This is a genomic window from Streptomyces sp. NPDC054956, from assembly GCF_053609185.1.
Map to the genome: position 1 here is coordinate 1 of NZ_JBSGXB010000030.1, position 41,560 is coordinate 41,560.

Annotated in this window: 36 protein-coding genes and 1 pseudogene; 22 read left to right on the forward strand and 15 right to left on the reverse strand. The window is 72.3% G+C overall.

The genetic code is table 11. From position 1 onward, the window contains the following. Positions 1–57: 57 nt before the first annotated feature. The 3 genes and pseudogenes from ACWGDE_RS08475 to ACWGDE_RS08485 all read right to left on the reverse strand — a co-directional run bounded on the left by ACWGDE_RS08475 (position 58) and on the right by ACWGDE_RS08485 (position 2,762). On the reverse strand, positions 58–801 hold the full coding sequence (locus ACWGDE_RS08475) for a class I SAM-dependent methyltransferase (RefSeq protein ID WP_453388224.1): 744 nt from the start codon (positions 799–801) through the stop codon (positions 58–60). Between the two features lie 219 nt (positions 802–1,020). Then, a pseudogene (locus ACWGDE_RS08480) lies at positions 1,021–2,004 on the reverse strand (glycoside hydrolase family 26 protein); the annotation flags it as partial. A gap of 185 nt (positions 2,005–2,189) precedes the next feature. After that, complete coding sequence (locus ACWGDE_RS08485) at positions 2,190–2,762, reverse strand: GlcG/HbpS family heme-binding protein (protein ID WP_453388259.1); 573 nt, start codon at positions 2,760–2,762, stop codon at positions 2,190–2,192. Between the two features lie 233 nt (positions 2,763–2,995). Between ACWGDE_RS08485 and ACWGDE_RS08490 the strand changes: the two genes are divergently transcribed. From ACWGDE_RS08490 to ACWGDE_RS08510, 5 genes are all read left to right on the forward strand, one after another. Then, positions 2,996–4,324, forward strand: coding sequence for a histidine kinase (locus ACWGDE_RS08490; protein WP_453388225.1), 1,329 nt, complete (start codon positions 2,996–2,998; stop codon positions 4,322–4,324). 126 nt (positions 4,325–4,450) lie between these two features. Then, positions 4,451–5,164, forward strand: a complete 714-nt coding sequence (locus ACWGDE_RS08495; protein WP_453388226.1) for an eCIS core domain-containing protein — start codon at positions 4,451–4,453, stop codon at positions 5,162–5,164. A gap of 2 nt (positions 5,165–5,166) precedes the next feature. After that, a complete protein-coding gene (locus ACWGDE_RS08500) occupies positions 5,167–8,538 on the forward strand; it encodes a phage tail protein (RefSeq protein WP_453388227.1) in 3,372 nt (1,123 codons plus the stop codon). A gap of 100 nt (positions 8,539–8,638) precedes the next feature. Then, on the forward strand, positions 8,639–9,301 hold the full coding sequence (locus ACWGDE_RS08505) for a pyridoxamine 5'-phosphate oxidase family protein (RefSeq protein ID WP_453388228.1): 663 nt from the start codon (positions 8,639–8,641) through the stop codon (positions 9,299–9,301). Positions 9,302–9,319: 18 nt separating this feature from the next. After that, positions 9,320–9,898, forward strand: a complete 579-nt coding sequence (locus ACWGDE_RS08510) for a dihydrofolate reductase family protein (protein ID WP_453388229.1) — start codon at positions 9,320–9,322, stop codon at positions 9,896–9,898. A gap of 8 nt (positions 9,899–9,906) precedes the next feature. On the opposite strand, the gene ACWGDE_RS08515 is transcribed toward ACWGDE_RS08510, so the two are convergent. Together ACWGDE_RS08515 and ACWGDE_RS08520 are read right to left on the reverse strand one after the other, a co-directional pair. Continuing rightward, the gene (locus ACWGDE_RS08515; RefSeq protein ID WP_453388230.1) at positions 9,907–10,794 is read right to left on the reverse strand and encodes an ABC transporter permease; all 888 of its coding nucleotides are present in this window, start codon (positions 10,792–10,794) and stop codon (positions 9,907–9,909) included. Further along, positions 10,791–11,702 carry an ABC transporter ATP-binding protein gene (locus ACWGDE_RS08520; protein WP_453388231.1) on the reverse strand — a complete coding sequence of 304 codons (912 nt, stop codon included), beginning with the start codon at positions 11,700–11,702 and terminating at the stop codon, positions 10,791–10,793. Before ACWGDE_RS08520 ends, ACWGDE_RS08515 begins: the two co-directional genes overlap by 4 nt. A 133-nt stretch (positions 11,703–11,835) precedes the next feature. On the opposite strand from ACWGDE_RS08520, the gene ACWGDE_RS08525 reads away from it, so the two are divergent. Further along, positions 11,836–13,005, forward strand: coding sequence for a sensor histidine kinase (locus ACWGDE_RS08525; RefSeq protein WP_453388232.1), 1,170 nt, complete (start codon positions 11,836–11,838; stop codon positions 13,003–13,005). Beyond that, complete coding sequence (locus ACWGDE_RS08530; RefSeq protein ID WP_453388233.1) at positions 13,002–13,667, forward strand: response regulator; 666 nt, start codon at positions 13,002–13,004, stop codon at positions 13,665–13,667. Before ACWGDE_RS08525 ends, ACWGDE_RS08530 begins: the two co-directional genes overlap by 4 nt. 68 nt (positions 13,668–13,735) lie before the next feature. Here ACWGDE_RS08530 and ACWGDE_RS08535 read toward each other — a convergent pair whose 3' ends face one another. Together ACWGDE_RS08535 and ACWGDE_RS08540 are read right to left on the reverse strand one after the other, a co-directional pair. Further along, the gene (locus ACWGDE_RS08535; protein WP_453388234.1) at positions 13,736–15,007 is read right to left on the reverse strand and encodes an MFS transporter; all 1,272 of its coding nucleotides are present in this window, start codon (positions 15,005–15,007) and stop codon (positions 13,736–13,738) included. Continuing rightward, positions 14,988–15,611, reverse strand: a complete 624-nt coding sequence (locus ACWGDE_RS08540; RefSeq protein WP_453388235.1) for a mycothiol-dependent nitroreductase Rv2466c family protein — start codon at positions 15,609–15,611, stop codon at positions 14,988–14,990. The genes ACWGDE_RS08535 and ACWGDE_RS08540 overlap by 20 nt, the downstream gene beginning before the upstream one ends. Before the next feature lie 39 nt (positions 15,612–15,650). Between ACWGDE_RS08540 and ACWGDE_RS08545 the strand changes: the two genes are divergently transcribed. Both ACWGDE_RS08545 and ACWGDE_RS08550 read left to right on the forward strand, forming a co-directional pair. Next, on the forward strand, positions 15,651–16,151 hold the full coding sequence (locus ACWGDE_RS08545) for a MarR family winged helix-turn-helix transcriptional regulator (RefSeq protein WP_453388236.1): 501 nt from the start codon (positions 15,651–15,653) through the stop codon (positions 16,149–16,151). Positions 16,152–16,222: 71 nt separating this feature from the next. Further along, positions 16,223–16,906: a hypothetical protein gene (locus ACWGDE_RS08550; protein WP_453388237.1), complete on the forward strand. Its 684-nt coding sequence runs from the start codon at positions 16,223–16,225 to the stop codon at positions 16,904–16,906. On the opposite strand, the gene ACWGDE_RS08555 is transcribed toward ACWGDE_RS08550, so the two are convergent. Next, complete coding sequence (locus ACWGDE_RS08555) at positions 16,884–17,999, reverse strand: GNAT family N-acetyltransferase (RefSeq protein WP_453388238.1); 1,116 nt, start codon at positions 17,997–17,999, stop codon at positions 16,884–16,886. The genes ACWGDE_RS08550 and ACWGDE_RS08555 overlap by 23 nt on opposite strands. Before the next feature lie 43 nt (positions 18,000–18,042). Next, complete coding sequence (locus ACWGDE_RS08560) at positions 18,043–19,326, reverse strand: extracellular solute-binding protein (protein WP_453388239.1); 1,284 nt, start codon at positions 19,324–19,326, stop codon at positions 18,043–18,045. A gap of 221 nt (positions 19,327–19,547) precedes the next feature. Between ACWGDE_RS08560 and ACWGDE_RS08565 the strand changes: the two genes are divergently transcribed. The 4 genes from ACWGDE_RS08565 (at position 19,548) to ACWGDE_RS08580 (ending at position 23,377) form a co-directional block, all read left to right on the forward strand. Next, positions 19,548–20,186 carry a peptidylprolyl isomerase gene (locus ACWGDE_RS08565; protein WP_453388240.1) on the forward strand — a complete coding sequence of 213 codons (639 nt, stop codon included), beginning with the start codon at positions 19,548–19,550 and terminating at the stop codon, positions 20,184–20,186. Between the two features lie 98 nt (positions 20,187–20,284). After that, entirely contained in the window at positions 20,285–21,961 is a 1,677-nt protein-coding gene (locus ACWGDE_RS08570; protein WP_453388241.1) for a peptide-N4-asparagine amidase, read from the forward strand. 270 nt (positions 21,962–22,231) lie between these two features. Then, complete coding sequence (locus ACWGDE_RS08575; protein ID WP_453388242.1) at positions 22,232–22,885, forward strand: DUF4232 domain-containing protein; 654 nt, start codon at positions 22,232–22,234, stop codon at positions 22,883–22,885. Between the two features lie 81 nt (positions 22,886–22,966). Further along, positions 22,967–23,377, forward strand: a complete 411-nt coding sequence (locus ACWGDE_RS08580; protein ID WP_453388243.1) for a RidA family protein — start codon at positions 22,967–22,969, stop codon at positions 23,375–23,377. 81 nt (positions 23,378–23,458) lie between these two features. On the opposite strand, the gene ACWGDE_RS08585 is transcribed toward ACWGDE_RS08580, so the two are convergent. Both ACWGDE_RS08585 and yczE read right to left on the reverse strand, forming a co-directional pair. Further along, entirely contained in the window at positions 23,459–23,875 is a 417-nt protein-coding gene (locus ACWGDE_RS08585) for an Ig domain-containing protein (protein ID WP_453388244.1), read from the reverse strand. 238 nt (positions 23,876–24,113) lie between these two features. After that, a complete protein-coding gene (yczE, locus tag ACWGDE_RS08590; RefSeq protein WP_453388245.1) occupies positions 24,114–24,845 on the reverse strand; it encodes a membrane protein YczE in 732 nt (243 codons plus the stop codon). Positions 24,846–25,035: 190 nt separating this feature from the next. On the opposite strand from yczE, the gene ACWGDE_RS08595 reads away from it, so the two are divergent. From ACWGDE_RS08595 to ACWGDE_RS08630, 8 genes are all read left to right on the forward strand, one after another. Beyond that, positions 25,036–28,650, forward strand: coding sequence for a WGR and DUF4132 domain-containing protein (locus ACWGDE_RS08595; RefSeq protein ID WP_453388246.1), 3,615 nt, complete (start codon positions 25,036–25,038; stop codon positions 28,648–28,650). Next, entirely contained in the window at positions 28,647–29,771 is a 1,125-nt protein-coding gene (locus ACWGDE_RS08600; RefSeq protein ID WP_453388247.1) for an ATP-binding protein, read from the forward strand. The genes ACWGDE_RS08595 and ACWGDE_RS08600 overlap by 4 nt, the downstream gene beginning before the upstream one ends. Before the next feature lie 7 nt (positions 29,772–29,778). Continuing rightward, positions 29,779–32,178, forward strand: a complete 2,400-nt coding sequence (locus tag ACWGDE_RS08605) for a DUF5682 family protein (protein WP_453388248.1) — start codon at positions 29,779–29,781, stop codon at positions 32,176–32,178. Continuing rightward, positions 32,175–33,335 carry a VWA domain-containing protein gene (locus ACWGDE_RS08610; RefSeq protein WP_453388249.1) on the forward strand — a complete coding sequence of 387 codons (1,161 nt, stop codon included), beginning with the start codon at positions 32,175–32,177 and terminating at the stop codon, positions 33,333–33,335. The genes ACWGDE_RS08605 and ACWGDE_RS08610 overlap by 4 nt, the downstream gene beginning before the upstream one ends. Beyond that, entirely contained in the window at positions 33,332–35,551 is a 2,220-nt protein-coding gene (locus ACWGDE_RS08615; RefSeq protein WP_453388250.1) for a hypothetical protein, read from the forward strand. Before ACWGDE_RS08610 ends, ACWGDE_RS08615 begins: the two co-directional genes overlap by 4 nt. Before the next feature lie 187 nt (positions 35,552–35,738). Then, positions 35,739–36,395 carry a class I SAM-dependent methyltransferase gene (locus ACWGDE_RS08620; protein ID WP_453388251.1) on the forward strand — a complete coding sequence of 219 codons (657 nt, stop codon included), beginning with the start codon at positions 35,739–35,741 and terminating at the stop codon, positions 36,393–36,395. A 97-nt stretch (positions 36,396–36,492) separates the two neighbouring features. Next, positions 36,493–36,846 (forward strand): PadR family transcriptional regulator, encoded by a 354-nt coding sequence (locus ACWGDE_RS08625; protein WP_453388252.1) that lies wholly within the window; start codon positions 36,493–36,495, stop codon positions 36,844–36,846. Then, positions 36,843–37,709 carry a hypothetical protein gene (locus ACWGDE_RS08630; protein ID WP_453388253.1) on the forward strand — a complete coding sequence of 289 codons (867 nt, stop codon included), beginning with the start codon at positions 36,843–36,845 and terminating at the stop codon, positions 37,707–37,709. The genes ACWGDE_RS08625 and ACWGDE_RS08630 overlap by 4 nt, the downstream gene beginning before the upstream one ends. Positions 37,710–37,784: 75 nt before the next feature. Here ACWGDE_RS08630 and ACWGDE_RS08635 read toward each other — a convergent pair whose 3' ends face one another. Next, the gene (locus ACWGDE_RS08635; RefSeq protein ID WP_453388254.1) at positions 37,785–38,870 is read right to left on the reverse strand and encodes an ABC transporter substrate-binding protein; all 1,086 of its coding nucleotides are present in this window, start codon (positions 38,868–38,870) and stop codon (positions 37,785–37,787) included. A gap of 149 nt (positions 38,871–39,019) precedes the next feature. Between ACWGDE_RS08635 and ACWGDE_RS08640 the strand changes: the two genes are divergently transcribed. Beyond that, entirely contained in the window at positions 39,020–39,829 is an 810-nt protein-coding gene (locus tag ACWGDE_RS08640) for a hypothetical protein (protein WP_453388255.1), read from the forward strand. Between the two features lie 12 nt (positions 39,830–39,841). Here the strand turns inward: ACWGDE_RS08640 and ACWGDE_RS08645 are convergent, their stop codons facing one another. The 3 genes from ACWGDE_RS08645 to ACWGDE_RS08655 all read right to left on the reverse strand — a co-directional run. Next, the gene (locus ACWGDE_RS08645) at positions 39,842–40,591 is read right to left on the reverse strand and encodes a class I SAM-dependent methyltransferase (RefSeq protein ID WP_453388256.1); all 750 of its coding nucleotides are present in this window, start codon (positions 40,589–40,591) and stop codon (positions 39,842–39,844) included. A gap of 16 nt (positions 40,592–40,607) precedes the next feature. Beyond that, on the reverse strand, positions 40,608–41,099 hold the full coding sequence (locus ACWGDE_RS08650; protein ID WP_453388257.1) for an LIC_13387 family protein: 492 nt from the start codon (positions 41,097–41,099) through the stop codon (positions 40,608–40,610). Beyond that, positions 41,096–41,560, reverse strand: a 465-nt coding sequence (locus ACWGDE_RS08655; protein ID WP_453388258.1) for an FAD-dependent monooxygenase, incomplete at its 5' end; no start/stop codon positions are given. The genes ACWGDE_RS08650 and ACWGDE_RS08655, both read right to left, overlap by 4 nt.

The following is a 41,560-nucleotide window of genomic DNA, read 5'->3' on the forward strand; positions in this document are numbered from 1 at the left end:
GCCCGGCCCCCGTTCCTGCCGATCGGGGGCCGGGCCGCCGGGACGTCCGGTGGGATGTCAGGCGCGGCAGCGCAGCATCTCCAGCGGGGGGTTGGCGTGGAAGTCCGCCCAGAAGCCGGCGCCGAACTCGCGCAGGCCGGCCTCCGAAACCTCCACCGGGACCCAGGTCAGGTCGCTGAACCCGGCCGCCTCCAGGCACTTCTCGTACACCTCGCGGCGCGGGAGGTTGGCGACGAACGATACCGGCGGGTCGAGCAGCGCCGTGATCCGGACCTGCGGGCCGGTCTCGACCTCCTCACCGGTGAGCTCGCTGCGGAAGCCGTACCGCTCCGGGGTGGGTCCGTCGAAGCGGAAGTCCGGCGACTGGTTGAGCACGAAGAACTCGGCGCCGGGTTTCAGGCTCCGGTGCGCGTTGCGGCACATGAGCTCCGTGGCGGCGACGTCCTGCGCGTAGCTGAGCAGCTGGACCGCGAGTCCGATGTCGAACCGCTGCTCGAAGGGCCGCAGTTCGGCGACGTCGCCGACCTCGTAGCGGATGCCCAGCGGGTTGAGTTCCTCCAACTGGCCGGCGACGGCGACCATTTCGCCGGACACGTCGATTCCGAGGACGTCCGTGGCGCCCCGCCGCTTGAACTCCCGGCTGTAGAAGCCGGTTCCGGAGGCCAGGTCGAGGACCGACTTTCCGCTCACGTCCCCGACCAGCGCCAGGAAGCTGGGTACCACCGCGTACTGTTCCAACGGCAGGGCCTTGAAACCCTCGTAGGCCTCGCCGATTTCGTCGTACTGCTGCTGCGCACTCATCGTGATCTCTCCCCGTTGCGGCACGTCATGGGCCACGGGCCCCCCGTTTGCGGGGCGCGCCGCGGCTTCTGACTGGCAGTCTCTACGGGTCCTGATAGACCGTCGTACTGGCGAAACCCACAAAGATCCGGACATCTTCCCGGCATCGCGTACGTGCGGGCACCGACCTCGCCGCCCCTCACGGCTCCAGGCGGAATGCTACGGACGGTCCCTTTCGGCCGACAGGAACTCACGGAACACGCGGGCCGAGCGGGGGTTCTCGCCGCACTGCCAGACGCCGTGCGGGCAGTAGTCCGTAATGCTGTGGTAGACCGGCTCGTTGTCGGCGATCCATCGCAGCATGTCCCGCATGTACTCGGCGTTGTCGCCGTTGCGGAACAGTCCCCACTCGGGGTACGAGATCCGCTTGCCGTGCTTCTTCGCGAAGTCGACCTGCTGCTGGAGTCCGTACGGCTGGGTGACCTGGTCGGAGAAGCTGTGGCCGGGCGGCTGGTCGTAGGAGTCCATGCCGACGATGTCGACCACGTCGTCGCCGGGGTAGCACCTGGTCCAGGCGATCGCGTCCCCGCCCCGATTGGGGGCGAAGTCGAAACGGAACCGCTGGCCGTCCACGGAGCGCATGGCGGCCACGATGTGCCGCCAGTACTTCTTCCAGTTCTCGGGGTCGGGCTTGCACCGGTGGGCGTAGTTGAAGCCGTTCATCTCCCAGCCGAGCACGATGACCGCGTCCGGCACCCCGAGGCCGACCAGACGCTTGGCCAGCCGCCGGAAGTGCTGGTCGTTCTGCCCCCGCGCGCCGGCGCGGATCAGCCCGGCGACCTGTCCGTCGGGGACGCCGGCCTCGTTGCGCGCCTGCATGGGGACGTTCAGGACGAACAGCCGGTCCGCTCTCGCCCTGCGCCACCGGGCCCAGGCGCGCAGGGAATCGGGGGCTCCCTCGATGTTCGCCCAGGTGTCGCCCGGCAGGTAGGTGTGCCCGGCGCGCAGCTCGGCACCTCCGAGCCAGCGCGAGAGTTCCTGCATCCTGTCGACGCCGGGCGAGCCGTAGTGCAGGTACGCGCCGACCGCGACTCCCGACCCGGCTCCGGAGTTCCCGCCGGAAGCCTCGCGCGGCGGCGGGGCGAAGGCTCCCCCGGTGGCGAGCAGGCCGACGGCGACCGTACTCGCGCAGGCGCCCGCCAGCCGGCGGCCTCGATGGGACATGACGTCTCCACAAGCTTCGCGAACCGATGTGTCTGGCATCGACGTTAGGCATCTCGTCGGACCGGCGCCCGTCCGGTGTCCCGATGCTGGGCCATTCGCGGCGGTCGGCCGCTTCCGGTTGGCCCGACCGGGTGAGGCCCCCGCCGGTGGGCGGTTCACCGTCCGCGGGTGCGCCTCGGGCGCTGCTACTTGTTCAGCGCCGCGACACCGGCCTGGGCGAACTTCTCGTCCAGGTCACCGGAGGGGGCGCCCGCGACGCCGATGCCCGCGACGGGGGCGTTCTTCGCGGTGACCGGGGCACCGCCGCCGAGGAAGAGGGTGCCGGGGATGTCCTTGAGGGTCGGGGCCTGCTCGAGGCGCTTGGCCAGCTCGGACGTCGGGGCGTTCCAGGACACCGCCGTGTAAGCCTTGCGCTGCGCGGCCTCGTAGGACTGCGGGCCGGCGCCGTCGCCACGCAGCGTGACGATGGTGTTGCCGTTGCGGTCCACCACGGCGACGGTGACGCGCTGGTTCTCCTTCTTCGCGGCGTCGAGCGCGGTCTGTGCGGCGCGCGTGGCGGCGTCGATGGTCAGGTGGGTCGACTCGGTCAGGTTCTTGTTCTTGGCGTCCGCCTTCGCCGCGGCCGGGGCGGCCTGGGCGGCCGGAGCCGGGGCGGCGCTGGCGGCGTAGGCGCCGAATCCGCCGAGGGCGAGGGCTGCCACCAGGGCGCCGCCGGCGACGTTGCGGGTGTGGACGGAGACCTTCTTGACCTGCTTCATATCTGTCAACTCCATGATGTGGATGGATAGTTGGGGCGCCGCCATTTCCGGCTGCCCCGCTCTGACATCCATCCTGCGCCCGCCGGCGGCCCGGGCTCGTCGGTGGGCCGGCTGCATGCGGCGGGCGGTAGGGGTGACACGCGGGTCATCCGATCGGTTTACCCCGACATCGTCCCCCTCGGCGACAATATGACTGTTTGTCCAGCTCAGGGACCCGATGCCAGGAGGCGCACATGCGGCCCGACCCCAGCGGCCCCGCCCGCGAACCGGGCTCCGGCGGCCTCCCCGGGGGTGCGCCGGAGGACCCCCGTGCCTCCGGCGCGGCCGCGGGGGCCCTTTCCGCCAGCGCGGCGGACGACCGGCGGCTGACGCTCGTCATGCGGGTCACGTTCTTCGTGCTGGTCAGCACGTCGATGGTCCGGTTCGTCCAGCGGCACACCCAGGAGGCCCGGGCCCCCTGGGTGATCGTCCTCGCCATCGTCCTCGCCGCCCTCTACCTCCTGGGCCCCACCCCGGCCGCCAGGACACAGCCCGCCCGCGGCCGCGCGCCGTGGCCGCCGGCCCCGCAGCTGGCCTGGCTGGGCGCGGTCGTCACCACGTGGGCCGTCCTGGTCCTCCTCGCGCCCAGCTTCGCGTGGGTCGCGGTGCCGCTCTTCTATGCCGCGCTGCGCACCCTGCCGCCCGTGGCGGCGTACGTCCTCGTCGGGTTCCTCACGCTCTTCGTGATCTTCGCGCAGCTGGCGCTGGCCCCCCGCTTCAACCTCGACCTGGTGATCGGCCCGGCGGCCGTCTCGGCGCTCACCACCGCCGTCTTCCTCCACATGCAGCGGCAGGCGGCCCGCCAGCGCTCCCTCATCGACGACCTCATCCGGACCCGCCGTGAGCTCGCCGCCACCGAGCGTCGCGAAGGCACCCTCGCCGAGCGCCAGCGGCTGTCCATGGAGATCCACGACACGCTCGCCCAGGGCCTGTCCAGCCAGCAGATGCTGCTCCAGGCCGCCGAACGGACCTGGGACACCGACCCCGCCACCGCCCGCGGCCACGTCCGCACCGCCGCGTCCATCGCCGAGCTCAACCTCGCCGAGGCCCGCCGTTTCGTGCACGACCTCGCACCGGCCGACCTCGCCCACGGCGGCGGCCTCGACGCCGCGCTGCAGGCCCTCGCCGAACGCGAGTCGGGGGCGGGTCTCACGGTCCGTGTCCACATCGACGCGGGCGGGCATTTCGACGCGGACGGGCAGTTCGCGCCGCTGCCCGAACGCGTGCAGTCCGCGCTCCTGCGCATCGCCCAGGGCGCGCTGGCCAACGTACGGGAGCACTCCGGCGCCACCACCGCCGCGATCACCCTCACCCGGCTCGACGACCAGGTCGTCCTCGACGTCGCCGACAACGGGCACGGTTTCGACCCCGCCGCCCTCCCCGAGGCCCCGTCCGGCCTGCGCGGACACGGAGTCCCGGCGATGCGGGCCCGGATACGGCAGCTCGGCGGGACCCTGACCATCGAGTCGACACCCGGTGAGGGTGCCGTGCTGACGGCGGCCGTCCCCGTTCCCTCTCCCTGAGGCCATCGGCCGGGGCGGCTGCCCTTTCGGGCAACCACCGGTGCCCTCGCCCGGCTCGCTTCGCCCCTGACCGGACCCCGTCCCCGTCGGCATCGTGGCCGGGAGAGTGATCCGCCAGGGGGAAAGATGCAGGGATACGAGCACGGACACGGGCTTGAACACGAGCACGACGCGGAGAGCGGGACCGGTCCGCGCCCCAAGGCGGAACTGGAGGCGGGTGCCCCCGACGCGCTGCTGCTCAAGGCGGCCGCCGCCGGGCGGGCCGACGCCCTCGGGCCGGGCGGGGTGCTGCGGCTCCAGCGGGCGCTCGGCAACAGCGGAGTGGGGGCCGCGCTGCAGCGGTCCGCCGTGCACGATGTGGTCGGCTCCGGCGGCGAGGCGCTGGACCCGGAAGTCCGCAGCGACATGGAGGGCCGGCTCGGTCACGACTTCGGGGACGTACGGGTCCACACGGACAGCGCCGCGCACGAGTCGGCCAAGGGCGTCAACGCCCACGCCTACACGGTCGGTTCGCACGTCGTGTTCCAGCGCGACGCCTACGACCCCGGCTCCCATCAGGGCCGCACCACCCTCGCCCACGAGCTCACCCACGTCGTGCAGCAGCGCTCGGGGCCGGTCGAGGGCACGGAGGTCTCCGGCGGCATCAAGGTCAGCGATCCGTCCGACCGCCACGAGCGGGAGGCGGTCGCGAACGCCGACCGGGTGATGGCCGCGCCCGCGCCGGCCCCCGTACAGCGGGATGCCGTGGAGGATGGCGAGGAAATGGCCTCCGTACAGGGGGTGTTCGTGCAGCGCGAGGCCACCGGGGAGGCCGAGGAGGACGAAGCCCCGGCGGAGTAGGGGTGAAGGACACCGGGGACCGGCCCGCCGGCGAGAAGCCCGTACGCCGGACGCGTCCGCCACGCGTCGACGCCGAGGGCGCGCCCGGAGCGGCCGTACGGCCCAGGGCGCTGGATCCGCGCGCCCTGCAACGGCTCCAGGGGCGTGCGGGGAACGCGGCCGTCACCCGCCTGGTCGCGCCCAGGTCCGCTGCCCCCTCCGCCGCGCAGGTCCAACGGCTGGACTCCGGATCCGGTTCCCTCCCGGCGCCCCCCACCGGGCTGACGCCCGGCACGGACCCCCGGTTCAAGAAGGCGGCCGGGGACATCCGGGCCAAGAAGGACGCGCTCGCCAAGCACCCCACCGCGGCCTCCCAGGCGAAGGCCGCGCAGGACGCCGCCAAGGCCCCGGGCGACGACAAGGAGGCGCAGGCGAAGGCGGCCCAGGCCGGGGAGATGGGCGCGGCCAAACCGGGGAGCTTCGACAAGGCGGCCTTCATCGCGGCGGTCGAGGCCGCGATCGCCGCCAAGGCCCCCAAGACCCTGGACGAGGCGGACAAGTTCGCGTCCTCGGGGAAGGTCGACGAGGTCAAGGGCCAGGTGTCCGGGCAGGTCAAGGCGGGCAAGGAGAGCTCGGCCAAGGACATCGCCGAGAAGACCGCGGCGGCCCCGGACCCGTCGAGGGCCGTCGAGAAGCCCGTCACTCCTCTGCCGGGGCAGCCCGCACCGGTCACGCCCGCGGCCCCGGACCCCCGGGCCCTGTCCGTCGCCCCGGCGCCGGCCGCGCAGACGGACCTGCGCACCGGGCCCCGGGAGACCGACGCCATGATGGCGGAGGCCAAGCTGACCCCGGAGCAGCTGGCCCACTCCAACGAGCCCAAGTTCACCGAGGCGTTGGACGCCAAGAAGGAGTCCGACGCCCACGCGGCCACCGCGCCGGGGCAGTTCAGGGCCGCTGAGGCGGCGCGGATCGCCACGGAGCAGGGCGGCGCGGCCGCGGCGGGCCCGGCCGCGATGCAGGCGATGACGGCGGCGCGCACCGGCGCGGGGCAGCAGGTCGCGGCGGGCCAGGCGACCGCCCAGGGGAAGGACGAGGCCAAGCGGGCTGCGGTGACGGCCGAGCTCAAGTCGGTGTTCGAGGCGACGAAGGGGGATGTCGAGCGGACGCTCGGCGCGCTGGACGGAGAGGTGGAGACGGCCTTCGAGACGGGGCAGAAGGCGGCGCACGACGCCTTCACCTCCGACCACCAGGCACGGATGAAGAGGTACAAGGACCAGCGGTACGCGGGGGTCTCGGGTGCGGCCCAGTGGCTCGTGGACCTCGTACTGGACCTGCCGCCCGAGGCGAACCAGATCTTCCAGGAGTCGAAGAAGACCTACGAAGCGCAGATGCGCAAGGTCGTCTCCGACATCGCGGACCTGATCGGCAGGCGGCTGGGCGAGGCGACGGCGCGGATCGCGACGGGCAAGGCGAGGATCGCCGAGATCGTGGCGAGTCAGCCCAGGGAGCTCCAGCAGTTCGCGCAGCAGGCGGGCCAGGACATCGGCGCGGAGTTCTCTTCCCTGGAGTCCTCCGTCTCGGAGAAGTCGCAGGGCCTCGTACAGGATCTGGCGGACAAGTACGTCGCCGCGCGGGACGAGCTGGACAAGGAGATCGAGGGCCTCCAGGCGGAGAACAAGGGCCTGTTGAGCAAGGCGAAGGACGCGATCAAGGAGACCGCGGAAACCGTCATGAAGCTCAAGGACATGCTGCTGGGTGTCCTGGCGCGGGCGGCGGGCGCGATCGACAAGATCATCACGAAGCCGATCGAGTTCCTGGGCAATCTGGTGAACGCGGTCAAGGCGGGCGTCATGGGCTTCGCCGCGCGCATCGGCGACCACCTCAAGAACGGCCTCAAGCAGTGGCTGTTCGGCCAGCTGTCGGCGGGCGGGATCGAGATCCCCGAGACCTTCGACGCCAAGGGGATCATGAAGATGATCCTCTCCATCCTGGGCCTGACCTGGTCGAACATTCGCACTCGGGTCGTGGCGCGGATCGGCGAACCGGCCATGAAGGGGCTGGAGACCGGCTTCGAGATGGTCCAGGTCCTGGTGACGGAGGGCATCGGCGGCCTGTGGAAGTGGATCTCCGGAAAGCTGTCCGACCTCAAGGACACGGTCATCGGGGCGGTCAAGGACTTCGTGATCGAGAAGATCGTCACGGCGGGCATCACCTGGATCGTGTCGATGCTCAACCCCGCGTCGGCGTTCGTCCGCGCCTGCAAGGCGATCTACGACGTGGTGATGTTCTTCGTGAACCGCGCGTCCCAGATCAAGAGCTTCGTGGACTCGGTCCTCGACTCGGTCGAATCGATCGCGAACGGCGGCTCCGGCGCGGTGGCCGGCCTGATCGAGAACAGCCTGGCCAAGGCGGTCCCGGTGGTCCTGGACTTCCTGGCCGGCCTGCTGGGTCTGGGCGGCATCTCGGAGAAGATCAAGTCGATTCTGGCCAAGATCCAGGCGCCGGTGATGAAGGCGGTCGACTGGGTCATCGACAAGATCGTCAACGCGGGCAAGAAGATCCTGTCGTCCCTCAAGGGCGGGGAGAGCGGCGAGAGCGCGAAGGTCAAGGCACTGGCCAGGACGAAGCTCGCGGAGGCCTGGCCCTCCATCAGGAGCGAGGAGGGGCTCAAGCGGGCAGTGGCGACCATCGAGGGAGATCTGAGGCCGCAGGGGCTCAAGAAGTTCGACGTGGTCAAGGAGGGGGACGACGGGTACGGGATCTTCGCCGAGGCCAGCCCGCGGACACGGGCGGCCGGGGTGAAGCTGAGCCTGTCCGATACCGCCACGGTGACCGTGGACGCCAGGGTGGTGTTCGCGGCGCCACCGAAGATCGAGGAGAAGTTCGGATCGCAGGCGTTGAGGAAGGACGGCCGCGTGGTCATGGAGGACGGGCGGCCCGTGATGGTCCCCCACTCGCTTCCGGCGGCCATCGAGGGACACGGAGGGAAGACCGCGCGGGGTACTCAGATCGGCGGCCAGATCCAGCCGATGCAGCCGGGGGAAACCGTGGCCCGGGTCGAGACCTGGAACACCCGGGACCCCGTCAAGGGCTCCCACGCCAGCCACGCCGAGTACCAGTTCGCCCAGTGGTTGGCGAAGACGGTGGACCGGGGCTCGAAGGTCACCGAGGTCAGCCTCAAGGTGATCGGCAGAGGGCCGTGCCCCGGTTGCACGGGAACGTTGAACCAACTGCTCGCCAGGCTGGGCGGGGGCCGGACGGTCGCCGCGGCGATCGACTACGACGCCAAGGAGCACAAGGACTGGCAAGGGACGGGCACGACGGCTCAGGAGAAGCTCACCGGCGCCGGCTGGACTGTGAACGGCGAGCGCGTCCCCGCGGAACTGAAGGCCTGAGGACGGTCACCCGTTGCTGGTCGGGCCGCCGGGGAAGTGTTCGTCCGCCCCGGCGTTTCGAGCCGTCCCGAGCATCGCTCGCCGTCGTAAATTGGCGGCCATGGCACCCACCCCGCGCACGACCGCCCTGCGCTACCCCGAGCGCGTCACCTACGACCGGGAAGCCGCCTACGCCATCCTGGACGAGGCCCTCACGGTGCACGTCGGCTTCGGTACCGACGACGGTCCGGTGGTCATCCCGACCCTCCACATGCGTGAGGGAGACCGCCTCCTCCTGCACGGTTCGGCGCACGGCCGCTTCATGACCACCGCCGCCGCGGGCACCCCGGTCTGTGTCACGGCGACCCTCGTCGACGGCCTGATCCTCGGACGGGCCGCGTCCCACCATTCGGCGGCCTACCGGTCCGTCATGGTCTTCGGGCAGGCGACCGAGATCGAGGACGTGGACGAGCGCGCCGATGCCCTGGCGCGCATCGTGGACAGCGTCGTCCCGGGCCGGATGTCCGGCCCGTACGCGGCGCGCCGGCCCAGCACCGAGGAATCCCGCTACACGGCCGTCCTGAGCATGCCCATCGAGGAGTTCTCGATCAAGACCCGCAGCGGCTTCGCCCGGGACGAGCCCAAGGACGACGCGGTCGAGGCCTGGGCCGGTTTCATCCCCTTCACCTCCGCGACGGGCACCCCGGTACCCGACACCATCACGGGAACGCGCTTCCCCGCTCCCGATCCCGCCCTCCTGGACCGCACCCGTCGCCGTCGCTGAGGCCGAGGAGGACTTCTGATGCGCAGCGTGACCTACTCGATGAACATCTCCCTGGACGGCTACATCGTCGGGCCGGACGGCGGTTTCGACTGGTCGGCGCCCGACGAGGAGGTCTTCCGCTTCTGGATCGACGAGATTCGAGAGGTCGGCGTCCACCTGCTGGGCCGAAGGCTCTACGAGACGATGCTGTACTGGGAGACCGCCGACCAGGATCCCTCGCTCGGCGACGCCGAACGGGAGTGGGCCTCACTCTGGAATCCGCTCCCGAAGGTGGTGTTCTCCACCACGCTGTCGACGGTGCAGGGCAATGCCCGCCTGGCCGCCGGCGGTCTCGCGGAGGAGATCGAGCGAGTGCGGGCGGAGCCCGGGGAGGGCGACATCGCGATCGGCGGCGCGAACCTCGCCGCGCAGGCGGCCGCGTCGGATCTGATCGACGAGTACCGGGCCGTGGTCTACCCGGTCCTGATCGGCGGTGGCATTCCGTTCTTCCCCCGAGACGAGCGCCGGGTGGATCTCGACCTCGTCGAGACCCGCACCTTCAGGTCGAAGGTCACCTACCTCCGCTACCGCGTGGAGCGCCCGGCCGCCTCGCTCTAGAAGTGTTCTCAGACGTCCCGGCGCCGCACCACGCTCACGGTGACGGCAGCCGAGACGAGCGCCCAGGCGGCGAGCGCGATCCAGGAGCCCGTGATCGTGCCCGGGTACGTGCCCAGGGTGGTGTAGGAGTCGGGGTTCAGCGCCAGCCGTGACTGGGCCGTGAGCGGAAGGTGGTTGCCGATCTCCTTCAGGAACCGGTACCGCTCGCCGCCGAAGAACATGGGCAGGATGAAGAGCACTCCCACGACCGCGACGATCGAAGCCGTGGCGTGGCGGAGGACGGCGCCGAACGCCATCCCGATGAGCGCGCAGACCGGCACGACCAGCGCGTACGCCGTGACGGCCCGCAGGCAGCCGGGGTCGTGGATCGAGAGCCCGACGTGACGGGAGGCCAGCATCGCGTTGGTGGTGAAGAACGAGGTCACGGAGACGATCGCGCCGAGGACGAGGGTGATCGACGCGACCAGGGCCAGCTTGGCCGTGATCACCGCACGGCGGTCGGGGACGGCCGCGAACGTGGTGCGGATCATTCCGGTGGAGTACTCCCCGAAGACCGTGATGGCGCCGAAGGCTGCCGCGGCCAATGCCATGACGTCGGCGGCGATGCTGCCCAGTCCGTGGAAGAGCGGGTCGTACTTGAACGGGGGAAGGCCCTCCGGTGAGGGGTGCGGCTGGTCGATGTAGGGCAGGTCGGAGTGGACGGCGTTCACGTTGATCGCGATGGCGACCACGGCGCTGAGGGCGAGCACCCAGTACGTGGACCGGAGCGACCGCATCTTGATCCACTCGGCGGCGAGCAGGTCCGTGAACCCGGCCGCCGGTCCGGAGGTGCGCTCGGACAGACCGGGGCCGGACATGGACGTGGACGTGGACGTGGACGTGGCCAGTTGGGTCATCGGGTTTCTCCTGCGAGGTATTCGACGCTGTCGGCGGTGAGGGACATGAACGCCGACTCCAAGGACGAGGTGTGCGTGGCGAGTTCGTGCAGCACGATCCGGTGCCGGTGGGCGAGCTCCCCGATCCGGGCCGCCGTCATGCCGCCGACCTCGCCGACCCGGTCGCCCTCCCGGCGCACCGACGCCCCCTCGGCGGACAACACCGCTTCCAGCGCGGCCAGTTCGGGCGTGTGCACCGTCACGCCCCGGGAGGTGTTGCGGGCCGAGAAGTCCGCAAGGCTTTCGTCGGCGATGATCCTGCCCTTGCCGATGACGACGATCCGGTCGGCGGTGTGCTCCATCTCCGCCATCATGTGACTGGAGACGAACACGGTCCGGCCCTCGGACGCCAGCCTGCGGAACAGGCCGCGCACCCACAACACCCCCTCGGGGTCGAGCCCGTTCAGGGGCTCGTCGAACAGCAGCACCGGCGGATCGCCCAGCAGGGCGCCCGCGATGCCCAGACGCTGCTTCATCCCGAGGGAGAACCCCCCGATCCGGCGCCGCGCGGCCTTCGCCAGCCCGACCTCCCGGAGGACCTCGTCCACGCGGGTCGGCGGGATGCGGTTGCCGCGGGCCAGGGCCGACAGGTGTGCCCGCGCGCTCCGTCCGCCGTGGACGTCCTGGGCGTCCAGGAGAGCGCCCACGTGGCGCAGTCCGCGCGGCCGGTTCACGAAGGGAACCCCGTCCACGGTGACGGTTCCGCCGGTGGGCGCGTTCAGGCCCAGGATCATCCGCAGCGTCGTGGACTTGCCGGCTCCGTTGGGGCCGAGGAACCCGGTCACCTTGCCCGGCTCGACGGTGAAGGTCAGATCGTCGACGGCGACGGTGTCGCCGTACCGCTTGGTGAGTCCGTTGGATTCGATCACGGGGTCCAAGGTGCCGGGGAGGGTACGGAGCCTGCATCGGCCCGAGGTTCACACCTGCGGGCCGCGGGGGTGGCCCCGGGGATTAAGCCCGTGGGCCAATGCCCCGGCGCGGGTGCGCCGATAAGATCGGCCGATGACCGCCACTCCTCGTCCACCCCTGCTCAGACGCTTGCCTCCGGGTGTGTGGGTGGCGGCCTTCTGGGCGGCCCTCATCCTGATGCGAACCCTCCAACGGCCCGACGAGTTCCGCCACCTGATGCAGTACGACGGCAACATCGAGGACGCACCGCTCCTGGTCACCGCCGTCGTCACCACCCTGGGCGCGCTGCTGCTGTTCCGGGCGCCGCTGGCAGCCGTGGCCGTCGCGCTCGCCGGCGCCATGTTCTCGATCGGGATGGCGGTGCGGGAGACGACGTTCGTCCTCTTCTTCCTGGCCGACGCGGCCGTGGGCTACACCGCCGCGACCCGCTCGCGGCGGGTCTCGGTCCTCGCCGCCGTGATGCCGGTTGCCACGCTGGCCGGCTATTCGATCTGGCTGCTCAGCCGCGGCTACTTCTTCGCCCCCGCGCCGCCGGCCGCCCTCGCGTCGACCGTCGTCATCGCCTGGCTGATCGGCAACACGGTCCATCAGAACCGGGCGCACGCGGACACGGTGCGCGCCCAGGCCACGCGGCAGGCGGTCACGGCCGAGCGGCTGCGGATCGCCCGGGAGCTGCACGACATGGTCGCGCACAACATCGGCATCATCGCCATCCAGGCCGGCGTGGGCAGCCGGGTCATGGACACCCAGCCCGCCGAGACGCGCAACGCGCTGAACGCCATCGAGGCCACCAGCAGGGAGACCCTCGCCGGCCTGCGCCGGATGCTCGGCGCGCTGCGGCAGGGCGAGCAGGAGTCCGCGCCGCTCGACCCTTCCCCCGGCCTGGCCGCCCTGGACCAACTGGTGGCGAGGACCGCCGCGGCCGGGGTCCGCGTCGACGTCAGCCGGCGGGGCGACCGCCGGGACCTGCCCGCCGACGTCGATCTGGCGGCCTTCCGCATCGTGCAGGAGGCGGTCACCAACGTGGTGCGGCACTCCGGCACCCGGGCCTGCGGCGTGACGGTCGACTACCGGGCCGACCATCTGGCCGTCGAGATCGTCGACCTCGGTCGCGGCGGCACCCCGGAGGGCTCGGGATACGGGATCGCCGGCATGCGGGAACGAGTCGGTCTGCTGCACGGCGAGTTCAGTGCCGGCCCCCGTCCGGAAGGCGGGTTCCGGGTGGCGGCACGGCTGCCGGTACCGGTGGAGGTGGGACGGTGATCCGTGTCGTCCTGGTCGACGACCAGCCGCTGATCCGTACGGGCCTGCGCGTCCTCATCGCCGACACCCCCGGCCTGGAGGTCGCCGGGGAGGCCGGGGACGGTGCCGAGGCCGTGGAAATGGTCCGGCGGCTGCGGCCCGACGTCGCCATCATGGACATCCGGATGCCCGGTACGGACGGCATCGAGGCCACGCGCCGGATCAACGCGGATCCGGAGTCGAGGACCCGCGTACTCGTCCTGACCACCTTCGACGACGACGAGTACGTCTACGGGGCGCTGCGCGCCGGCGCGAGCGGCTTCCTCGTCAAGGACATGCCGCTGGAGACCATCCTCGACGGGATCAGGATCGTCGCGGGCGGAGACGCCCTCATCGCTCCGAGCGTCACCCGCCGTCTCATCGAGGAGTTCGCCGCCCGGCCCGAACCCGCCCCCGCCCGCCGGGTGGTGGCCGACGGCATCACCGACCGGGAACGCGAGGTCCTGACCCTCGTCGGCCGCGGCCTGTCCAATGCGGAGATCGCCGGGGAACTGACCATCAGCGTGGCCACCGCCAAGGCCCACCTCGCACGGCTCTTCACCAAGCTCGACGCGCGCGACCGGGTCCAACTGGTCATCCTCGCCTACGAGATCGGCCTGGTCGCTCCCCCGTCCCGCGGATAGCTCCCGCGGCCTCGGCCGTCCGGCGTCCGCGTGCGTCAGGTCGCGGGTTCCTGGAACTTGGGGATCGTCTAAGGGGCGTTGTTCACCACGTCGGCCGGCAACACGCGTTCGGCGTACAGGAGGATCGCCGCGCCGGTGAGGACCAGCAGGGCCAGGACCGTCCACAGGTGCCACGGACCGGCGTCGAGCAGGAATCCCAGCAGGACGGGGGCGATGGTGCGGCAGACCGACCAGGACAGCTGGTAGGTCGCCAGGTACCGTCCCCGCAGGTGGTCGGGGGCGGCCTGCACCGACAGGCCTTGCGACGGTGCGGAGTGGACGAGCTCACCTGCGGTGTAGAGCACGGCGACCGCCACGACGGCGACGACGGCTTCGGCGCCGCTGAACAGGTGGGGAAGGGCGGCGAAGGCGGCGAAGGACAGCGCGAAGACGAACGCGCCGAGCGCGGCGGTACGGGTGCGCCTGCCGCGCAGGGTCAGGCGGGCGACGGGTACACCGAGCGCGGCGACCAGGACGGTGTTGAGGGCGAACACGGCCCCGGCCAGGGCGTCGGGGATGCCGACGTCCCGGGTGAGGAAGATCGGCAGGGCGATGGCCTGGGTGGTGTAGCCGAAGGCGATCAGGAAGTTGGCGGTCGTGATGAGCAGGTAGGGCCGGTCGGCGAGGACCTGCCGGTAGCCGCCCCCGGGGCCCTGCGGCCGCCCGGCGCCGCTCCGGACGGCCGGGATCCGGGACACCAGCACCGCGGCGGTGGCGAATACGACGGCCAGCGTCACGGCGGCGCCGATGAAACCGGAGCTGCCGTTCCAGGCGAGCATTCCGGCCGCCGCCAGGCTGCCGAATCCCATGCCGGCGTTGCGCAGGCTGCGGTCCCAGGCGAGGAGCCGGTCGCGCTCGGCGCCGCGGGCGATCTCGCCGATGAGGGCGTGCTGGCTGGGCGAGGAGGCCCACATGCCGACCGCGACCACCAGGGCGATGGCGAGGAAGGCGGGGTAGGAGTCGGCGAACGGGTAGGCGGCGAACCCGACCGCCCGCAGCGCGAGCACGCCGATGAGCACCCGCCGGCCGCTGAACCGGTCGATGAGGACGCCGGCGACCGGCATGAACGCCAGGGCGCAGAGCCCCGCGACGGTCAGGCCCATGCCGATCGCCGTCAGCGACAGGCCGGTGAGCGAGTGGACGAACAGCATGGTCAGCGGGACGTAGATGCCGTCACCGATCGAGCTGACCAGGCTCGCGGCGATGAGCCGGCGCCGGGTGCGGACGTCGGGTGCAGCGCCGAGGGCGGCACCGGGTTCAACACCGGCCTCAACGCCGGATTCAGCGGAAGTCGAGTGCACCGCGACCTCGCTTCAGCTCGGCGAACGCCCCGGTGCCGGCCAGGGTCCGCGTGGCCCGGAACAACCCGACCGCTTCCTCGCCCCTGGGCACGGAGCTGAGTACGGGACCGAAGAAGCCGACACCGTCGACGGTGACGACGGGTGTCCCGGCCTCCTCGCCGACCGCTTCCTGTCCGGCGCGGTGGCTGGCGCGCAGGGCCGCGTCGAACTCGTCGGTGTGCGCGGCCTTGGCCAGGGAGGCGGGCAGCCCGAGTTCGTCGAGGGCCGCGGTGACGACCGCGTCGTAGTCCTTGTTGCGGCCCACGTGGATGCGGCTGCCGAGCGCGGTGTAGAGGTCGCGCAGGACGGTGCTGCCGTGCAGGGCCTCGGCGGCCGCGCACACGCGGGCCGGACCCCAGCCCGCGTCGTTGAACTCGCGGTACCAGGGCTCGAGTTCGCGGTGCTCGTTGAGTACGGACAGGCTCATGATCCGAAAGCGCAGGTCGATCGGCTCCAGCCGCTCGACTTCCAGCAGCCATCGGGAGGTGACCCAGGCGAAGGGGCAGACGGGGTCGAAGTAGCAGACGACCGGGACGACGGAGCGCGGCACATCGATATCTTCCATGGAAGACAATTTATCATCCGCGGAAGATATAGTGAAGACATGCAGACCGACGCCATCGCCGCCATCGTCGACCAGTGGAAACGCGAACGCCCGGACCTGGACACGGCACCGATGCTCGTCACCGGCCGTCTCTTCCGGCTCGCCGACGAACTGGACCAACGGCTCCGCCCGCCCTTCCAGGCCGCGGGCCTGGGCAGCGGCGACTTCGACGTCCTGGCGGCACTCCGCCGCTCCGGCGAGCCCTACGCGCTGTCCGCGGGCGAACTCAGCCGCACCGTCCTGGTCACCACGGGCGCGATCAGCAAGCGGATCGACCGGCTCGAAGCCCGCGGCCTGGTCGGCAGGACGGTCGCCGAGGCCGACTCGCGCGGCCGCCTGATCACCCTCACCCCCGAGGGCGTCGCCCTGACCGACGAACTCATCGCCGTCCACCTGGACAACCAGCGCCACCTCCTCGCCGGCCTCACCCCGGACGAGCAGACCCACCTCGCCCACCTGCTGACCCGCTTCGCCTCGACACTCCCCCCGGGTGAAGCCTGAACGCCTTCGGGCGCCCCGAAGGCGAAGGAAGCTACCGAACGAACGGCAGATCGAAAGGGTGACTCGGTAACGTGGCGGACAACGAGCGGTTGGCGAGCCTGACGCCCGTCCAGCGGCATCAGGCGGCGGCGCTGGCCCTGTGGCGGTGGCGTACGCCAGTGCTCGCCTTCGAGCTGGATGAGGAGTGGGGAGTGGACCCCTCCATCCTGGAGTCGTTGTTCCGACTCGCCGCGGCGCCTCCGGGAGAACGGTCCAGTGGCGCGTACCGGCAGGGAATCGCCGAGTTGTCCGCGGCCCCGCTCTTCGCCTCCGAAGTCGACCCGGACACGATCCAGCTGGTCCAACTGGAGACCATCGACAGCCTGTTGACCTTCGGCGAGCTACTGGACGGGTCCGGCCCGGACGAGGTCGAGCGGATGCTCGAGCGCTCGTCGCACCTGGCGGGCTACCTCGACGATCTCATTGCGGGCTCGTTCCACTCCCACCCCTCCGAGGATGCCCACCACGCGTACCTCGCCGGCCTGGAAGCCGGAGCGAGTGGCGGCCGCGGATATCTCGGCGCACGGGAGTTCGCCGTCGAATCCGCGTGCCACGAGGCCATCCAGCGCCTCCCCGCTCACGTAGGGCTGCCCGATTCATCCGCCGGTCGCGAGCTGCTCGCGCTGTGCCACGAACTCGGTGAAGAGCTCGCCGCGACCCTGCGGTGGCTTCAGCCCGACGGGCTTCGAGCAGTCAAGCCCCGAGCCGGACGCTGAGCTGGGTGCCCAGTTCCTCGAAGCCCAGGGCCAGTGCCACGCGCTGTGATGCGTACGAGCGCGCTCTCCACTGCGGCAGCAGACCGGATCCGAGGGCGTGGGCCACCGCCGCGGATGCCACGGCCCGGGCCAGGTGGCGGCCTCGGCAGTCCGGGGCCACCAGCACGCTCATGTGGGCGACCGACCGCGGCCAGGTCCGGTACCCGGCCGCGGCCACCACCTCGTCGCCCCGGCGGAGCAGGAACGCGGGCGAGGAGATGTCCTCCAGACCGCTTTCGCCGGCCTCCTCCTCCCCCGCAAGGGCCAGCAGCCGCGCCACGCCGCCGTCGCCGACCGGCGCCTCCTCGACCCCGAGACCTTCGTGCGCGGGAAGGAACCCGGCCCGGTCGAGGTAGAACAGCGAGGCCGGCCCGAGTACGTCGCGTACGGGCAGCAACGCCCCGAGCCGCGCGGCGTCGACGAGTTCCTCCCGGGTCAGCTTCCGTGCCGCGTCGGCCACCATCGCGGCGGTCCGTGCGCTCGGTGCGGTGGCGATGGCAGCGTCGCCGATCCGCACGATCCCGGTCCACGACGGCGGACTCAGCCGCGACCCGGGCGCGACCACGGCCTCCACCACCGCAGACGGGGAGAACGCGACGGGGACACCCGCCAACTCCACCCACAGCTCCCGGGCCCGGACCAGCAGGAGATCGTCAGCCGTGGTCACGGGTTCGGGTGTCGTGCTCTCCGTCCACTCACGCTGGGTCCGCGCCCGCTCCATGCGGCCGGCGATGTCCGTCTTCGACGCCGCGTCCAGGGTCTCCGCGAGCTCGTCGAAGGTGGCGGGCAGCACGTCGAGCAGGCTCAGGATCTGCTCGCCGGTCCGGACGGTCAGCAGCAGTTGGCACCTCCACTGCGGTGACACCTCGGGACGGTGGCCCAGTTGATGCACGAGTACCGGGAACAGGTAGTGACTCGCTCCCTCCGCGACGTGCTCCCGCAGCCAGTCGACCGGCAGCCGCTGGCTGAAGCCGTACGCGGCGGCTTCCCGCTCCAGGGCGAGGAGCCGGTCGGTGTCGACGGCTCGGATGGTGCGGGGAAGCGCGCGAGTCATACCTGGATGATGCCAAGGACCCCGCCGCACAGGGGCCCGTGGCCTACTTCTCGGCGTTGTGCGCCTTCTCGGCGATGTCGCCGAGAACGGTGGCGGGCCGGCCTCCGGGCTGTACGGCCTTGCCGATGTTCTGCTTCATGTCCTGGCTGACCCCGGCCCAGGACTTCTTGCCGACGGGGTAGAGGCGCGAGGAGGGCAGCGCCTTGAGGAAGACCTGGAGCTGGACGGTGGCCGGGTCGGTGGAGTTCATCATCTCCTGAGACCCGGTGGTCGTCGCGGGGAGCAGTCCGTACTTGCCGGTGAACTCGGCGACGTTCTTCGCGTCGTAGAGGTGATCGAGGAAGCGGCCGGCCTCCTTGGGGTGGCCGTTCTTGAAGGCCATCGCCCAGTCGGCGACACCCATCGCCGTCGGTTCGGAGCCGTCCTCGGTCGGCATGGGCACGACGCCGATCTTGACGCCCTTGTCCTGGGCCTGCTTGATCAGGGTGGGGTGCCCGTTGAGGATGCCCACCTCGCCGCGGATGAAGGCGTCGAAGGCGCCCTGGCGGTCGAGCTTGCCCGGCTCGACCGCGCCCGTGAGGCCTTGGCCGACCATCTTGTCCCGCAGGAACTCGAAGGTCTTTATGTTCTTCGGGGAGTTGATCGTGTAGGTCTCGGATTCGCTGGTGTAGCCGCCGCCTCCCGACAGCATCCACATCATCGACTCGCCCTGCGCCTCCTCCGGGCCCAGCGGCAGGGCGAACGGGGTGGGGACGCCCGCCGCCTTGAGCTTCTTCGCGGCGGCCACCAGGTCGTTCCAGGTGCGCGGCTGCCAAGGACTGCCGTCCTTGGTGATGCCGGCGTCGGCGAGGAGGGTCTGGTTGTAGAACATCAGCCGGGTGCTGGCCACGAAGGGGAGGCCGTACTGGGTGCGGCGGACCTTGCCGGCCTCCGCGAGCGGGGCGAGGAAGTCGGCCTCGGTCTTGATGGAGAGGATCTCGTCGGCGGGGTAGAGCTTGCCGGCGTTGGCGTAGTCGGCGTAGGCACCGATCTGCGCGATGTCGGGGGCCTTTCCGTCCTTCACCATCTGGGCGACCTTGGCATCCACGTCGTTCCAGGAGACGACGTCGACTTCGACCTTCACGCCTGGGTTCGTTCTCTCGAAGTCGGCGGCGAGGCGCTCCCAGTAGGGCTTGGAGCTGTTGGCCGGATTGTCGCCGTACTCGGCGGCCACGACGTGCAGGGTGACGCCGCCCGCGGCACTGCCGGTGCCGCAGCCGGTCAGGGTGATGAAGGTCAAGGTGAAGACGGTGACAGCTGCCGTGAAGGTCGGGAAGGAGCGCCGCATGATGTGGTCCGCCTCTCATCACATGATGACTACTGGGCGTATGGTCTACACCACCAACCGGCCACTTCCACACCCCTCGGCAGCACGCATTTCGATCACGTTTGCCTAGAGCCTCCGGTTCGGCCGCGTCCTCGTTCGAAGGACCCGTACGGCGTTTCTCCCCGGAGCCGCGCGGGACACCGATATCAAGATCCAGTCCCCGCTCCTGGATTGGAACCCCCATGTTCTCGAACGTTCTCCGCGTGACCGCCGGCGCCGCACTCGCCGCCGGACTGCTCACCGGGCCCACCGGTTCGACTTCGGCCGCCTCCACCTGCGCTTACACGCCCGCCGCGAAGGCGGCCAGGAACGTCGGAAGCCCGCCCGCCGATGTCCGGGGCCTCCGGCCGTATTCGGCCACGCTCGACACCAGCCATGGCGCCGTCACCTTCGCGGCCGATACGGCGAAGGCGCCGTGCACCACGAACTCCTTCGGGCACCTGGCCCGCCAGAAGTACTTCGACGGGACGAAGTGCCACCGGCTCACCACCGCCGGCATCTTCGTCCTGCAGTGCGGAGACCCCACCGGCACCGGATCCGGCGGGCCCGGCTACGAGTTCAAGGACGAGAACCTCAGGGGCGCCACCTATCCGGCGGGCACCGTCGCCATGGCCAACGCCGGGCCCGGGACCAACGGCAGCCAGTTCTTCCTCGTGTACAAGGACACCCGCCTGCCCCCGAACTACACCCCGTTCGGCAGGATCACCGGCAGCACGCGGGTACTGGACCGGATCGCCGAGAAGGGCACCAAGGACGGCCGGAGCGACGGAGCACCCAAGCAGGACGTGATCATCAACACGGTTCGGATTCACGCGGGTTAGGTCCCGCATGCGGCCGTGTCCCGGCGGCAGCGAGATCCGGCCAGGGCGGGCACGCCGCCCTGGCGCCCGCGCGCCGGGCCGGGTTTCACTGCGGGCCCATGAGACGACACAGGATCATGGGCGCGCTCGGCGCGCTCGCCCTCGCGGCGGCCACCCTCGCCACCGCGGGCCCTGCGGGGGCGGCCGAACCCGGCGGCACGCCCGCGACGGCCGCCCCCGCACCGGCGGGGCCCGGCACGGAGCCGCCGCCCGCCGAGTTCGGAACCGACTGGCACGACCCCCTCACCGCCACCCCGCCGGTGGAGCGCCCGGCGTCCCGGTCCTGCCAAGTAACCCTCGCCGAGGCCCAGTTCCGCGACTTCACCCCCTATAAGGGCAGCTACGCACCTCCCACCGCCTGCGGAGCGGGCGACTGGGCGAAGGTGGTCCTCCGTCTCGACGGCAAGGTCAAGGGCCGCCAGTTCGACCGCCTCGGCCACCTCTCCGTCGGCGGCGTGCAGATCTTCCACACCTCCACCCCGGAGCCCTCGCCGGACGGCATCACCTGGTCCGTCGAGAAGGACGTCACCCACTACCGCGACACCCTCAGCCGCCCGCAGCCCGTCGAGATGCTCATCGGCAACGTCGTCAACGACACGTACACCGGCGTCATCGACGTCAAGGTCACTCTGACCTTCTACGCGGCCGAGGACCGCTCCGGATCCGGCCGCTCCGGCCGTACACCGGACCGCGTCCTCCCGCTCACCGCGCCGGACGTCGCCCTCCCCCGCAACACGGAGCGGCTGATCGCCGAGGTCTACGCCACGGGCTCGGGCGGCGGCTGCGAGGAGTACTGGTACCTGACCACCCCGGACGCCGCCCCGTACTCCTGCAAGGCGGCCGACGGTCCGTACCGCGAGGTCCGGGTCTCCGTCGACGGCCGGCTCGCCGGCATCGCCGCGCCCTTCCCCCACGTCTGGACCGGCGGCTGGTCCAACCCCTTCCTCTGGTACGTCACCCCCGGCCCCCGCGCCTTCGACGTCCAGCCGATCCGCTACGACCTCACCCCCTACGCCGCCCTCCTCAACGACGGTCGCGCGCACCGCATCGAGGTCTCCGTCGCCGGAGTTCCGGCCGGGCAGAGCGGCTGGCGGGCTCCCGCCAATCTGCTGCTCTGGCAGGACGCGGCCCGTGAGGTCGTCACCGGGGCCCTCACCCGCCACGACCAGAGCGATCCGGCCAACTCCACGCGCTGGACGCCCGCCGCACCCGGCGCCGAGCACCGCCTGGACACCGAGGGCGGCCACCGGCTGACCGTCACCGGATACCTGGACACCTCGCACGGCCGGGTCACCACCACCGTCAGCCGCACCGTGCACAACACCTCCGTCCACCGCTGGACCGAGGGCGAGGACCGTGACGCGCTGACCGCCAACTGGACCGACCAGGAGAGCGTCACCCGCGGGACGACCACCACCAGGACCCACCGCACGTACACCATGGACGGCGAGACCACCCTCGGTGCGGGCGACCGGCTCCGCACGGTCATCAAGCTCGGCGACCGCGCGGACACCGTCACCTCGCGCGGCGGACGGGAGATCGACCGCACCCGGCTCGACGACCAGTACACCGGCGACGCGACCTACACGGCGAACGTCCCGCGCGACCAGCGGCACGCGGTCGCCACCACCACCGCCCGCTACCGGCTGTACGGAACCGGGGCGCCGGGCGGATGCTACGACCACACCGTGGCCACCGTTCAGGGCACCGTCACGCAGGACCGCCACCGCTGTTGACACCGGCGCGCCCGCCGATGACCGGCCGGGTTTCGACCGGGGCCCGGCCACGCGCTCGGCGTGGCCGGGCCCGTGGCCTGGGAGCGTCCTGCCGATCGCCGGGCAGGCAGGCCACTGGGCAGGGGTTTTCGATGGAAGCATGACTTCCGCGCACCCGATCGGTAACAGGACCGCCCCGGGCAGGAGAGCCCGCGCCGACGGTGTCGCAGACTGGGCTCGCAGCCGAGAGCCGAGAGCGGCCGCGCACTGGCGAACGACCGGGGGAACACCATGAACACTGCCGCCCGCAAGACCCGCGGAAGCCGGAAGGCCTACGTCCTCGGGGCGTCGACGGTCATCGCACTGCTCGCGTCCACGGCGTGCGGGCCGAACCCGGCCCAAGGTCCCGAGGACCGCACGCCCTCGGTCCGGCCGAGCACGTCCGGCTCGGCGACGCCCGGCCCCGGCACCGGCAACACCGGCGGCAGCGGCGACCCCGTCGTGGCCTGCGCCGAGGGAGACCTCTCGTTCACCGCCACGAACCACGACGAGGCAGGCGTCAAGTACGCCAAACACCTCCTCCTCACCGTCACCAACACCGGCAGCAAGAAGTGCACCATCCACCACTATCCCGTCGTGATGCTCGGCGCCGATTCCCAGGCCCCGACCCCCGTGATCAAGGAGAGCGACCCGAAGGCACCCGCCACCATCGCTCCGGGTGAGAAGGCGTACGCGGCCCTGCTCGTCCGGGGAGGCCACAGGGACGAGTACGACGCGAAGACCATCACCCTCAGGCTCCAGGGTCCCAAGCCCGGCAGCGTCTCCGCCAAGTCGAACAAGGTCGACTTGACCGGCCTCGCCACGCTGTTGGCCGACGACGGGCAACTCGTCACCTACTGGAGGACCGCCTCCGACACGGCCCTGGACTTCATCATGTCGTCCTGACGGCCCGGGAAAATGTGTCGAACGCGGAGTCGGGCTCTGAGAAGGTCCTGAGTGTCCCGGAACTGCCGCGAAAGGAAGCCCGTGCCGCGTGCTGTCACATTGATTCGCTCCGCCTCCCTGTCCGATGTCGCGGAGTACTCCTACGCGGCCACGGCCCCGGCCGAGTCGCGACTGATCTTCCTGGCCGGAGCATGTCCTCTGAACGAGGACGGCTCCACCGCGGCGATCGGGGACGTCGCGGGGCAGGCGGCCAAGGCCGTGGAGAACATGCGGACCGCTCTGACGGACTCGGGCGCGTCACTGCGCGATGTCATCAGCACCCGTGTACTCGTCGCCTCTCACCGGCGGGAGGACCTGGTGACGGCGTGGGAGGTCGTCCGGGACGCGTTCGGTGACCACGACGTGCCCAGCACCTTGATGGGTGTCACCGTGCTCGGCTATGACGGTCAGCTCGTGGAGATCGAAGCCGTCGCCGCCGTGCTCGATTCCTGAGCCGACGGGCCGTTCCCGCCGGGAGACCCACCTCCCCGCCCGGTGTCCCGAAGGGCGCCGGGCGGGGGTCCTCGCGGAGTGTCAGCAGCGCGGACAGGCGTCGCGGATCACGCGCCAGGTGAAGGTGGTCGAGCCCGTCTGCCCGATGCTGTCCCTGATGGTGACGGTCACGGTGCGGGTGCCGTAGCTGCGCACCACTCCGGAGATCAGACCGGTCGAGGGATTGATCGACGTGCCCGTGTGCAGGTTGACGGCCGAGAAGGTGTACGGCGGGACTCCTCCCATGCCGATCATCTGCTCCCGGACGCTGTCCCACTGGTAGTCGGTCCGGTTGCCCGACCCGGCCACGATCGGCTTGTCCAACGCGGTACGGACCACCGGGGCGGCGGGCTGCGCGCCCCCGGCCGCGGCCGGGGTGACGGGCACCGCCAACAGGGCGCCCAGGCCGAGGGCGAGCGCCGCCAGGCGACGCAGGGTGTGCGAGGACGTTCTCAACATGACCTCCGAACTCGTCGGGAGGCGCCCGGCGTTCCGGTGTGGTTCCCGGACACCGACCGCCTCCTGCATCGGGTGTGAGTGTGCGAGGTGCCGTGGAGCCCGCGCATCATAGGCAGCGCCGGGACGATGCGTCGACGGGGGCTCGGGGGCCTCCCCGTCGTTCGTCCGGATCCGGTGGGCGGGTGTCCGAGTCCGTTCGTTCAGGACTCCCGAAGCGGTCGGGCGCCCGTCGGACGCCCTAGGCGTCGGCCTCGCGTTCGGCGTCGGCGGTGTAGGTGAACCGCGCCATGCAGAACTGGGTGACGGGGCCGACGGCGAGGGCGTACAGCACCGTACCGACGCCCACGGTGCCACCGAGCAGCCATCCCACCAGGAGCACGGTGACCTCGATCAGGGTGCGGACGAACCGGATGGAGCGGCCGGTCACGGCGACGGCCCCGGTCATCAGCCCGTCCCGGGGGCCGGGCCCGAAGCGCGCGCCCACGTAAACGGCGATGGACAGCGCGTTGAGCAGGATCCCCGCGAGGAGCAGGGCGATGCGGGTGGGAAGCCCCAGGTCTACGGGGACGAGCAGCAGTCCGAGGTCGGAGGAGAACCCGAGGACGGCGATGTTCGCAAAGGTGCCGAACTTCGGCCTCTGCTTGAGCGGGATCCACAGCAGGAGCACGACGACGCCGACCAGGGTGGTGACGGTGCCGAAGCTCAGGGGGGTGTGCCGCACGATCCCGTCGTTGAAGACGCTCCAGGGGTTCAGGCCCAGCGAGGCCCGGACCATGAGCGAGAGGCTGAATCCGTACAGGGCCAGGCCGGTGAACAGTTGGGGCAGGCGTCGCACCGGACGCTCACCGAGGCGGACGTAGGAGAACTCGGGCACGGACGGGCGCGGGCCGGGCCCCGCCGGAGCCCCGACGGGTGCCGCTGCCCGGCGCCCCGTCCCGCGCGCCCGGCCGTCGATGGTCTCCTGCTGCATTTCGTTCGCCCCCACATGGTTCCCGCGGCCCCGTTCGAGGCCGGTGAGGTGAGTCTGCGGAGGGGGCGGCCGCGACGGCACGGCCAATTCCGGAGAACTGGCCGGTCGGTGACTCCCACCCCGGCGTCCCGTTGTCAGTGGGGCCGCTTACTGTTCGGTCAACTGATCAGGCGCGACAAGGGGAGGCAGCGTGCGGCGCTGGGAGTACGTCGAAGGAGGCTCGGCGAAGTTCTGGGAGGCCGAGGGGGAAGGCACCTCGGTGACCGTCCGGTTCGGGCGTACCGGGACGGCCGGCCAGACGCGGGTCAAGGAGTTCGCCTCGCCCGCCGACGCCCAGTCACACCTGGTCAAGGCCATAGCCGAGAAGGAACGCAAGGGCTACGCGGAGGTCGGCGCTGTCCAGGACGGCACCGCGCCCGTCGCCCCGGCTCCGGTCGCCGCCGACGGGCCCGCGGCCCCGCCCGTACTCGCGGACGAGGACTCCTTCGTCCTGCCCGCGGCGTGGAAGCGGAATCTGTATCCGCGGCGCGGCGGTGTCCGCCGGACCGTGCCCGCAGTCGACGAGGGCGCGCAGGACGAGCTGCGCCGGTGGCTCACGAGCGACGCCGAGACGGTGGAGCGGGTGCTCGCCTCGCCGAAGAGCGACCACGCGCTAGTCGAGGCGGCCCGGGCCCACCTGGCCGGCAGCCGGAACCCCGTGGGCGCGGCGGTCCTCGCGATGCTCCTGAAGCAGCGGCCGGAGTCCTACACGGTCTTCGTGGACGCCTGGGCGGGCGCCTTCGGTCTGCCGTTCGCGGCCCGCGCCGCCGTCGAGTTGCACGAGCTCCGGGTCGAGTGGACCTATCAGGGCAGCAAGCACTTCCCCGACGGGGTCTCCGAGTGTCCCGAAGCCGATCAGTACCACGGCGGCAACTGGGCCCGCAGCAGCGCCCGAACCGCCGGCGAACGCGTCAGGGCCCTGCTCTGCGTGGCCGACGAGGAGACGTACCGGGCCTCCGTCGCCGCCCTCGCCCTCCACCGGCAGAGCCCGCGCCGGCGGGTCACCGTGTCCTTCATCGTCCCCTCGGAGCAGGAGTGGGTGGACGAATGCTGCGCCGATCCGGCGATCGTCGACCACGCCATGATCCCCGTCCGGGAGATGCTGCTGTGCTCCCTGGGATCGCCGGAGCAACTCGGCCCGTTCGGTGACCGGGTGGACCTCGGCTGGCGGGGCTGGGGCACCGACGTCGTGTCGACCGTCGCCGAGGGCGTCGGGGCGGCGATGGCCCCACTGCTGGCGGGCGAGCTGGGCCGGCCCTACCTCGACGCGGACAACGCCAAGGCCCTGGCGGCAGCCCTCGCCGAGCTGCCATCCGACGCCGCCTTCGGCTCCCTCGTGGACCGCCTCGACAACAAGTACGTACGGCCGCATGTGCCCACCGCGGCGCGCCGGTTCCCCGTACGGGCGCTGCGCATGCTGGCGCAGGCCTCGATCGGCTCGGGCCGGACGGCCTCGATGGCCGGCCAGTTGCTCAACGCGCATGTCGCCGCCCACCGGGACCTGGTGCTTGCCGTGGTGGACGACCTCCCCGAGGAGCTCGCGGCGGTGATCATTCCTCTCGCGCACCGGGAAGGCCATGTGGAGGAGGTTCCGGCGGAGGCGCTGCCGGAGCTGCTGACCAGTCCGCCGTGGACGCGCAAGCGGACGGTGGTCAAGCCGCGCGTGGTCACCGGGCTGGCCGCGCCGGCCGACGCACGGCTCGTCTGGCGGACGGGAGAGCGGGAGATCTGGGCCGCCACCGAGTCGTGGGTCACCGGCCGGGAGCCGTCCTACACCCTGGACCTGCACATCAAGAACCTCCGCAAGGGCGTCCGCGTCAACGCGTGGGACGCGCTGGCGGTGTTCCTGAACGGTCCCGTCGAGGAGGTGCGTCCCCTCCTCACCGAATGGAGGGGCACCGGCTACACCCACGAGGGCGTGAACACGTTCAAGCCCCTCATCGCGCGGCACGACCTGGCCGCGCTGCCCGTGGCCGTACGCATGGCGAGCGACAACCCGACGATCATGGCGCCGGTCCTGATGCCGTTCCTCGACGCGGGCGTGGCGCGGCTGATGGCCGAGTGGCTGGTGCGGCTCAAGGTCGCCGGAGAGACCGCCCGGTCCTGGTTCGTGCGGCACGGGGCCGACGCCGCCCGGCTGCTCGTTCCCGACGCGCTGGGCCCGGTCGGGCCGGAGCGGACGGCGGCCGAGCGGGCGCTGCTGGCGATCGTGACGGCGCACGGCGCCGACGCCGTACGGGAGGTGGTGGCGGAGTACGGCCCGGAGGCCGCCGCGGCGCTGGAGCCGCTGCTCGGTTCCGATCCGCTCGCCGCGGCGCTGCCCGCACGGATGCCCAGGATGTCCGAGTGGGCCGACCCGCACGCGCTGCCGCAGCTCCTGCTCAAGACCGGCGGCGCCCTGCCGGCGTCGGCGGCCGGGCACGTGCTGACCATGCTGGCGGTGTCCACGCCGAGTGCGGAGTTCCCCGGGCTGGCCCAGGTGCGGGAACTGTGCACACCGCAGTCCCTGACCGCCTTCGTGTGGGCGCTGTTCACGGAATGGCAGCTCGCCGGGATGCCGCCCAAGGAGGCGTGGGCGCTGCACGCGCTCGGCAGGTTCGGCGACGACGGGACCGTACGCGCCCTCACTCCGGTGATCCGCGCGTGGCCGGGTGAGGGCGCGCACCACCGGGCCGTCGACGGTCTCGACGTCCTGGCCTCCATCGGCACCGATGTCGCGCTGCTGCACCTGCACGGGATAGCGCAGCGGGTGAAGTTCAAGGCGCTCAAGCTCCGCGCGCAGGAGAAGATCTCCGCGGTCGCGGCCGAGCTCGGGCTCACCGGCGAGCAGCTGTCCGACCGGCTCGTGCCGGACCTCGGTCTCGACGCGGACGGCAGCACGGTCGTCGACTACGGCACGCGCCGTTTCACCGTCGGATTCGACGAGCAACTGCGTCCCTACGTGCTGGACGAGGGGGGCAGCCGGCTCAAGGACCTGCCCAAGCCGGGCGCTCGGGACGACGCGGAACTCGCGCCGGAGGAGCGCAAGCGGTTCGCCGCGCTGAAGAAGGACGTCCGCACGATCGCCTCGGACCAGGTGCGGCGGCTGGAGGCCGCCATGGTGGACGGCCGTACGTGGACGGGCGCCGAGTTCCGTCAGCTGTTCGTGGAGCATCCGCTGATCTGGCACCTGGTGCGGCGCCTGGTCTGGCTGGCCGAGGCGGAGGGCACGGTGACCGCCTTCCGGGTGGCTGAGGACCGTACGTACGCCGATGTCGAGGACGAGGAGCTGAAGTTCGCGGACGACGCGAGCGTCTCGCTGGCCCACCCCCTGCATCTGGAGGGTGATCTGGCCGCCTGGTCCGAGCTGTTCGCGGACTACGAGATCGTGCAGCCGTTCCCCCAGCTCGGCCGGCCGGTGATGGCCGTGACCGAGGAGGAGGCCGCCGGTGCGCGGCTGACGCGGTTCGAGGGGATCACCGTCCCGGTCGGCAAGCTGCTCGGGCTGACGAAGCGCGGCTGGGAGCGCGGCGAGCCGCAGGACGCGGGGGTGGAGCGGTGGTTCTCCCGTCGGCTGGACCACGAGAGGTACCTGGTCATCCAGTTGGGCGACGGCATCGCGGTCGGGATGATCGGCGAGTTCCCGGACCAGAAGCTGGAGACCATCTGGCTCGACAGGCAGCCCTGCGACCACTGGGCCTCGCGTAAGTACCGGCTGAAGTTCGGTGATCTGTCCCCGGTCATCGTCTCCGAGGTGCTGGCCGATCTCACGGAGTTGACGTCATGACGACGAGCACGACCCCTGCGACGACGGCGGCCGCTGCCGAGCAGTTGCAGCGGCCGCCCGCCGAGGTCCGCTACGCCGGGGAACTCGCCGAGCTGCGGGCCCGCGACACCGATCACCGGCCGCCGGGCTGGCAGTTGAGTCTGCGGGCCGCCCGCCGGTTCATCGTCGGTGACGAGGAGGCGGGCATCGGCCGCAAGTTCGTCGGCGACACCGCCCTGGTCGAGCGGGCGCTGGTGGCGCTGGCGACGAACCGCGGGCTGATGCTGGTCGGTGAGCCCGGTACGGCCAAGTCGCTGCTGTCGGAGCTGATCGCGGCGGCCGTCAGCGGCGACTCCACCCTGGTCGTCCAGGGCGGCGCGGCGACGACCGAGGACCAGATCAAGTACTCCTGGAACTACGCCCTGCTCGTCTCGGAGGGCCCGTCGCAGCGTTCGCTGGTGCCGGCGCCCATGCTGACCGGGATGCGGGAGGGCCGGCTCGTCCGGTTCGAGGAGATCACCCGCTGCCCGCTGGAGGTGCAGGACTCCCTGCTGTCGCTGCTGTCCGAACGGGTGGTGGCCGTCCCGGAGCTGGAGGGCCCGGACGGGATGGTCTTCGCCCGCCAGGGCTTCAACGTGATCGCGACGGCCAACACCCGCGACCGCGGGGTCAACGAGATGAGCGCCGCGCTCAAGCGGCGCTTCAACTACGAGACGGTCTTCCCCATCGCCGACCTGGACACCGAGATCGCCCTGGTCGAGGCCGAGGCGAAGGCCCTGCTGCACCGCTCGGGCGTCACCGCGGCGCCGGACCCGGACATCCTCGAGGTGCTCGTCACCACCTTCCGCGAGCTGCGTTCCGGCTTCGGGGGCGACGGCGCGGCCACGGCGGACCCGCTCTCCTCGGTGATGAGCACCGCCGAGGCCGTGTCGGTCGCCCACGCGGTGGGCGTGCGGGGCTGGTTCCTGCGGGGCGAGCCGGGCAACGCGGCCGACCTGGTCACCTGCCTCGCGGGTACGGCGGCCAAGGACAGCCCGGAGGACCTGGCCCGGCTGCGCCGCTACCTCGAACAGCGCGTGGCCAGGCGCGGCGGGCCGCAGTGGAAGGCCCTGCACGCGGCACGCCACCTGCTGGCGGGCTGACGGTCCGATGAGCGCCACCTTCCTCGGCGTACGCCACCACTCCCCCGCGTGCGCCCGTCTGGTCGCCCGCACCATCGAGGAGCTGCGGCCCGCCCACGTGCTGATCGAGGGCCCGGCGGACCTCAACGGCCGGCTCGACGAGCTGTTGTTGGGCCACGAGCTCCCCGTCGCCGTGTTCAGCCACTACCGCGACGAGGAGCGCACCGCCACGTCCTGGGCGCCGCTGTGCGACTACTCGCCGGAGTGGGTCGCGCTGACGGCGGGCCGGGCCGCGGGCGCCGAGGTGCGGTTCATCGACCTGCCCGCCTGGCACCCGGCCTTCGCCGGGCGCACCAACCGGTACGCGGACGCGGAGGCCCGCTACGCCGAGGCGACGGCCAGGCTGTGCCGCCGCTTCCAGGTCGACTCCGTGGACGCGCTCTGGGACCGGATGTTCGAGTCGGGCGCCGGGGACGGGCCGGATGAGGGCTCTGCGGAGCACGGACTCGCGGCCCGGCTGGAGGCGTACTTCGACCTCGTGCGCGGCGACGCGCAGGCCGACGAGGGCGACCGGGCCCGGGAGCGGTACATGGCCTCCTGGGTGCGGGCGGCCCTCGCCTCGGCCGGCGGGCGCCCCGTACTCGTCGTCACGGGCGGGTTCCACCGGCCGGCCCTGCGCACCCTGGCCGCGGAGCCGGCGCCGGAGGACGACGGCGGCTGGCCCCGGATACCGGCGCCGCCGGAAGGCGCGGTGGGCGGCAGCTTCCTGGTGCCGTACTCCTTCCGGCAGCTCGACTCCTTCGCCGGGTACCAGTCCGGGATGCCCTCGCCCGCCTACTACCAGCGGTTGTGGGAAGCCGGTCCGCACGCCGCGGGCGACCACCTCGTACGAGCGGTCACCGGGCGGCTGCGCGCTCGCGGTCACCCGGTGTCCACGGCCGGGCTGATCGCCGCGCGCGGTACCGCGCTGGGCCTCGCCGCGCTGCGCGGCCAGGCGCTGCCGACCCGCCTCGACCTGCTCGACGGCCTGGCCGGCGCGCTGATCACCGACGCCCTCGACGAGCCGCTGCCGTGGACGCGGCGCGGACCCCTGCGCCCCGGTTCCCACCCGGTCGTCGTGGAGATGGTCGCCGCCTGCGCGGGCGACCGCGTCGGGCGGCTGCACCCCGACACGCCCCTGCCGCCGCTCGTCCACGACGTCGAGGCGCGGCTGGCCGCGCTGTGCCTGGAACCGGGCCGGGAGCGTCCCGTCGGCCTGCGCCTCACCGATCCCGCGGACCTGAACCGCAGTCAGGTGCTGCACCGGCTGCGGGTCCTGGGCATCCCCGGCTTCACCCGGGTCGCCGGCCCCGCGCACGGCACCGACCCGGTGTTCACCGAACGCTGGGAACCCCGTGCGGAGCCCGGCCGGGAGGCCGCGCTCATCGAGGCGGGCGCTTTCGGCGCGACCCTCGACGAGGCCGCGGCCGTGGCCCTCGACGAGCGGATGCGCGAGGCCGGCACGGAGCCCGAAGCGCTGGCCGGCGTCCTGTTCGACGCCGTGGTGTGCGGAGCCACCCGGGTATCGGGCCGCCTGGTCGCGGAGCTCGCCGCCGGGCTCGGGCGGGCGAGCGCGCTCGGACCCCTGGGCGAGGCCCTGCACACGGCCCTCGGACTGTGGCGGCACGACCGGGTGTACGGCGTGGCCCGGGACCCGCTGCTCGCGGCCGCCGTGGACACCGCGGTCGGGCGCGTCCTGTGGCTGGCCGAGGGTGTTCAGGGGGCGGGCGGCCCGGACCGCGGGCGGCTGCGCGCCTTGACCGCCCTGCGGGACGCGCTGCTGCACGCCGCGCCCCTGCTGTCGGTGACGCGCGAGGCCGCGGCCGGGGTGTGCCGCCGGATCAGCGCGGACCCCGCGGCCCCCGCCGACCTGCGCGGCGCGGCCTTCGGACTGTGCCGCGTCCTGGCCGATGCCGACGGGCTCGGCCCTGACGCGGGAAACCCCGGCTCGGGCGGCCTCCGCGCGGACGGCGCCGGCGCGGACGGCGCCGGCCCGCCCGGCCTGGACGCGGGCGCCGCGATCCGCGCGGCGGCCGACCCGGCCGCGCTCGGCGACTGGCTGGCGGGCCTGTTCGCCCTGGCCCGTACCGAACTGACCGCGGGCGGCGGCCCCGAACCGCTGATCGACGTACTCGACGAGCTGGTCCGCGCCATGCCCGAGACGGAGTTCCTGGCGGGCCTTCCGGCCCTGCGGCAGGCGTTCGCGTACTTCCCGCCCCGCGAGCGCGAACGGATCGCCGCCCGCCTGATCGAACGGCGCGGCGTGCGCGGCTCAGCCCGCTCGCTGCTGCGCGTCACCGCCGATCCGCTGCTGATCGCGCGGGCCCGGACCCTGGAGGACCAAGTGGAGCGCACCCTCGACCGCTACGGCCTGCGGGCGGCTCCGTGACCGCCCCCGGCCCGCACCCGGCGGACGCCCCCGATCCCGGCCTGGAGCGGTGGCGGCTCATCCTGGGTGCGCCCGCCGAACGGTGCACCGGCCCGCTCGGCGCCGAGGCCGCTGCCCGCGACGCCGCCCTGGACTGGCTCTACGGCCGCGACACCGAGCAGGCCCGGCGCGGCGTCCGCCCCGGCGCGCAGGCGCGCGAGGGAGGCGACGGGCCCTCGGTGGTCACCGCGGTCGACTGGCTCGACGACATCCACCGCCTCTTCCCCAAGGAGACCATCGAGCGGCTGGAGCGCGACGCCGTCGAGCTGTACGAGATCCACGAGATCGTCACGGACCCGGCGGTGCTGGAGCGGGTGGAGCCCAACGCCACCCTGCTGCGCGCCGTGCTGCGCACCAAGCACCTGATGAACCCCGAGGTGCTGCGGCTGGCCCGCCGGATCGTGGAGACGGTGGTGCGCCGGCTCCTGGACAAGCTGACCCCCGAGATCCGGCGTTCGTTCACGGGTACGCGCTCGCGCCGCCCGAGCCTGCTGGCCTCGGCCCGCGACTTCGACTTCCGCGGTACCGTCCGCGCCAACCTGGCGCACTACCAGCCGGCGGAGCGCCGCATCCTGATCGAGCGGCCCCGGTTCCATTCGCGCACCCGCAAGCACCTGGAGCAGTGGCAGCTCATCCTGCTGGTGGACCAGTCCGGTTCCATGGTCGACTCGGTCATCCACTCCGCGGTCACCGCCGCGAGCCTGTGGGGGCTGCCGGGGCTGAAGACCCATCTGGTCGCCTTCGACACCAGCGTGGTGGACCTGACGAGCGGTGTCACCGACCCGGTCGAGCTCCTCATGCGCGTCCAGCTCGGCGGCGGCACCGACATCGCGCGGGCGGTGGACTACGGCACCCGCCTGATCGACAACCCGAGACGCGCCATCGTCGCGCTGATCACCGACTTCTACGAGGGCGGGGACCCGTACCGGCTGGTGCGCGGCGTCCGCGCGCTGACCGGGCAGGGCACGACCGTACTGGGTCTCGCCGCGCTCGACGAGGACGCGAACCCGGCGTACGACCGGGAGACCGCGCAGCGGCTCGCCGACGCCGGCGCGCACGTCGGCGCGATGACGCCCGGTCAGCTGGCCGAGTTCGTCGCCGAGAGGCTGGGCCGATGACCGGGACCACGACGGGAACGTCCGGGGGGACCGGGACGACCCGCACCGATCTGCTCGCCCTGGACCTCGACACCCTCGCGGCGCTCGCCAACCGCGGGCTGGTCAAACGCGCCGCGAAGGAACTCGACGCGGGCGCCGGGGCGGTGCTGTCCGAGGAGGAGGACGGCACGCTCCACGGCACGTTCCCGGACGGTACCGAGGCCTCGCTCCCGCCGGCCGCGGGCCTCGACCAGGGCGCATGCACCTGCGGAGCTCCCGGGATCTGCCGACACGTCCTCGGGCTGGTCCTGGCCTGCCAACGCGCGGCCGCGGGCTCGCTCGCGGCCACCGGTGGCAACGGCGGGACCGGTACCTCGAGCCATGGCTCCGGCGATGGCGCGAGCGATGACGGAGCCACGGCGCGATCCGGTGACTCCGGGGCGGCTCGGGGCGATGGCGGAGCCACGGTCCGGACCGATGACGGGGCTCAGGCGCGGACCGGAGACGAGGCCGCGCCCCGGGCCGATCACGAGGCCCCGGCGCGGGTCGCCCGGGTGCCCTGGTCGCCGGGCGCCATCGACGACGACGCCCTGAGCGCCGCCGTCGGAGCGCGCTCCGTGGCCACCGCCCGGCGCACCCTGGCCCGCGGTTACACCGCCCGGCTGCACCACCCCACCGCCGAGTCGCCCGCCGCCTGGGCGGAACTGCCCACCTGCACGGTACGGTTCCCCGTCCCCGCGCCGGCCGGCATCGGACACGCGGTCACCGATGCCGCCACCGCCCGCCGAGGGGAGGTCATCGCGCTCGCGGTCTGGGCGTTCCGGGCCGCGACCGAGGCCGATCCGGCCGATCCGCCCGCCCAGATCGACGTGGGAGGGAGCGGCGGCTGGGCGCACGCGGGCGGCCCGGAGACGGGCGCGGCGGCCGCGCTCCTCGACGACCTGCTGCTGGACGGCGCGGCCCACGCCGGCCCGGTCCTGGCCACCGCGCTGCGCCGGACCCGGGAGGAGCTGTCCGCCCGCGCCCTGCACTGGCCCGCGGGAATCCTGGCCGACTTGACCGAGCAGCTCGACGACCACGCCGCCCGGGGCGCCCGCTACCGCGCCGAGCGGTACGCCGCGCTGATCACCGAGTTCCACGCACGGCTCCGAGCGGCCTCCCGCGACACCGGGCTCGCCGCGTCCCAGGTCCTGGGCTCCGGGGAGCGTGGCGACACCGCTCTGCGCCGGGTCCGCCTCACCGCGCTCGGCTGCCGGATCAGCGGTACCCCGGGCGACCGGACCGCGGAGGTGTTCCTCGCCCACGCCGGTGCCGGCACCGGCCTCGTGCTGCGCCGCAGGTGGGAGCTGGCGCCCGGACAGGAACCGACCGGGCCCGAGCTGGCTCCCCGGCGGCTGGCGGGCTCCTCGCTCGGCGCGGTGGCCCGCGCCAACCTGGTGAGCGAGAGTGCCTCCCGTACGCCCGGGTTGTCCGTCACCATCGGGGCGGGGCGGCTGGCCTCGACGAGCGTCACCCCGGTCGGCTCGGCGTGGGCGGATCTGCCCGAGCCCCTGCTGGTACGGGACTTCGCCGCCCACGCCCGGGAACTGGACCGGCTGCCGCCCTACCTGGTCCGGCCGCGGACCGAGGCCGGCTCCGTACGCGTGGTCGAGGTCCAGGAGGTCGGAGAGCTGGGGTACGACCCGGCCGAGCAGCGGCTGGAGGCGACGGTGCGCGATGCGTACGGCGCCGTCGGGGTGGTGTCGGCGACCCACAACCCGTACAGCCCGGGTGCGTTGGACGTGCTCGCCGAGTGCCTGGACGGCGGCCGGGGCGAGGTCCGCCGCGTGAGCGCTTTCGTCCGCGTGACGGGTGACGGGCTCGTGTTCGACCCGATCGCCGTCATGACGGCCGAGGGCGTGGTCGTCCCCGACCTGACCCCCGCCGCCGGCTCCCGCCTCGTGCCGAGTCTGTTCCCGCGTCCGCGGGACCCGCTCTCCGAGGCGATGGACGGTGCTCTGTCCGCGATGGCCTCGGCGGCGGGACTCGGCCTGCGCCACCTCGGCGGCCCCGCCCGCGCCGGGCTCGAGGAGTCCGCCACCGCCTTGTCCCGGACGGGCCTGACGACCGCGGCCGGCCTGGTGCGGGGCTTCCTCGGCGCCCTGCGCGAGGAGGGCCCGGAGGCGGCGGTGCGCCCGTGGCTCGACGCGCAGATCCACCTCCTGACCGCCCTGGAACTCCACGCCCGCGCCACGTGAGCCGTACGCCGTGAACCCGACGCACGCTCGGCGTTCCGGACCGGGAGGAAGCCCGGTGGGGGGCCAAGGCCTCGGAGGATGACGGGTGCCTCCCCCACCCAGGGGAAGCACCCGTCCCGCCCTCACCCCGGGCCGCTGATCGAGGGGCCGCCGGCCGAGCGCGTGTCGATCATGGTGGACTGACGGCATGTCGACACTGCCGCATCGCCTCTTCGAGGCCCTCGACCGATTCCACGAGGCCCACCCGTGGGACCACAACGCCCATTACCACCGGTGGATCATGCGACAGCTCCCCCCGCGCTTCGACCGGGCCCTGGACGTCGGTTCGGGCAGCGGAGACCTCGCCCGGCTCCTGAGCTCGCGTGCCGCTTCGGTGCAGGCCCTGGATGCCGACCCCACGATCGTCGCCCGGGCCAGGGAGCTCACCGGGCGCACCGTCCCGGTGCGGTTCACCGTCGGAGACGCGATGACCGAGCTGCCGCCCGGCCCCCATGACGTCATCACGTGTGTCGCCACCCTCCACCACCTGCCGTTCACCGACGCCCTGACCCACCTGCGCGAGCACGTGGCACCCGGTGGGACCCTCGTCGTCGTGGGAGTCGCCCGTGCGCAGTCGGCCGGCGACCACCTCCTCGGCGCCGTCGCCGTTCCGGTGAACGTCGCCATGGCGTGGGCCAAGAACAAGGGGCGACGGGTACCGCGGCCGGCCTCGATGACCGCTCCCACCCGGCCGGCGACCCTGAGCTTCGCCGGCATCGTCCGTGAGGCCCGCCGCGTTCTGCCCGGCGTCCGGCTGCGCCGCCGCCTGTTCTGGCGCTACACGCTGGTCTGGCACCACAACTGACGATCCGCCACAGCGCGAACGCTCCGAAGCCACCGCACACGGAAAGGAGATAGGTCGGCCATCGACATATGTCGGCTGGCGAGCTATCGTGATCGTTGTGAACGATCAACCTCTGCGGGAACCGACCCTGCTCATCCTCACCGCGATCGCCGATGCCCCACGGCACGGATACGCGATCGCCCAGGAGGTCGAGAAGATCTCGGAAGGCCGCACGAAAATGCGCACGGGAACGCTGTACGGAGCCCTGGAGCGACTCCTGGAACAGGGGCTCATCGCCGTCCACGAGGAGGAGGTGGTCGACGGACGCAGGCGGCGCAGCTACGCCCTGGCGCCGCACGGGCGCGAGATCCTGGCCGCCGAGGCGGCCCGTATCGCACACACCGCCGAGGAAGCGACCCGGCGTCTGGAGCTCGGCGGGTTCGGCGGGTTCGGCAAGGCGGTGACCGCATGACCGCGCTGCTGAGGCTCTATCCGGCCGCCTACCGCCGGGAGTTCGGCGACGAGATCGCCGACGCCTACCACCGGGCCACCGAGGGCACGGACAGGCCGGCACGGATGCGCGAGGCCTCCGATGTGATCGGGCACGCGCTGCGCATGCGCCTCGGGCTGGGCTCGTCGGGACGCGCCGGACGGTTCCTCGCGGCTCTGGCACCGTTCGCCGTCGTCGCACTCGGCGTGCACGCGGTGATCTGGTCCCGGCTGACGGCCCCCGCTCTCCGCGTCGGCCACCTGATCGACGAGGTCGGCCCCACGGTTCTGACGGGCGCGGCCAGCATCGTGACACTGGTGGGCGCTGTCCTGGCCCTGACGGGCCGCTGGACGATGGGCGCGTGGACCGTACTGGCAGGCACCGGCTCGATCTTCGCTTCCCAGGCGATGCGGCTCGGATTCGGCATCGAGTTCGCGGTCGTCACCAGCGGGCCCTTCCTCCTCATGGCACTGGTGGCCGTACTGTGCCCGCCCGATCTGCGTCCCGTCCTGCGCCGGCGCACGGCGACCGGCGTGGCCGCCACGCTGGCGGGGGCGGCCGCACTGACCGCCGCGCCGGTGGCACTGCCGCTGCCGTACGGGGTCGGCGGGCTGTGCACCGCCGTGGCGATGGCCGGCGGGCTGGTGCCGGCCGGGCGGCAGGCGTTCGCCCGGCTGCGCACGGCACCCGCGGCCCTCCTCGCGGGCCTGCCCTTCGTCCAGCTCAGCATGTTCACCGGGATGGTGAACTGGTTGTTCCTGCCCGCCGTTCTGGGACTGCTCCTGGCCGCGTCCGCGGTGGTGAGCGTCCGCCGCCGCCGGGGCGGCTCCACCCCGGCGGTCTGAATCCCGGGGGACCCGCGGCAGCGCAGGGAACCGACAGCCCACCAGGTCACCGGCCCGGTGGGCTTCGGCTTGCTCTCAGCCGGTGCGCAGGATCCGGAAGCGATCGGGGTCCGCGGGGTCCCGGTCGGCGACTTGGATCGGTGCCCAAGTCCATTGCCACACGTCGATGCCCGGCGTGCGGGAGAACCGGATCGGCCCGCGGGTGCCCTCGACCTCCACGCGGGGCCATGCCCCGGCGACGGCCGTACGGTCCGCGCCGTGGGAACGCAGCACCTCGGCGAGGACGGTGACGGTGTCCCAGCCCTCGAAGGCGACGAAGGAGGGCGGTTCGCCCAGCCGCTCGCGGAGCTCCTTCCCGACGCGTTCGCCGAGAGGACCGAACCGCTCGGGCAGGTAGCGCAGGAACGGGATGCCCGAGCCGTCCTCACCCAGCGCCGCGGCCCATTCGGCGAACTCCGGCTGTCCGGCCGGAGCTCCGATCAGGATGTCCGCAAGCCGCCGGTCGCCCCGTACGGCCCGGACGATCGGCACCGCCGGCTCCGGATGGCCGGCCAGCAGCAGGAGCGCCGTCGCGCCCTGGCCGACGAGCTCGTCGCACAGGGCCTCGGGGGTGAGCGCGTTCGCGTCGAGTTCGACGACGGTGCCACCGCGGGAAGCGACGTGGTCCCGCAGGATGCGGGTCCCGGACGCCCAGTAGACGCTCGGCTGGGTCGCCACGGCGATCCGGCTCCGTCCCGCGTCGAGGAGGAAGTCTGCGTAGATCCGCCAGCCCCGGGACTGGGCCGGGGCCAGCCGCGCGACCCACTCCGTCGGCTCCTCGGTGAGCGCGTCGAGCACCGCGGAGGAGCAGAGGAACGGCACGCCGAGGGCGTCGGCCCGGGCGGCGGCGGCTCGGGCGACGACACTGTGGTACTCCCCCACCACGGCGGCCACGCCCAGGCCGCCCAGTTCGTCCACCGCCGCGGCGGCCCGCTCCGGATCGGCTGCGGTGTCCCGGACCACCAGCTCCAGCGGCCTTCCGTCGATCCCGCCGGCGTCGTTGACCTCACCAACGGCCAACTGCAGCCCTGCGAGCAGGTGTCGGCCCGCCTCGGCCCAGCCGGGCCTCGTCAACGGGACAAGAGCGCCCAGGAGGACGGGCGGCGATGGTGGCGTGTTCATCGGGTGGAGTCTCCCCTTGGACTGTGGGTGTGCGGCCGCGGGCTCGGGCGCACCCGGATGATCATGCCCTTCATACCTGACTACGTGCAGGGCCGGACGTCCGCGTACGATGCGGCCAGCGACTGAACTCGTTCAAATAGGGGGGGCACATGCGGAGGCTTTCACGGCAACGGCTCGGGCGCGTGCTGTGGTCGGCGTTGGCGATCGAGGCCGTGGCACTGGCGGCGGCTTTCGCACTCTCGGACCCCACAAGGCTGAGGCCCGACTATGCGGGTGGCGGCCTTCTCACCCTCGGCGCACTCGCGGCCGAGTTCCTGGCGATCGTGGCCTTCGCCAACGCCCACCTGCGCCAGAGGCCCGAGGCGGCCTGGTGGGCGGCCGCTTCGGCGACGGCCGTCCCGGCGGTAGGGGTGATGCTGCTGATCGCGGGGACGGGTGGCTGGTTCGTCTGGTGCGGCATCGCGCTGCTCGCGTCCGCCGCCGGCGTCCTCGTGAGCCTCTGGCGCGGGTCGCCGCCCGAACCGGGTGACGGAGGCGCTGCCGGAGCCGACGGGGCCACCACGCGCCGTACGGGACGGGCCGCGGTCGCCCTGTCCGCCGTCGCGCTGGTGACGGCCATCTCGATGGCCGTCACCGGGCCGGGAATGGAGGACGTGGACTTCTCCGGAACGTGGACGGCATCAGGGCGCGACCTCACCCTCACGCTGACCGACGGAGCCCACGGACAGGGCGGTAAGTACACCTTGCGGTCGGGAGAGTGTACGGAGGAGGCGACCTGGAACCTCGACTACCCGCAGATGACGACCTCCGTCCAGGTCTGGCTGAACCAGGGCGAGGCGACGCACTGCCTCCCGGGCGGCACCCAGGTCATGGTTCGCGTCGCCGGCGGCACCGTGGCCGCCCCCGTCCTCAGCCTCCCCGGCCCGGACGGGACCGCCTGGCTCCTCACCCGGCAGTGAGCGCGCCGGTGGCTACGCCGCCTCGAGGACGAAGAAGAGGAAGCAGGTCTTGGTCGACAGGGCCTGGAACTCCTCGGGGAACAGTTCCCGGGCGGCCGGGTCGGGCTGCGGCTCGCTGAAGCCGGAGAGACGGAAACCGGCGGTGGCGAAGGCATCCGTCATCGCGTGCAACGGCCTGCGCCAGAACTTCATGGGGACGGACTGGCCGTTGAACGTCCAGTCGAAGGTATAGCTGGTGGTCGCGAAGTAGTCGGGCCGGGGATCCTGGAACGCGTAGGCCACGAACGGGTGGTCCACCGACGCGATCAGCCGGCCGCCGGGCCCGAGCACGCGCCGCAGTTCGGCGAGAACCGGCTCCCAGTCCTCGAGGTAGTGCAGCACCAGCGATGCGACCACGCCGTCGAACTCGCCGTCGGCGAACGGCAGAGGGCCGCGCAGGTCGACCTGATGCAGGGCCGCGTCGTCACCGAGCCGCCGTCTCGCCAGCACCAGCATCCCGGCGCTGGCGTCGATGCCGGTGACGACCGCACCGCGATCGCGCAGCGCGGCGGACAGCGCGCCCGAGCCGCAGCCGGCGTCCAGAATCCGACGGCCGGCCACATCTCCGGCGAGGGCCAGCATCCCGGGCCGCTCGTAGTACGCGTTCACGAGGTTGTTCTCGTTCTCCGCCGAGTACGCCTCGGCGAAGCCGTCGTAGTCGTTCACCCGGACCGGATCGGCGGACTGGGCGAATCCCTCGGGCGCATCCGTTGCACGTTCCATCGCCGCAGCCTAGTAGTCACATTATTTGACTGCTCGTTGTTGCCCGGCGCAGGGACAGGGCGAAGGCGCAGCTGGTGAATGCCAGGACGGCGATCGGTGGTGGGGGCAGGAGCCAGATGGATGCGGCCAGGGTTGCCAGGGAGGTGGCCAGGGTGATGCGTCCGAAGGCGGAACGGCGCTCGACGAGGGTCGGTGCGTGGCGGACGGCGGCGAGGAGGAGCAGGCCGCAGGCGATGGTGAACAGGGACATCACGATGCTGATGCCCTGGAAGACGTCGAGGGTGGTGCGTTCGATGCCCAGCAGGGTGAGGGCGGATTCCCGCATCGCCTCGTCGGCGGCCCGCTGTTGCGGGGTCTTGGTGCCCAGCGTCTCCAGCATCGCCGCGAGGACGAGATGGCCGGTGCCCAGGGCCACGAAGCCGCGTGCGCCGAGCACGAAGGGGCGGACCGCGTCGGACCGGCCGGTGTCGGGGCGGAGTCTGGTCCTGGTTCTGGTTCTGGTGCTCATTGCTTCTCCTTGGTGTTCGCGTCGACGTCGGCCGGGGCCGGCGGGGGCTGCCAGGCGAGGACCTCGTCCAGGGCTCGGAGCGCGAGCTTCTGGGGGGTGACCCGAACCGCCAGGTTGCGGAGGGACGCGGCGAACGGGTGGGTGAGCTGGGCGAGTTCGCCGAGGCGGCGGGAGCGGCGGCTGATCCGGGTGGTGCGGCGGAGTCGGGCCGTCGTGTAGGCGGCGAGCGCGGCGCGCACGTCGTCGGAGTCGAGGAGGTGCGCGGCGACGACGGCGTCCTCGATGGCCTGGCACCCGCCTTGGCCCATGTTCGGCGTCATCGCGTGGGCGGCGTCGCCGAGCAGGGCCACCCGTCCGTCGTGGAACCGGGGCAGGGGGGCGGCCAGTTCGTAGAACTCGTGGTGGAGTACGGCGGCCGGGTCGATCCGGTCCAGCAGCGCGGGTATCGGGTCGTGCCACTC

Bases quoted from the DNA above. Each gene is read 5' to 3' on its own strand.
- ACWGDE_RS08620 (WP_453388251.1), top strand. From the start codon at position 35,739: ATGTCGACACTGCCGCATCGCCTCTTCGAGGCCCTCGACCGATTCCAC.
- ACWGDE_RS08555 (WP_453388238.1), bottom strand. From the start codon at position 17,999: ATGACTCGCGCGCTTCCCCGCACCATCCGAGCCGTCGACACCGACCGG.
- ACWGDE_RS08525 (WP_453388232.1), top strand. From the start codon at position 11,836: ATGACCGCCACTCCTCGTCCACCCCTGCTCAGACGCTTGCCTCCGGGT.
- ACWGDE_RS08645 (WP_453388256.1), bottom strand. From the start codon at position 40,591: ATGGAACGTGCAACGGATGCGCCCGAGGGATTCGCCCAGTCCGCCGAT.
- ACWGDE_RS08560 (WP_453388239.1), bottom strand. From the start codon at position 19,326: ATGCGGCGCTCCTTCCCGACCTTCACGGCAGCTGTCACCGTCTTCACC.
- ACWGDE_RS08540 (WP_453388235.1), bottom strand. From the start codon at position 15,611: ATGGAAGATATCGATGTGCCGCGCTCCGTCGTCCCGGTCGTCTGCTAC.
- ACWGDE_RS08570 (WP_453388241.1), top strand. From the start codon at position 20,285: ATGAGACGACACAGGATCATGGGCGCGCTCGGCGCGCTCGCCCTCGCG.
- ACWGDE_RS08635 (WP_453388254.1), bottom strand. From the start codon at position 38,870: ATGAACACGCCACCATCGCCGCCCGTCCTCCTGGGCGCTCTTGTCCCG.
- ACWGDE_RS08485 (WP_453388259.1), bottom strand. From the start codon at position 2,762: ATGAAGCAGGTCAAGAAGGTCTCCGTCCACACCCGCAACGTCGCCGGC.
- ACWGDE_RS08515 (WP_453388230.1), bottom strand. From the start codon at position 10,794: ATGACCCAACTGGCCACGTCCACGTCCACGTCCACGTCCATGTCCGGC.
- ACWGDE_RS08475 (WP_453388224.1), bottom strand. From the start codon at position 801: ATGAGTGCGCAGCAGCAGTACGACGAAATCGGCGAGGCCTACGAGGGT.
- ACWGDE_RS08565 (WP_453388240.1), top strand. From the start codon at position 19,548: ATGTTCTCGAACGTTCTCCGCGTGACCGCCGGCGCCGCACTCGCCGCC.
- ACWGDE_RS08490 (WP_453388225.1), top strand. From the start codon at position 2,996: ATGCGGCCCGACCCCAGCGGCCCCGCCCGCGAACCGGGCTCCGGCGGC.
- ACWGDE_RS08495 (WP_453388226.1), top strand. From the start codon at position 4,451: ATGCAGGGATACGAGCACGGACACGGGCTTGAACACGAGCACGACGCG.
- yczE (WP_453388245.1), bottom strand. From the start codon at position 24,845: ATGCAGCAGGAGACCATCGACGGCCGGGCGCGCGGGACGGGGCGCCGG.
- ACWGDE_RS08615 (WP_453388250.1), top strand. From the start codon at position 33,332: ATGACCGGGACCACGACGGGAACGTCCGGGGGGACCGGGACGACCCGC.
- ACWGDE_RS08600 (WP_453388247.1), top strand. From the start codon at position 28,647: ATGACGACGAGCACGACCCCTGCGACGACGGCGGCCGCTGCCGAGCAG.
- ACWGDE_RS08505 (WP_453388228.1), top strand. From the start codon at position 8,639: ATGGCACCCACCCCGCGCACGACCGCCCTGCGCTACCCCGAGCGCGTC.
- ACWGDE_RS08575 (WP_453388242.1), top strand. From the start codon at position 22,232: ATGAACACTGCCGCCCGCAAGACCCGCGGAAGCCGGAAGGCCTACGTC.
- ACWGDE_RS08585 (WP_453388244.1), bottom strand. From the start codon at position 23,875: ATGTTGAGAACGTCCTCGCACACCCTGCGTCGCCTGGCGGCGCTCGCC.
- ACWGDE_RS08605 (WP_453388248.1), top strand. From the start codon at position 29,779: ATGAGCGCCACCTTCCTCGGCGTACGCCACCACTCCCCCGCGTGCGCC.
- ACWGDE_RS08510 (WP_453388229.1), top strand. From the start codon at position 9,320: ATGCGCAGCGTGACCTACTCGATGAACATCTCCCTGGACGGCTACATC.
- ACWGDE_RS08630 (WP_453388253.1), top strand. From the start codon at position 36,843: ATGACCGCGCTGCTGAGGCTCTATCCGGCCGCCTACCGCCGGGAGTTC.
- ACWGDE_RS08650 (WP_453388257.1), bottom strand. From the start codon at position 41,099: ATGAGCACCAGAACCAGAACCAGGACCAGACTCCGCCCCGACACCGGC.
- ACWGDE_RS08640 (WP_453388255.1), top strand. From the start codon at position 39,020: ATGCGGAGGCTTTCACGGCAACGGCTCGGGCGCGTGCTGTGGTCGGCG.
- ACWGDE_RS08545 (WP_453388236.1), top strand. From the start codon at position 15,651: ATGCAGACCGACGCCATCGCCGCCATCGTCGACCAGTGGAAACGCGAA.